Below are 57,671 nucleotides of genomic sequence, written 5' to 3'. Positions count from 1 at the left end.
TTACGCGTATAGAAGGGAGAGATTTTCCAAGAGAGCGTAATACCTCCAGCCAACATTGCCGGTTTCATCATATCCAACACTTTGTTGTGATACATGCCCATCGCAAAAGCACTCAATTGAGGTAAGAGACGAGCAGTCAACGACTTTCGCTGTGTTTCGAGCAAGTTTTGTTGTGCCGCAAAATAAGACAGCTCAGGACGTTGCACATCTTGAGGTTTGAAAAGAGGTAGTGGGGTGGGCTTATCCAATGTCGTTTTCTCATCAAGAGCTTTACCAATAAACAAACCAAGCATCTGGATATAGGATTTCCGAGATGTGCGCAAGCTACTTTCCTGTTGAGCTGCCCGCAACTGTTCTACCTTTACAGCATCCACATCCGACTGATTAGCAAGACCTCCATTCATCAAGGACTGAACCGTATTCAAACTTAAAGCCAAATCGTTTTGCAACAACTTCAACTGCTTGCTTTGTTCATCTATCATCAAAATGCCAAAATACAATTGATTGACACGCTGGTTAATTTCGTACAAGCGCACATCCAATTGTTTCTTATCTGCTTCTGCTTGAGCCTTTATGAGTTTTCTTTGTGCTGAAATAGCACCTCCGTCATAAATCAATTGGTTGATTTGAATACTTCCATTCAGCAGGTAATTCTTCATATCTCCCATCCCCATAGCATCAGTCTTGGGCGATGAGCTGATAGGATCGGTAAAACCATTGGCACTAAAACTGAATTTTACTTCTGGAACATAAGCCAACAGTGCATTAGCAAGTGTATATTGCTTGCTCTGATTAATCAAGTCGTACTGCTTAATCAATGGATATTGGCCGCGTGCCAACTCATGACAACGCTCCAGCGTAAGCTGCGCAAAACCCTCTAAGGATATAAGAGATAAAAGAAATAAAAATATTTTTCGCTTCATACAGCATGTATTTTACTATTTGCAAAAATATAAAAATAAATAACACTATCCACTTTTATCCCCTCAAATATCAATATTCTAAACAAATTACAAGTTAGCACAATAGTTTATATAAAAGGGAAAGCGAGCAACTCATGAATCATTATAGAAAAATGAAAATTAAATGATGAAGTGAATCATATAAAAAAACCTGACCATATCAAATAAGTTTGGACCTTAAAGAACAAATCAAGTGATTGTTAAGTCTGTAAAAAAGGTAATCAATTTAATATCATTGATATAGCAGTAGCTATTACATATTTGTAATTATAAATCTAAAACATACTTGGGTGACGCACCATATTTATTGGTCTTGGGCTGACTATCCAGCAAACAAAGCACAAATGTGACAAGAGCCGTTATGAGTGCAACGGAAAGTGTGGTCATGAAAACAGGGTCTTGGTAAACGTTCGTCAAATGTGTTGCGCTGGAGTTTACGTTCACCAACGCCTCGCCAATCCCACTACCATATATATATAAGGTGTAAATCGTTATTGATAGATAGTTAACAATTGCCCACCATTTACTGGACCCATGGTCTTGTAAGCGTCGCACGGTAATGGCGAGCGCAAAAAACATCATGCCTAAGTCAAAAATAGCAGCGAGCATTAGGGGAAAGAATGCTTTCCAAACATTGGTTAAGAAGAAATAACAAACGGTATACGCCAACATGAACCACCAAAAACTCGAACGGCGTGTTCGCCCTGTAAAGTCGAAAATGCGCTGGCATCCCTCTTTTACAGCTTCAGGAAAGGTAGGTTGTGGTCGTACTAATAATTTATTCATCATAGGTTATAGATTTTGGATAACAAAGGTTTAGGTGTTTTCTAATAGGTCGGGACGTAAGCGTTTGGTTCGTTCCAACGCCTGTTCCATTTCCCAACTCTTGATGACAGCCTCGTTACCGCTCAATAATACTTCTGGAACTTTCCATCCTTTGTAATCGGCTGGACGTGTATAAATAGGTGCGGAGAGCATGTTGTCTTGAAATGAATCGCTCAATGCACTTTGCTCATCCCCTATCACTCCAGGAATAAGGCGCACTATGGTATCGGTCATTACAGCTGCAGCCAATTCTCCACCCGTAAGCACATAGTCGCCAATGCTTATTTCTCGCGTAATGAGATGGTCGCGTATGCGCTGATCAATGCCCTTGTAATGCCCGCAAAGTATGATGATATTGCCTTTCAGAGACAAATCGTTAGCCACCGATTGTGTAAATTTTTCGCCATCGGGAGAGGTAAAGATCACCTCATCGTAGTCTCTCTCCGCCTTCAAAGCCGAGATGCAACGGTCTATAGGCTCACATTGCATCACCATACCTGCAAAGCCTCCGTATGGATAATCGTCAACTCGACGCCACTTGTCTGTGGTATAATCGCGCAACTGATGCAAACAAATCTCCGCAAGACCTTTCTTTTGTGCACGTGCTAAAATGGATTCGTTCACAAAGCCCTCAAGCATCTCGGGCAGAATGGTAATGATGTCTATTCTCATAGTTATACAAAAGTAGACAAAAAAGATTAATATTTCTATGCCCTATCTCTTAAATAATGTGAAAGATTTTGTATCTTTGCCATTGGAAAAGTAAAGTTTCAAATCAAGACATTCAGTCTGTTAATCAACCTTTACCAACTCGTTCACTAAAAATTATAAATAAAATAACGACAATGAAAAAGAACTGTTTGACAACTTTATTACTGGCAGGATTCAGTTTATTGGCTACAGCACAAAACATTCAGCTGCACTATGATTGGGGGCAGCAGCTCTACAACGACCTAAGTAGCAGACCAGCAGCAACCGCTACCATTGAAATGTTCAAGCCTGACAAATGGGGAAGCTCCTATATGTTTACCGACCTCGACTTACAATCCGACGGTATGGCGGGGGCATATTGGGAAATATCCCGTGAATTCAACATCTCTCACAACAAGCAATGGGCCATCCATACTGAATATAATGGCGGATTATCGTCAGGCAGAGCGAACAACTCGTATTTTTCATCACGCTTTCAACACGCCGCATTACTGGGTGGTGCATGGAATTGGCACAATGGAAATTTCTCCAAAACGTTTTCTGTACAGGTGTTGTATAAATACTTTTTCAAAAACAATCATTTGGGACAGGTGTCCATCAACAGCTTTCAGCTCACCGAAGTATGGGGCATGAATCTTGCAAAAGGACTACTCACGTTCAGTGGTTTCTGCGATGTATGGTATCACCCAAATGTCAATGGTAAGCTCATCTTCCTGTCCGAACCTCAGTTGTGGCTGAATCTTAACACCTTAAAAGGTTGGAACGATGTCAACCTAAGTATTGGTGGAGAGGTTGAACTAAGCAACAATTTTGTTTGGAATGCCAAAGGACAAAACAATAAGTTCTATGCTATTCCAACCTTAGCTGCCAAGTGGACATTTTAACCCATAGAGTTAACAAAAGCGTCTCATCCATACCGCTCTACAAACTCATCTTCGGATATGATAGAGATGCTTAAGTCTTTGGCTTTTTTGTTCTTACCAGAAGTGGAATTGACATCATTATTGATGAGATAGGTGGTAGACTTGCTCACGCTACCTGTTACCTTGCCGCCCTGACTTTCGATGTAACTTTTCAGTTCGGCACGGTTTTTATAATGATGCACATCGCCCGTTATCACAAAAGTCATGCCTTGACAACGAGCACCTTGTGGCTGCAATGACGGTTCTTCGATTTGCACTTCACTCAATAAATCATTAACAATTCGTTGATTTGCATCGTCTTGAAACCAAGTAACAAGCGAAGCCGATTTTTCTGGACCAATGCCAGGAATGTGGGCAAAAGCCTCTAAAGAGGTGGCTGTGGTGGCAACACTTATCAATTCTGCTAAAGGATAAGCCTCTAACAGTCGTTTGCAAACATCTACACCGCATAAAGGAATGGATAGCGCATACAGGAAATGGCGTGCTTCTACTGTCCTTGACTTCTCTATGGACTGCATCATGTTACGCATAGACTTCTCACCAAAGCCTTCTAACAATGCCAATTCAGCGGCATGTGCCGACAAGCGATAAATATCCGCATAGGTTTCTATCCAACCAAGATTGATGAATTTGTCCAACGTTTGCTCAGAGATGCCATCTATATTCATTCCCGCCTTGGACACAAAACGGTCGAACTTTTTGATTTGTTTTGCAGGACAAGCCTCGTTGGTGCAGTGTAAAGTAAGCGTACCACTCACAGCACTCTCCCTCACCACAGCTTCGTGGTGGCACACTGGACAACTCTTCGGTATATCGAATGTACCAACCGACTGGATGACACGTATCACCTTTGGGATAATCTTATTGGCTTTGATGACCGACAGCGTACTACCAGGACCACCTATCCCTAACCGTTTACACTCGCTAATGTTACAGAGCGAGGCGCGTTGCACTGTTGTTCCCTCCAACTCTACGGGAGCAAACACTGCCACTGGCGAAATGGTGGAGGCAGCACACGACCACTCTATATGGCGAAGTGTCGTTGTTGCAGCTTCGTCTTGCCACTTAAAAGCCAATCCAGCACGCGTGGCATGATGCCCTGTTACCGACCCTGAAGCAGCAAAAGAAATGTCGTCGAACACCACTACCAATCCGTCAACAGGGAAAGGATTTGTTTTTTGGGTTACTTTCTCAGTCCAATGTTCAATCACCTGTTCAACCACAGGCAGGGAAGGTTCATTGATGCGCTCTCGTTCCACAGGATGAAAACCTTGTTGTTCAAGCCAATCCATTTGCTCGCCCCAAGTTCCGATTTCTTGCTCTACAAAGACCAATGTAAACGGAATCCATTGTATGTGGCGTCGTTCCACTTCCTTGACATCCTTCAACGTAAGAGAACCAGAAGCTAAATTGCGAGGATTGGCATACGCATCATCAGACTCAAGATTGAAAACTTCAAAATCGGCATACGAAATGACAGCCTCACCTCGTATTACCGTATGTCCTTGGAACGGTATGGTGGCAGGCATGCCGCCAATCGCCTTTGCTAAATGCGTAATGTTAGTACCAATATGTCCATTTCCACGTGTTACCACCTTGGACAGTCTTCCGCCATCATAAGTAGCAACCAAGGTCAGACCGTCTAATTTCCACGACAACCAAACAGGCTTTCCTTCTGCCCATTTCACCAAATCAGCAGGCTGTTTTGTCTTTGCAAGAGAGAGTGCAGGAAACTCATGTGCCTCTTTTTTACCGTTCATTGCTCCATCAGAAACTCGATTGGTAGGACTATCAGGCAGTACTACCCCACTCGATATTTCCAATTGTTTCAGCTCATCGAACAGAGCATCCCACTCATAGTCGGTCATTAGTTCGGGCTTACCACCATAATAATTATCTGATGCGAGGTTGAGCCTGTCAACCAATTTGCGCATGCGCTGCTGAATATCCATATAGGTTTCGTGTTTTATAAGTTTCTTTGCTGACGAGTCATACACCAATAAGTGAACATGGTAAAGCGCATCAACCGTACTGGCGGAGTTGCAACCATGCAAACTCGTCTCTTCTCCATTTGCAAAGATAGCAAATTATTTTGTACCTTTGCCAACATGGAGATAATCGTTTCAAAGGAAATAGAACAAGTGTGCCCTGATTTTGTCGGTGCTTGCGTTGAAGCTACGGTGAAAAATTCAGCGTATAGCGAAGACTTATGGCAAGAAATTCATCATAAAGCCCAGCTATACAAAGACACACTGAATACAGAATCACTCAAAGAAATGAGCGGCATACAAGCTACGAGGAAAGTATATCGGCTATGTGGCAAAGACCCCTCACGTTATCGACCAGCAGCCGAAGCTCTTATTAGGCGTATATTACAGGATAAACCGCTATATCAAATTAACACCCTCGTAGACTTAATCAATCTGGCGAGCATTGCATACGGCTACAGCATTGGTGGATTTGACGCCGACCAGTTCAAGGGAGATACGCTGACGTTAGGAATAGGGAGAGAAGGAGAGCCGTACGAGGGCATTGGACGAGGTGAGATAAACATTGCAGGACTTCCTATGTACCGTGATGCCATTGGAGGTGTGGGAACACCGACCTCAGACCATGAGCGAACAAAAATCACACTTAGTACTACACATCTCGTCGTACTTATCAATGGCTATGACGGCAGCGAGGAGCAAGTGCGTGCCAATGCGACATATATACAAGAGTTGCTCAAACGATTTTCTCTATCGTCTGACTGTAGTTACTATCTGTACAAATAGCACAGAAAGCAAGAAAGTGATGCCTCAAAAAGCATCACTCTCGCAAAAAAATCGTCAAACTGCCAACTTGTTGTTCCATCAATCATACGGTGAAACCAACTTGACAATATGTTTTAGGCTGGCTCTGAACACGAGCTTTGGTCGTTTCAGAGCCAACCATTAATTCTCAATATTCTAATCCGCTGCCATTACTCATCATCTGGATGAATATCTGTTGCTTTCAACATTTGGGCAACTTCGTTGTTAATGCGTTCAATAAATTCATCTACCCGGAGAGTAGCCTGTTCGCCTCCTCCACGTTCACGCATGGATACAAGCCCATCTGCAGCCTCTTTCTCACCGACAATGACCATATATGGAACACGTTTGAGTTCGTTATCACGAATCTTGCGACCTATTTTCTCATTACGATCATCAATAGTTGCCCGTACTTGTTGCGCTGCAAACTGCTTGGCTACCTTTCGTGCATAGGCATTATACTTTTCAGAAATCGGTAGAATAGCTACCTGATCAGGCGTGAGCCACAATGGGAAGTGTCCTGCGGTATGTTCTATCAAGACAGCCGTAAAGCGTTCCAAAGAGCCAAACGGAGCACGATGCACCATCACTGGCGTACGTTTACTGTTATCTTCGTCTGTATATTCAAGTTTGAAACGCTGTGGAAGATTATAATCAACCTGAATAGTACCCAACTGCCAACGACGTCCAATGGCATCTTTCACCATGAAGTCGAGCTTAGGTCCATAAAAGGCAGCCTCGCCATATTCTACTTTTGCATCCAATCCCTTTTCCTTGCAGGCATCAATAATGGCTTGCTCGCTCTCAGCCCATACTTCGTCAGAACCGATATATTTCTCTTTGTCCTTTGGATCTCGCAAACTAATTTGGGCCTCAAAATTATCGAAATTAAAGATTTTGAATACAGCTTGGATAATTTCCATGACACGTAAAAACTCATTTTTTACTTGGTCGGGACGACAAAAAATATGTGCATCATCCTGTGTAAACGAGCGTACACGTGTTAATCCATGCAACTCCCCACTCTTTTCGTATCGATAAACAGTACCAAACTCCGCAATGCGCAATGGTAAATCTTTGTAAGAGCGTGGCTTATAAGCAAACACCTCACAGTGGTGAGGACAGTTCATCGGCTTGAGCATGTATTCTTCATCCTCTTCGGGGGTGTGAATTGGCTGGAAAGAATCTTTGCCATAGTGGGCATAGTGTCCACTGGTTACATAGAGATTCTTGCTGCCTATATGGGGCGTAATTACCTCTTGGTAGCCATATCTACGCTGGATATTGCGAAGCATATCTTGCAGGCGCAAGCGTAGCTCTGTACCTTTGGGCAACCAGATAGGTAATCCTTTTCCCACACGTTCAGAGAACATGAAGAGTTCCATTTCTTTTCCAATCTTTCGATGGTCACGCTTCTTGGCTTCTTCCAACATGGTAAGATACTCATCCAACATTTTTTTCTTTGGGAAAGTAATTCCATAAATACGTGTCATCTGCTCACGTTTGGCATCACCTCGCCAAAAAGCTCCTGCTACACTGGTAATTTTTACAGCTTTGATAAGTCCCGTGGATAGCAAATGAGGTCCACGACACAGGTCTGTAAAATGACCTTGAGTGTAGGTGGAAATGGTACCGTCTTCCAAATCTTGATCAATATGCTCGCATTTATAATCTTGTCCATCTTCTTGAAACTCCTTCAAAGCATCTGCCTTCGATATGTCTCGTCTGACCACTGACTCATTTTTCTTAGCCAGTTCCATCATTTTTGCTTCAATTTTAGGAAAGTCTGTTTCGCTTATCGTCGTTCCTTCCTTGGGCATCACATCATAGAAGAATCCGTTTTCAATAGCAGGACCAAACCCAAACTGTATACCTGGGTAAAGTTCTTGTAATGCTTCTGCCAATAAGTGAGCCGAAGTATGCCAGAAAGTATGCTTACCTTCCTCGTCTTCGAATTTGTACAAGGCAATAGTAGCATCATTGTTAATTGGGCGATTAAGCTCTACTGTCTCACCATTTACACCGCAAGATACAACGTTGCGAGCGAGAGCCGGTGAGATGCTCTCGGCGATTTGTAACCCCGTGACACCCTGTTCGTATTCTCGAACAGAACCGTCAGGAAATGTGATTTTAACCATAACAAATTAGTTTTTTATCTGAATCAACTACAAAAATAATATTTTCTTTCGAGTTGAGCTCATATTTTTCTAAATTCCATATAATTTTCAAATTATTTGGACGTTCGATTCTTCTTCATCAAGCTATACGCATCATAGATTCCAAGTTCGCCAGCTTTACTTAAATTCGCCATACCTGCCGCTCGATCACCTTTCTTCATGTGTACGATTCCCAAGTTATAATAAGCCTCTGCCAACCTATTGTCAAGGGCAATAGCTTTGGTATAATCTTTGATTGCCAATTGGTCATCATTCCGAGTGGCATACAAATTAGCCCGATTATAATATAGATAAGCGTTTTGAGGTTCCAGTTTAATGGCGTGATTCAAATCATCTAAGGTCTTGGCTGCTTTCAACTGCGTATCTACTCCTTTAGAAGCGTTAAAATCATTCATCATAAACTGGCACACCGCACGTTGCCAAAAAGTAACGGAAGAGGTACTGTCCTCGCTGATACAGACTGTCAAATCTTGGATAGCAGCATCGTAATTTTGTGTTACCGTGTAGGCTACAGCACGCTGAAACAATAAGCTCTTCACAGATTTTATATTTTTAGCATCTTGTATCTGGGCAGACAACTGGTCGATGTTCGCAAAATACATCTTCGACTGCTCTGCCGTGAGTTGTTTCGGGCGACAAGTCAACATGAGTTTGTGTTGAGGATGATACTGCAAATTGAAATCCTCAAGTTCTTTATAAAAAGCCTGATACGAACTTATGCCATTCTGATAAGGCAAGTATGACACCTCGTACATCGGCATCAGTTCTACTTCTACTTTTCGATGTTGTATCTGTCCGCGATATTCACTATCATACTCATGCTCAACAGTATTCTCATCGGCAACGACAATTTGGTTGTATTTCTCGGGATCTATCTCGCTTCGTTTGCGCATCTCTTTGAGTTTGTTTCTACTCCAACGCTTTTGTACACCCACGTGCTTATTCATCTGCGCCTTGAAAATACGAAATTCGTCAAGCTCCGCCTTGGCTGTCATTCCTAATCGTCGATAGCAATGTGCTCGATAAGATAAACCTGTCCAAAAGTTAGGAAATTGCTCTATCACCGCAGAATAGTCTCGTATGGCGGCTCGAAGATTTCCTGTCCGATCCAACAATAACGCCCTGTTGAAGATTGCCATGACATTTTTAGGCTCCAGTTTGATGACAAAATCAAAATCTTCAATGGCACGATTATCGTCGCCCAACTGCATACGCAGCAGACCTCTATTATAATGAGCTAAAAAGTCTTGTGGATTCAAGTCCAGAGTCATGTCATAATCGCTCATGGCTCCTCGCAAATTGTTGTAATTCAAACGCGCCAAGGCTCTATTGACATAGTTATTCGCCTGATTAGGCTTGAGATGAATGGCTTGTGACAATTCCTTGTCTGCCTCTTTCCACTGCTGACGTGCCAGACTGATGTAGGCTCGCATGGTCCAAGTGCTACCATCGTATGGATCTACCTTTAAGCTCTTATCCAACCACTTAGCAGCCGAAGTGGTGTCCTTTTGATGCAAATAGATTTCTGCCTTTAAGGTATAGGCATTGGCATTCTGTGACCATTTATGAATAATCGTATCCGTTTGCAACTGTGCCTTGGCATACTGCTTATCGTTCATCAAACAAATGGCTCTATTCAACCAATAATTTTGCTGTTGAGGTTGTAACCTTATGGCGTGGTTATAATCGTTAATGGCATCCTCAAAGCGTTCTTGCTTGATGCGAGTAATGGCTCTTAAATCAAAAAACTGGTGGATATAAGGATTCAATTCGATAGCTTTAGAGATGTCGGACTCGGCACCTGTAAAATCATCTAAATAGTATTTCGCCACCGCTCTGTACTGCCATGGCTCATAAAGATAAGGCTTGAGCGAAATAATCTGATTGAAATATTGTATCGAAAGCACATAGTCTTCATAATGAAGGGCCACCTGACCATTCCTTAACAGCTTGTCAACATTGTATTGTGCTTTTGCTGCAAGTGATAGACAAGCCAAGAAGATGAGGACCTTGATGCGATACATACATTCTATTTGCGTACAGGCTTGGTACGATAATGACATTCGTACTTGCCCTGTGTCATCGCTTTTAATTTATTCTTGATAAGCTGTTTGCGAAACGGACTTACTCTATCCACAAACATTTTACCTTCTAAATGGTCGAACTCGTGCTGCATTACACGAGCTAAATAACCCTCCACCCATTCATCATGCGGCTGAAAATCTGAATCCATGTATTGCACACGAATGCGTGTATGGCGTGTAACCGACTCATGGATGCCTGGGATAGATAGGCACCCTTCTTCCATGGACGCTACAGGAGAGTCTTCATCAATCTCGATAATATGTGGGTTGATGTAGGCACGCCTAAAGTCTTTGTACTCGGGAAAATCGTCAGACAGCACATTTAAGTCGATCACAACGACCCGAATTGACTTGCCTATCTGTGGGGCAGCTAAGCCTACGCCATCCGAAGCGTCCATAGTTTCAAACATATCTGCTATGAGTTGCTGCAGATTCTCATACGCTGGGGTAATATCTTGTGCTACTTTACGCAACACGGGCTGTCCATATATATATATAGGTAATATCATTATTTCTTTATTAAATAAGAACCTAAGACGGACATTCGTTATTTACGTCTCGATTCCATATAGCTCTGCAAAATAATAGTAGCCGAAACTTCGTCTACCAAAGCTTTGTTTTGACGGGCTTTCTTTCCAATACCACTTTGCAAAATTGCTTGATGTGCCAACACTGATGTAAAGCGTTCGTCGTAAAATTCGATAGGAATTTGCGGCATCGCCTTACGCCATCGGTTGACAAACTGCTGAACCCTGGCAAAGTTTTCGCTCGGTTTTCCATTCGTCTGCATCGGTTTGCCTATCACAATCCGTTCCACCTCCTCTTGCGCTACATAAGTCTTGAGAAAGTCGAAAAGTGCAGATGTAGCAACAGTTGCCAACCCATTTGCAATAATTTGCAATGAATCGGTAACTGCTATGCCCGTACGTTTCTTTCCGTAATCTATCGAAAGGATACGCATGGTGAAAGATACCAAGAGCGACATTCCCATGCTACCTCTCCTTAAACGAAGAGATGGCAGACTGTCGCCTCATGGTTGATTATTTCTTATACAGCAACCAAGCGTCAGGATACTGCTGACGGAACTGATTACGAGAGCGTACTGCAGAGGCTTTGTCTGCATGTGTAGAAGCGACTACACGATACATGTTGCGTCCTGCGTTGTAAGCAATCTGAGCTGCATAACCAGCTGCATTCAATGTACGCTGCAAATTTTCGGCGTTAGCCTTCAAGCCAAACGAGCCAACTACTACACTAAAGGCGCTCAAGCCATTACCGCTAACCACCGTAACATCTTCTGTACGGAACGTTGCGTTATCTACATTGTCCTGAACAGTTGTTTCTGTTACGGGAGCTGGCGTCAGAGGTGTTACCGTAGGCACTTCTGCCTCAGTCTCAGTCTTTGCCTGTTCTTGAGCTTTCGCCTTCTCGTAAGCCTTCTTATAAGCACTCTCGCTCGACTTACATCCAGTCAGTGCAAGTGCTGCACATAATCCTGCGCATAAAACAATTCTTTTCTTCATCATCTTGTTGTCGATATTATAAATTAAACTCTATTGATACTTTACGTTTATCTATCAAGGGCGAAATTACAAAATATCTGTCAAAAAGAAAGAAATGTACCCACTAAAGTTTGTTAAATCAATAGAATACAAACTTTTTAACACAAAAAATATCGTTACACCGTTGCTCGTTTGTAAAAAAAATCGTATATTTGCGTTATGACATTTGGAAGAGTATCCAATGCTAAAAAAGTTAATAAACAATATTCACATTAAAATTTAGAAACATGAGAACAGTTAGTTGTATTGGCGCATTCTTAGGAGGCGTCCTTGTAGGAGGATTAGTAGGTTTGTTGGTTGCACCTCAAAAGGGACAAGAAACACGTAATAAAATCAACGACACGATTGACGATTTTTGCAAAAAGCACGATCTCAAATTGTCTAAGAAAGACGTAGACGATTTGGTAGATGACATCAAGGATGCTGCTGCTGATATCGTAGATTAAACATTATTATATGTTTTCAAACGACAGAAACGTAGAAACCATTAGCCAACTGGTTGATGTTTGCAAACATTACATCGGGCTTCAGACAGAGTATGTCAAGCTCGATGTAATTGAAAAGGTGGTTCGTCTTATTACCGTTCTCACACTGGCACTCTCATTAACCATTGTATTGGTATTAGCGCTCATATATGTTTCGTTTGCCGCTGCTTATGCACTCGAACCCCATGTAGGGCTTCCTTTTGCCTTCCTCATCATTGCGGGCTGTTATTTATTCACTTTTGTGCTGTTTTTCTTGTTCCGCAAACAATGGATTCAGCGGCCAATTGTCAAGTTCTTGGCAAGTTTATTGATGGAGAATTAGTGATGACAAAGAACAATTATGATACACCTCAGACGAAATATACGTCTTTGTCAGAGATTCGAGAGCGCAAACAAGCACTATTGGATAACATCAGAAACGATGATTCACAGATGAAAGCTCTATGGGATCAGTTGTTTGGTACGTCACCATCCTCATTGACTACCAATTTGCCATCTAAGCGATTTTCAGGACTGTTGAATACAGGAGCAGGAGTTTTTGACGGTATAGTGTTAGGCTGGAAACTATATAGAAAATTTAAAAAGAGAAGATAAACCCTCTCTTCACTTCGCAAAAAAAGATAACTTTGATAGAAGGTTGTCTTTTTTTTATCCGCCCCCACTGTTGATTTCTTATAACAGGAACACTGACAGAATGTCCCCAAAAACCACAGTACAAAGTCGTTACGCTCCACAAACGTGTAAAACAATATATACTTTACACAGAACATAAACCCACAATCCTTTCATTTGAAGACTGAGATTTTTACTAAGAAGAATGACCTGCAAACTGCATCTGTAAAATTAGTGACACCCTCTTTAGAAGGATAATAAATGCTGAATTTTCTTTACAAAGTGCCTCTCATAACTCGCGTGAAAACAACCAACGACAAAATTGGTCACAAATACGCAAGTTTTGAGCAACTTTCGTAATTCATTGTTATTTAGATCATTACGTTTCACCCTTCTCTTTTCATTCGCAATTTTACCATCTTTGGGCTGTTGAAGCATTGAGATAAGCCTGCTATTTGCATGCCTTAAGGGCGCTGAAGCATGTGAATAACACCTCTAATACATGTTTCCAAGAGCGTAAACTCAATGTTTTAGCTTCAATCGACGTTTTATTTGATAAAACCAGCCCATTTTTGCATGTCGTTTGCCTATTATTTTTTTCTATTTTGAAGATTTTTAATGACCGTTTTTTGGTAAAATGATAGGACAAAAACAAGAATGCCACTACCACTTAACTCATTGAGTTATCATTGAAAGGACATGAGTCAATGCCATTAAGGCTTACAAATATCATCTCTATCACCAGACATCAACAAAGCAACAAACTCCATTTGCAGAATTGGTGCTTACAGAACAACCTAAACAAAGGCGATTACAGAATTTGCAATACCCCAAAAAGAGTGTTGCAACAAAAGAGACTAAAGCGCCCTACCCCAAAGGATTGTGCAGGAGTGTTGAGGTATCTTCTATTCCTTTTCTAACAGAAACCGCTCAATCAGCACACGGTCTGCCTCGGTCCAGTTGAGCGACTCCAGTTGGTCAATGGGTAGCCATTTGTCGTCCAGATGCTCCAATAATTTGTAGTCCTCATCGCCTCCTTTGCAGAGATAGGCTGTAATAGAGACCCTGAAATCAGGATAAGCATGCGTCACCTCTCCAATTTTTCGTCCTACAAATACATCCCAATCCATTTCTTCCTTAATTTCTCTGACCAATGCTTCGTGGTCTGATTCGCCCTCTTCTACCTTTCCACCAGGGAATTCCCAGTGTTCGGAAAGATAAGAATATTGTGAACGACCTCTTTGCATACATAGATAGCGCTTGCCTCGTTGGACGACAGCAGCCACTACGCGCGTAACTTCTGTTTTCATGTGATTTATATTATTATGATTCAAATTTACAAAAAATTATTGATAATGTTGTATATTTGCAGAAGATTAGTACCAATAATAGAAGAAAATGGCAATAGTTATAGGCATTGACGTGGGAATTAGCACCACCAAGATTGTAGGTATCAATGACGACGGAACAGTAGTAGCTCCTATTCGTATCAAGGCTACCGACCCCGTGACGTCGCTCTATGGCGCATTTGGTAAGTATTTGCATGACAACAATATACAACTGAACGATGTTGAACAGGTGATGTTGACAGGTGTGGGCGCTGCCTATGTGGACAGTTCCGTTTACGGTTTGCCGACAGCCAAGGCAGAAGAGTTTATCTGCAACGGTTTGGGAGCCCGATTTGAGACCGACTTGGAGGACATGATTGTTGTGAGCATGGGTACAGGAACCAGTCTTATACAATGTAAGGGCAATGACATTAGACACATAGGCGGAATGGGTATTGGGGGTGGAACCCTCATCGGCTTGTCACGCATCATGCTGAAAACGGATGATATCCGACAAATTTCCTCGCTTGCCATGCGAGGCGATGCCTCAAATATCGATGTTCGTATCGGTGATATCAGTCCAGAACCGCTTCCCAATCTACCCAAGACGGCTACTGCTTCCCTCTTTGGAAATGCCAAGAGCAACGCTTCGCGTGAGGACATTGCATTGGGTATCATCACCATGGTGTTACAAACCATTGGCAGCAGCACGATTTTAGCATCTTTGGGGTCGGGTATCAAAGATTATGTACTCATTGGCAACCTTACTTTACTTCCTCAATGTAAAATGGTGTTCAGTGGGTTAGAGAAAATGTATGGCGTGAACTTTATCAATCCCAAATACAGTGAATTCTGTACAGCGATTGGGGCTGCACTGTTTTATCTAAGCGAAAAAGAGAAATAGACAAGAGCGCAGTTTTCTTCCATGAGATGAGGTTGTCATTACAAAGAATGACTCATGACGTTTACAGTAGAACCTTTGGCGAGGCATGGGCGACGTGTCGCTTCATTTTTAACTAATCTGAGATTGACAGAAGTCATCTCCCAACATATATCCCTCTTGATATAACCGCTCCAGTTTGGTTGTATCTTTTTCCATACGTCCTACCTCCACTGGGTCTTGTGGACGTATGCAGACAATTTGTCCTGCCGCTTCCAACTGGTCGACTAATTCCAACTGTTCGTTATATGCCGCTACTCTACGACTAAGAGCCACGCGAAGACGCGGATATTTCTTGTAAATGAAATGGGGAATCTTTCTATCTCGCTCACTACTGCGATAGCCTTTGTGACGCGTTAGAATGACAACGTTTTTATGATGACCTTTCTCCATGGAGCGAATCACAGGGATAGAATCTGTGATTCCACCATCAAGCATGGGGATTTGGTCTATCTCTACAATCTTACTTACAAAGGGTAAACTACTCGAAGCGCGCACAATATCCAATGCTCGTTGCTTATTTTGCTGTTCTGTCAGGTAAGCTGGTAAACCCGTTAAGCAATTCGTTGTGACTATTTCAAAGGTAGAGGGAGACGAGAAATAAGTATCAAAATCGAATGGGACATACTCATTTGGAAATTTATCGTACAAGAGTTTTTGATCAAAAATACACCCCTGAGTCACCAAATGGCGCAGTCCTATGTAATCATATTTGGACAACAAATCGATATTAGAGAAGCGCGCGCGACGTGGTTGTCTACTGATATAAGACATACCATTACAAGCTCCCGCCGACACAGCAACAACATACTGAAAATACAAATCATGCTTCATAAAGGCATCCAAGACACCACTGGTAAACACTCCACGCATCCCTCCACCTTCGAGTACTAATCCTGTATTTCTATCAATTTGCATAAATTACTTATTAATTGAGACAAAGTTATATATTTTTCATCACTTTTTATTATCTTTGCATGAAATAGTGGAAACCAAGCACAAACAGATTTGAGCTGTTTACCTTGAAATCCATCTATATTATCTCGATGATTGCTGCTAACTGGCTATGACAGACACATTTACAAACAGTATTCAGCATGATTAGAAACGATTAATTTTATAAAACATTATTATATGTTCGACAAACAAACTTATATAAGACGCCGCACACAACTTAAAAAAGAAGTTGGTCATGGCATCATCATTCTCTTCGGTAACAACAACTCTCCTGCTAATGGTCCGTACAATGGGTATCATCCTTTTAGGCAAGATTCCTCTTTTTTGTACTATTTTGGACAAAACAGAGACGGATTGGTGGGGGTTATTGATATCGATAACGATCAAGAAAAACTGATTGGAGACGATATAGACATTGAAGATATCGTTTGGTTCGGGTCAGTTGATAGTGTTAAAGATATGGCAGCGCAGGTTGGAATAGAGCAGACAGCGCCCATGAAGGAACTCGCTACTATCTGTAAGCGTGCACAGGAGAAGCAGCAAAAAATACATTTTCTCCCACCGTATCGACATGACATCAAACTCCAAATATATGACTTGTTGGGCATTCATCCCAGTCAACAGCAAGAAAAGTCGTCCCTCGACCTTATTCATGCGGTTGTCAAGATGCGCTCTGTCAAAGAAGAACAAGAAATAGAAGAGCTGGAACGTGCTGCCAAGATAGGCTATCTCATGCATACCACAGCAATGCGCCTTACCAAACCGGGTGTCACAGAAAAGTTTGTGGGTGGACAGGTGGACGGCATTGCCAACTCTTACGGAGCCATGGTGAGCTTCCCAACCATCTTTACCCAACATGGAGAGATTATGCATGGCAGTCCTTCGCTCAACTTACTGGAGTCTGGACGGTTGGCATTGTGTGACGCTGGGGCTGAAACGGTGAACAATTATTGTTCTGACAACACCCGAACATATCCCGTTAGTGGCAAATTTACACAACGACAATTAGAGATTTATAGCATTGTTGAGGAATGTCATGACCACGCTCTCGAAGTTGCAAAGCCAGGAGTGAAATACATGGACGTTCATTTCTCTGTATGCAAGCTCATGACGGAGCGACTCAAAGAAATAGGACTCATGAAAGGTGACACAGAAGAGGCTGTGCGTGCAGGAGCACATGCCATGTTCTTACCTCACGGACTGGGACACATGATGGGAATGGATGTTCACGACATGGAGGCTTTGGGACAAATCCATGTCGGGTTTGACAAAGAGACACGACCTATCCTTGACCAGTTTGGCACCAATGCCTTGCGCATGGGACGGCGCTTAGAAGAGGGATTTGTGGTGACCGACGAACCTGGTATTTACTTTATTCCTGCCCTCATCGATGACTGGAGAGCATCTGGACACTGTAAAGAGTTCTTGAATTTTGAACTTTTGGAAACCTACAAAGATTTTGGAGGTATTCGTATTGAAGACGATATCCTAATTACCAAAAACGGATGTCGTTTCATTGGTGAGCAGCGCATACCCTACCATCCAAAAGATGTAGAAGCATTTATGGCTAACAATTCAACTAAATAATTTATTAAAACTATTCAAAAACATGAAGAAAATTTTGATGTTCGCCCTCTTGGCTATTATGGCAACGGGTGCACAAGCAGCTAAGAAAAAGACTGCCCCAAAAAACAACCAGCCAGTATTTACTGTTGTAAAGCAAAACAAGATTACAAGTGTTAAAGACCAAAACCGTAGCGGTACGTGTTGGGCTTACTCTACATTGAGTTTCTTGGAAAGTGAAATCTTAAAAAAGACAGGGAAAACGTACGACCTATGCGAGATGTTCGTAGCACACAAGACATACCAAGACCGAGCTGAAAAGGCTGTACGTATGCATGGTGATGTGAGTTTTGCACAAGGAGGTAGCACATACGACCCTGTTTATTGTTGGCAACACTATGGCATGGTTCCCGAAACAGCAATGCCATTACCTGGCACGATGACAGGTGACTCGTTGGCTAACTTTGGCGAATTCTTTGAACTCTTGACACCTTATGTTGAAACAATAGCTAAAAGTAAGCAAAAGAAAATTTCTTCTACATGGAAAAAAGGAATGGTAGGAATTCTTGATGCTTACCTTGGCAAGACTCCTGACACATTTACATACGAAGGAAAAACCTATACACCACAATCGTTTGCGGCAAGTTTAGGCTTGGATATGAACGATTATGTACACTTCACCAGCTACACACACCATCCCTTCTGGACACAATTTGCGGTTGAGGTACAAGACAACTGGCGTTGGCCTTTGAGTTGGAACGTTCCTATTGAAGAGATTTGCAACATCATTGACAACGCTATCAACAATGGTTATACCGTAGCATGGGGCGGAGATGTTTCTGAAGATGGATTTACACGCAATGGTTTAGGTATTGCTTACGATTTGAAGAAAGCACGCGATTTGTCTGGAACGGATGCTGATCGCTGGGTTAAAATGTCCAAATCCTCAAAGAAAGCCAAAGCAGATTCATTAGGTATCAATGCGCCTGAAGTTGTTCCTACACAAGAGATGCGCCAAGAAGCATTCGATAATTGGGAGACAACAGATGACCACGGCATGCACATCTTTGGTATTGCCAAGGACCAAAACGGTAAAGAATATTACATGGTAAAGAACTCTTGGGGCGAAAGTGGCAAGTACAAAGGTATTTGGTACATGACAAAAGCTTTTGTAGCTTACAAGACGATGGATTTCATGGTAAACAAGAATGCTGTTCCTGCAAATATCCGTAAGAAATTAAATATCTAAATAACGCTTCAAGTTGATCTTGAAACCACAATAAGAAAGACCGTTTTTCTATACAGGAAAAACGGTCTTTCTTTTTTATGCCAATGCCTCAACTCATGGACAGACAACTAATTTCTTCAGTAAAAACATGAACCGAAAAACACAAAGCAGAAAGGTTAGATTGAAGAAGAATGCGCATTACCAGACACTTTTTTAAGAATTGCTGGGGAAGGATGCAAATTATTTGTGACATTTACGATGCATTATGGTAAATTATTTGTAACTTTACACACAAATAAGTCTTCATTTTTATGAAGACCATTACTCGTATGACCGCATGCGAGTACGACTCGACAAAAATAAAAAACAATATAAATGCATTTCAAATGGAATTATGTACCACCTACATCAGAAGAAACAAAGGCAGCTAAGGAGTTAGGAGATAAATTAAATATCAACACCATACTCGCTTTGTTGCTCATCCGCCGAGGCATTACTACTGAGTCCGCGACAAAAAGGTTCTTTCGTCCACAACTGGCAGACCTCATTAATCCTTTCTTGATGAAAGATATGGACGTGGCGGTAGACAGACTCAACGATGCTATGGGGCGCAAAGAACGCATTTTGGTGTATGGCGATTACGACGTAGATGGTTGTACATCTGTAGCATTGGTGTACAAGTTTCTCCAACAGTTCTACTCTAACATAGACTATTACATTCCAGATCGATATGACGAGGGTTATGGTGTCAGCAAAAAGAGTTTAGAATATGCACGAGAAACAGGTGTTAAACTGATTATTATTTTAGATTGTGGAATTAAAGCAACGGACGAAATTGCATATGCGAAGAGTTTAGGCATTGACTTTATCATTTGCGATCACCACGTACCAGACGAAGTAATGCCGCCTGCTGTAGCTATTCTCAATCCAAAAAGACCCGATGACACCTACCCGTTTAAGCATCTCTCTGGATGTGGAGTGGGCTTTAAGCTCATGCAGGCGTTTGCTAAAAACAACAACATTCCTTTCTCTCGGCTCATCCCACTGCTTGACTTTTGTGCAGTAAGTATATCGGCTGACATTGTACCTGTGGTAGATGAAAATCGTATCTTGGCTTTTCATGGATTGAAACAACTCAATCAAAACCCAAGTGTTGGGTTGAAAGCCATTATAGATATTTGCAATTTAGGCAACAGAGACATCTCCATGAGCGATATTGTCTTCAAGATAGGACCGCGCATCAATGCCTCTGGACGCATGGAGAATGGAAAAGAAAGCGTTGACTTGCTGGTGGAAAAGGATATTGCGAGTGCCATACGACAAGCCAAACACATTGACGAATATAACGAGCAACGAAAAGATATCGATAAACAGATGACCGAAGAAGCTAACCTTATCGTCTCTAAATTAGAAAGCCAAAAGCATCATTCCTCTATTGTTCTCTATGATGAGAATTGGAAGAAGGGCGTTATTGGGATTGTAGCTTCACGATTGACAGAAATTTATTTTCGACCTACCGTCGTTCTTACACGTGATGGTGAATTTGCAACAGGGTCTGCACGCAGCGTAACAGGCTTCGATATCTATGCTGCCATCAAGAGTTGTCGTGACTTGTTGGTGAACTTTGGAGGACACACCTATGCGGCAGGACTGACCTTACGTTGGGATGATATTAAAACATTCCGCACTCGTTTTCAAAAATATGTAGATGAACACATTCGTCCCGAACAAACTGAACCAATTATTGATATTGATGCTATCATTGATTTTAAGGATATTACCAAACGTCTACATCAAGAATTAAAGAAATTCTCACCTTTTGGACCTGGCAATCCCAAACCCATGTTTAGTACAATCGGTGTGTACGATTATGGTACAAGTAAAGTGGTAGGGCGCGAACAAGAGCATATTAAACTGGAATTAGTCGATTCCAAATCGAGCAATGTTGTCAATGGCATTGCCTTTGGACAAAGTGCATCGGCACGATACATCAAATCCAAACGCAGTTTTGACATTGCTTATACCTTAGAGGACAACGTCTTTAAGCGCAACGCTGTGCAGTTACAGATAGAAGATATACGACCTACCGAAGGAGAAGATTATCAAACATGACGCCATGCCTGTTCATGACAAATACTTAAGCATTCTGCAGCAATACTGGGGATACAAAGATTTCCGCGGTATTCAGCGTGAAATTATTGAGAGCATTGGTCAACAACGTGACACCTTAGGTCTTATGCCCACAGGTGGAGGCAAGTCTATCACCTTTCAAGTACCAGCCTTAGCACAACCAGGGATATGCTTGGTCATCACGCCGCTCATTGCCTTGATGAAAGATCAAGTGCAACATCTCAAAGAAAAGGGAATTACAGCAGCAGCAATCTTTTCAGGAATGACAAGAAGAGAGATTCTCAAAACCTTAGACAACTGTATCTTTGGTGACATCAAACTATTATATATCTCTCCCGAACGCATAGGCTCAGAGCTTTTCTTGATGAAACTTCGTCGAATGAACGTCAGTTTCATTACTGTCGATGAGGCGCATTGTATCAGTCAATGGGGGTATGACTTTCGTCCAGCTTACCTGAACATTGCCGATATACGAAAAGAAAAGCCAGCAGCTCCTCTATTGGCACTCACTGCAACAGCCACACCCGAGGTAGTTGAGGACATTCAACAACAATTAGGCTTCAAAGAGAAGAATGTCTTCCAAATGAGTTTTGAACGTTCAAACCTCACATACGTAGTGCGAACAGCGCAAGACAAGAATCAAGAAATCCTACATATCTTGCAATCACTCCCTGGCTGTGCCATTATTTATGTACGGAGTAGAAAACGCACAAAAGAGGTTGCAACACTGCTCAACGCTTGTAATATTCCTGCCACTTATTATCATGCAGGGTTAGAACACAGCGTGAAAGATGAACGGCAGCGTGCATGGCAAACGGATCAGATACGGGTCATGGTGGCTACCAATGCTTTTGGAATGGGCATTGATAAGCCAGATGTGCGTGTGGTGATACACATCGACTGTCCCGACTCATTAGAAGCTTACTTTCAAGAGGCAGGACGTGCAGGGCGTGATGGACAGCGTTCCTACGCTGTCTTGTTGTATAACACCAGTGATAAGCATAAACTCAACAAGCGAATCGAAGACAATTTTCCTGAAAAAGACTATATTAAAGATGTGTATCAGCATTTAGCTTATTATTTTGAAATAGGCTTAGGAAGCGGAAGTGGGCACACCTTTACTTTCGACATTGGGAAGTTTTGTGCCGTCTTCCATTATTTTCCCATTCCTGTGAACTCCGCTTTGCTCATTCTGTCACGTGCGGGCTACATAGAATATGATACAGATTCTGACTCCAATGCTCGAGTAATGTTTCTTCTTGACAGAAACGAATTATACAAACTCAATCAGGTTTCCCCACTACAAGAAAAGCTCATCACCAGTCTATTACGTACATACGGGGGACTTTTCACTGACTATGTGTACATTGACGAGGCACTTTTGGCTCAACAAACGGGTATCACCCGCGAACAGTTGTACCTTATCTTAAAAGGATTGACGCAAAGAAGAATCCTCCACTTTATTCCTCAACGAAAGATGCCCTTTATCACTTATGCGAAAGACCGCGAGGCAATTGAAAATATGGTGATACCAAAAGCGGTTTATGAAGAGCGTAAAGAACAATTTTCCAAGCGCATCAAGTCTGTGATTCGTTATGCGGAAAACAATGAAGTATGTCGAAGCAAGCAGCTATTGCGCTATTTTGGTGATGTACAAGCAAAAGACTGCTTGAAATGCGATGTTTGTTTGGATCAAGGTTTACAACGAAATAACACCGTCACAACAAACGAAATCAAACAAACTATCCTTCATGGACTGGAAGACAAGGAAAGACATCATATCACCGAGCTTGATAAGTTAGCGTTTCCTGAAAAGCTCTTAGACCAAGTTTTAGAACAATTGGTTGCCGAAGAAATCATCATCTTGGAGGGAAGCTATATTTATCTCGCCAACAAGGGACAAAAGCCAAAATAAATAGAGTTAACTCCTTTATTTCTTAATGAATACTGTCTATGTTGTCAACTCATTGACAAAACCATAGAAAACAAACATTGCGAGGTCATTCGGTACTCAAATTACGTTCGCAAAAATCAGCATTTTGTTGTAGAAGCATCATCCACAATAGATACGATCTCCGACAAAGAAGTTAAGATATAGGTTGGAAGGGCTTCATCATACTGCTTTTCTATCCATCCCTCACCTTTGAGCCAAGCTGTTTGGCACCCCAACTTCGAAGCTGGTTCTACATCCTTATAAAAGCTGTCACCAATCACCAACACTTCTTCAGCAGGCAGTTGGAGTGCATCAAGTGCCAGCTTAAAGATGCGAACATCAGGCTTGCGTATGTTTACCACAGCCGATTCTATCACGGTTTCAAATATATCGCCCAACGAAAACTCCTGCAACACCGTATTCATGTTACCGTAAAAATTCGTTACCAAACCCATTGGAAATCTTTCTTTCAAATACTGTAACATCTTCCGATGTTGCTCTATGATCTGCGTTACATGTTGATAAATTTCCGATAATAGCAGCTCTTGGGTGTGCAGCAGTTCCGCTTCGTCCACACCCCACACTCCCATCATGCACAGTTGTTCCAATTCCAATCGTAACTTCACTTCTATTGTCCTTCGCAACGTATCCGTTGGTTTCACCAAAGGACTTTTTTCTAACATTCGTTCTCCGTAGACATACGCTTTACGAAAATCATCCTCACACACGGGAACACCTACTTTTTGATACATCTGCCATAACATTTTTCCCCAGTGTTGACCATTCGTATCAATAGTTCCACCAAAATCAAAGAGTAAACCGTGAATAGGAGACATAGCAGCTGTTATCATAATTGGTTAGTTTGTTGCGTTATTGCAGATTTTGAAAGCAATGAAATCATCTCTGTGCACAATTTTTCGTGTCGCTGATGCATATAAATATAAATCAATTGTAACACCGTAATTTCAAAAATAAAATACAGCCACGGACAGTTCAACAAACAAGTAACGTACAAACAGATAGCTCGTGTGTTGAAGGTTAGAATGTTGGTGTACGGCATAAGAGGTCTGCTGCCTTCTAAGAATTGCTGCCTTACCGTATTATCTGGATGTGACTTAAAACGCTGAAAGAACTTTTGAAATGCAGGAGTTCTTCGCTCTTGACTTCGACAATAAGACGTATAGTTGAGATAAAAGAGACGTTTCAGCCAATCACCCTTATCCAAATGCTTATATATAAGGTATTGCTGTTTGGAGTGTCCCAATTCGCTACCCCCTTCACCTTTGAGAAAATACAAGTGTATCTGTCGGTAATAATCGCCCAATGAGCTTTGTGTAGTATGACACAGCACACCTGCCACGAGCGCTAATGTCCATATTGCAGCACCCCATGGCACTGTCGTACCAGGCATCAACTGGTGTTGCATCCGTAAGGCAAGTGCCACATAGATGCCCACAAACCATAGTCCACTTGCAAAACCATCCAACATACGACCGATAAAGGTGTGTTTCCCCGTGAGCCGTGCCAACTGCCCATCGGTGCTATCGCAGAAGTTGGCGAACATGAGTAACAGCACTCCGCACACATTATGCCACACATCTACGAAATAAAAACAATAAGCTGCCCCTATTCCAAGAAAGATAGAAAGAATAGTCACAGCGTTAGGATGCACACCAAGGCGTTTCCATAGCAATGCAAAGACCAATCCTATAGGGCGTGTAAAGTGCACATCGAGCCACTCTTCGGTATCTTTCGACTTCATCGAAGCCTTTAACAATTCCTTAAATCTTCCCATTTCTGCTCTACTAATTGTGCGATGGCCTGCGCTGCCTCTTCTTTACAAGCGGCAAAACTTGGCCAATCGTTAAAGTCGATAATACTAATTTCTCCTTCTCGGTTCACGACACAGTCGCCTCCATACACATCAATGCCGATGATGCGAGCCAGTCTAACAGCTTCTGTTTGCAACAAATTTGCATCAAAATCATAGCCCCCTGTCTTGATACTGCGATAAAACCATTTGAAAAAATGCTGCCCTATCCCGTAGAATTTGATTAAGTCGCCTTCTACATGTGCGCTTTCTATGCTCGAACAAATACCTCGTTGTCGCCATTCTTCTTTTCTAATAGCCAATTCGTTTTCATCTTTGCAATACACCACATCACTATCCAATTGAGCTTTTGAGTCACCCCTTTTGAGCCAATAGCCATGTTTTCCTCGCTGCGGTGGCATGGGTATATGGTTTTCTCGCATAACCTGCGCCACTTTTTTTCTTGCACACAACTCCACTGCATCGGGACAGTTGATGACAAGAGCACCGCGCTCTTCACACGTACGAAGTAATGCCAATGTGGCTGGATGGCGTCCCATGCTTAGGTAAATATCAGCCTCATCCTGCACTGTGAGTTTCAATTCATCAACCATTCGAATGTCCCCACCAAGCTGTTGCATCACAGCAACAAGGATGTCCCTATCCTTCTGTTCTGCTTCAAGTGAATAAATGTAATCTCGACGAATGGCTATGATATTTTGATGCTTCATTGTTATTCAAAATCTTTTTCAAATCTACCTATCCAACTCTTGATATTTATCCTTTGTTTGGCTTGTTAATTTCCGAAGAAACGCCTCAGCTTTTGCAACATCCGACAAATGGTCGATGTCCAAAACCTGTCCCATGTCGTGCGCCATTACAGTACATTGCTCGGCTATGAGTGCTCGTTGAAAATTACGCATTCGTTGTTCGCCACGCTGAATGCAACGTTGTAAGATGTCGAAGATATGCGGATGTAGTCCGTAAATGCCTGCCGAAACATATTTGCAACGAACACTACCCTCATCATGAAAGCCCAATACACGCATTGACTCATCAGTTTCTACAAACAAGGGCTTCTCATCGTCCACAAATTTAGTCACACCCATATAGGCATCTACACCCTGTTGCAAGGCTTTCTTAAACCCCTGAACATAGGTCATAAATGCATCTTCTTCGAAAATGGCATCTACCGTAGTTAAACAAAAGGGCGCATCTTCTAATAAAGGGCGCATTTCAGCCAAACTGTGCATAGAACTTGGTGTACTTCTTATCAATATTTTCAGCGTAATAGGCTCACCATTTAGTCCTTTTTGTTGTATCGCTTGTAAATGAGTTTGCACATTGGTCATCTCCTCGTTGCAAATCACGATGATTTCGTCCGCATGGTTTGCTACAAAGATACGTAGCAGTCGGTCTATCAAACATTCGTTTCCCACCTTAACGAGAGGCTTAGGCAAGGACACGCCCTCATTACTTAACCTTGATCCTTGACCTGCTGCTATGATAGCATATTTCATTATTTTCTATTTTAATATATGTACAGAGAAAGCTTACTTTCTTTGTAGAGGCGTAGCCTATCTTTTGCAAAGGTAGCGCAAGCCGAAGACAGAGAAAGTTTACTTTCTTTGTTGAGGCGCAGCCTATCTTATGCAAAGGTAGCGCAAGCCGAAGACAGAGAAAGTTTACTTTCTTTGTTGAGGCGCAGCCTATCTTATGCAAAGGTAAGATATATAATTGAAAAAAGGGCGGAACCTTCAATTATTCCGCCCTTTTCAACTTTGCTTTTCTCTATTTAGAAAGGATGTGCAGGTCATCGGTGTCAATACTGCCAGTGCCTTGTATTTTCTCTTTATATGTGTTAACCGTCCCCGACACATCTATATCACCTGTGCCTTGCAAACTACACTGTGCCCACTGACATTTTTCAAAATGCACCTTAATGTCTCCTGTTCCCAAGAGCGAAATAAACGCTTGTGATGTGATTACATTTTTAATGTTTATATCGCCCGTACCTTTTAGGTTGACCTTCACCTTATCACAAATCAAATCCTTTATATCAATGTCTCCTGTACCCATTAATGAGACAGACAATGTATCCGTATCTAAACGCTTATGAACCTCAAATTCGCCCGTACCCTTTAAGTAAACAGAAACCAAATCGGGAGATGTGATGTAGATATCAACATCCTCTTGGTTGCAAAAATTCAACCACTTGTCTTTTTCTTTCCTCTTAATATTCAACGTGTTACCATCACATGTGATTCTTAATTGTTGGATAGCTTTCTCACTTCCCTCAAAACGAATGCTTGCAGAATCGGCTTGCTCAAAATAAACATTATAGCAACCCTCTATATTCACATTCTTAAAATACTTGATTTTACTCGACTGTGTGATTTTCCGTTCGCTCCTTCTATCATTTTTTGTGCAAACACACGAAGCAAATAGCAAGAGTGTGAAAACTGCCAATGTACAATAGATTTTTCTTTTCATACGGTTCGTATTATAGATGAATAATAAATATTACGTGTCTTATATTTTTTATTTTATGCGATAAATTCCTCATCACATTCAAACATAAGACGCAAACAATATTCACAAAGTTGCAAGTGTGTCACTTTTTGATGCAACACACTTGCTACTATATGGGTTAGCTCACTCCACTATCACCTCGTCTACGAACAAGAAGGCGGTCTGTCCATAGCCATAATGCCATTGGGGCATACTGTGTTCGGACAACACCTTGATGCGTAGATATCGTGCTTTAACGTTTTCAAGCGTTATCTTCTGCGTGTTTACACTGGGTGGCACAACGTGCGGAAGCGATTGTTTAGTATCCGCAAACACCTCCTTGAAATGCTCTCCATCGTCAGACACCAATAAGGAAACGCCTCGATCAGGGAATATCCAGTTGGATTGTTCGGTGAGTGTGCGTACCGATACACTCTTAATGGGCATCCTGCATTGCAGATCAATGATGATGTCCATATCGTTTCCCACGAATCCTACCCAGCGTCCAGAGTGAAACGAAGTGTTGCCCAGCAATCCGTTCACCAGTTCTTGTGGACTATTTCCTTGATAAGCATGGTTAGGTGGCGTGCAAAAACGAACGGGTTTCATCATGGCTTTGTGAACAATGATTTGCTCCTTGGTCACATCACTGTGCAGACTATCGCTATAAGCTATGGCTTTAATGGTGGCGGATTGCTTGAGGCAAAAGGGCTTTTTGTACGGTTTACTTTGCTTATTAGGCTCACTTCCATCTGTGGTGTAGTAGATTTTCGCCTTCCCTGGTGCACCGAGAGTCACCTCCATGGCTTGCCCTTTGGGCGATGGTGTCAGCGCCGTGTTCACCGTGAAATAATGTTCAGCATACCGATAACCGCAGGCTTTGTAGAGTTGCAACATGTGAGGCAACCGTTGTAAGAAGCTGCCATAATCCTTCTCCTGATCGCTCGACCACTGCACCTCGCACGCTGCTGCCAACCGTGGCAACATCATATATTCTATGTGTGATAGCGATTTTACCTGCTCTGTCCACAGATTGGCTTGCACCCCAATGATATGCTTTGCCTGCTGTGGCGTCAGCGACATGGGAACAGGCTGGAAAGCATACACCTTCTCAATGGGCAGATAGGCATTGAAAGCCACAGGCTCGTTGGCTCTGTCTTCAGTTTGGTAATAATCAAAATACATGTTCGAGGTGGGACACATAATGGCATCGTGTCCCAAGCGTGCAGCCTGTTCGGCTCCCTGAATGCCTCGCCACGACAATACCGTTGCGTTAGGCGCCACACCTCCTTCCAAAATTTCGTCCCAACCACACACTTTTCGCCCATGCTGGGTGATAAAATTCGCCATTTCGGTCATAAAGTAGCTTTGCAAACGCTGCTCTTTGGTGTGCTGTGCATCGGTAACAAGTCCCAAACTTTGAATCTTCGCCTGACATTTGGCACAGTTTTGCCACGACTTCTTTGGACATTCGTCGCCTCCAATGTTGATATACGGACCGGGAAAGAGCTGCATCACCTCGGCAATCACGTCTTTGGCAAACTGCAAGGTGCTGTCGTTGCCGGCACAAAGCACTTCCTCTGCAATGCCCCACTCTGTGCGTACGCTGTACGGACCGCCTGTACATCCCAACTTGGGGTAAGCCGACAAGGCCGCTACCATGTGTCCCGGCATGTCTATCTCGGGCACGATGTTGATGTGACGCTCGGCAGCATACTGCACTATCTCCTTGATTTGTTGCTGCGTGTAATAACCTCCATGGGGTTTGCCATCCTTCTTGTCTGTGTGTCCGATAGCCGTTTCGGGTCGGAATGCAGCCTTCTGGGTCAGCAATGGATATTTTTTTATCTCAATACGCCAACCCTGATCATCGGTCAAATGCCAGTGAAAATTATTGATGTTGTGCAAGGCAAGCATGTCGATAAAGGTCTTGACGGCATCTACCCCAAAGAAATGGCGTGCCACATCGAGCATGGCACCCCGATAAGCATATTGCGGATAATCTATTATCTCGCCTGCTGGAAACACAATCCCTGACGAATAAGGCAGCAAATCCTTCTGTTCAGTTGCTGAACAGCACTTCTTACTTTTCCCGTCCTCTTTCTCACATCTTCCCTTATCCATATGACACTTCAAGGGAATTGCCTTTCTCAAAGTCTGAATGCCATAGAAAGTGCCAGCGGCAGATGCTCCCTGAATGGTTATTTTTTCTGCGGAAACACGCATGCTGTACGCCTCCTTATTGGGATGTGGCAACCCCGTACACAACTCAATGTTGTGTGCATCGGTGGCACTGGTTGCTATTTTGAGTTGCATGCCCGTGAGTTCAAAGATATAGGATGCCAGCAATTCGGCATCTTTCTTCAGCACACTGTCACCTGCTGGGTACACAATTCGGGTTTGAGGGGTCAGCACAAAGCCCTTACTCTTCACCATATTGATTTGTCGTGGCAAAGGAATCACACTGTAATTTGCCATGTTTGGAGCACTCTGCGCATATCCCATGGCTGCAAGCAACCACAGGCATACGCTCATCAAGATTGTTTTCTTCATATCAAAAGATTGTTCAAGTTTACTTTTTTGCAAAGATTGCGCAAGCCGAAGACAGAGAAAGTTTACTTTCTATGTTGAGGTGCAGCCTATCTTCTGCAAAGATAACGAAAACAAATCACAAACGAACAAATTGGCAAGCGCATTTGCACGACCCCACCCCTATCAACAACTCGCCACCCGAAACCGTGATGTTCCAGGTGGCGAGTGTGAATATTTCAGGAAAGTTGCGCTGTGACGGACGCCCTATCCCTTTCGAGTAGCCTTATTGGTAGTCGAACACCATGCCCGTAGCTCCTACTCCTATTGCCAAGGTGTGCAGCAACTTGCCCGATGCGTTGTACACGTTTACATAGCCTGCGCCACCATAATCAGCACGATGGGTCTCTGGATTCAGCTTGTATGACATAATGTAGACATAGCCCGTAACTGGGTCTACCGCCATCGCCGATGGTGCTTCCACCATGGTCGTGGTAAAGGTAGCGGTCTTGCCCGTACGCACATCGTACACATTGTAGGTCACAGGAGTGGCTGGGTTGGTGTAGGGTGCATTGATGGTGTAGATTTTTTCTGCCCCTCTTTTGTCATTCACTGCCATTAAAGTAGCATCGCTCACCTTGGTGACCTGCTTGCCAACCACTTTCATGACACCTGCTCCTGTCTGATTCCAATTCTTGTCGTAGCTCCCAGCATGCAATACATAAAGGTCGGAGCCGATGAACTTGGCTGCTACAGGATTGGTGAGATGCTCGTTGACAATCATTGTTGTATCGCCCGATGCCACATCAATCACCGACAGGTTGCCTTTTCCCCTGCCATAGTCGCTATTGCAAACATACAATTTGCCGTTGTGATAGGCAATACCATCAGGGAACGAACCTGCCTGATAGGTCTTCTTCAGTCCAAGACTCGCGGTATCAATGGCTGCCACCACACCACCAAAGGTGGTTACATACACACTACCATTGGCTGCCACGGCACGACGAGGCGACTTGCCCTTATCGTCGCGTAGGAGTTTTTGCAACTCAATGCGCTTGATGGCGTGTAAGGTATTCTTGTCAACGACCTCTACCGAGCCTTCACCGTCTACCACAATATACATTTTCGAGCCATAGATAATAGCATCGTTGACCGTTACTCCAAGATTGCGTCCATTTACCTGACTGAACACATTCTGTGCGGTAGTCCACGTACCCATGTCCACACGCGTGAGTGTTCCAGTGGAACCTATCGCCTGCTGACCAGCATTCACAACATAAGCCGCATGGGTTACTTTTTTCAAATCCCGTGGATTTACGTCATCATCGTCATCCTCACACGAGGTAAACAAACTAACTCCCATCAGGAGTACTGCCAAACTTAATAAATACTTTTTCATTTTTGAGTGATTAAAATTTATAATTCATTGTTATTTCTGCATGGATGCCAGGCATGGGATAGCCTGCCACTATCTGATATTGCTGATTAAAAATATTCTTGATATCGGCTCGCAACTGCAATGGTTGCTCGCACACCCGAAACGTGCGGTATGCCGTCAAGCTCCATTCTTGATATCCTTTCAGGTACGACCCGTCATGATGTTGGTTGTTGAGCCATTTTCCACCTACTCCCACCCATTGCAACGTAAGGTTGAGCCAGCGATTTTGCGCATTGAGCGAACAACCGCCAGCGTGAAGAGGCACATAGGCTATCTGATAATTATAATAAGGTGACGATGCCAAGGTGCGATTGGCGGCTCGCTGATAGCTGTAGTTTGCTATCAACATCAAGGTGTGCTGGGCATTGGCACGCCATGTGGTTCGCAGCATGGCATCGATACCCACAATGCGCACCTTACCCACATTGACCGTTCGCCACACAAACAGATTGTAAGGCACTGCCACTATTTTGTCGGTCACATGGTTCAGATAGCCGTCCAAAGTTGCCCAGAACTGCACATGGGACAACGACTTGTCAACGGTAACTCCCACATTCAACTGATCGGTCTGCTCGGGTTTGAGGTCTTTGCTGCCATATCTGAAGAAATAATTCTCATTGAAGGTAGGCATTCGGAAGATGTTTTTATACGATGCCCTCACATACAAAGGTTGATGAGGAAATGGTGCCCATGACAATGACAACGATGGACTGAGTCGCTTTTGGTTGTCGGCAGCCGTTCCTGCACGTGCGCCGTTCTGATAAAACGAGCCTAACAGACGAGCTTGCGCTGTCAGTCTTTGCAACTGATATTTTGCGGTTAAACTTTGCCACACACTGTGTCGATAGGGCTGTATGTCGTTCGTCAAACTGCTATGCAGCTGGTGAAAGGCATAATCAGCGGCATAACTCAATGCCCAATGCTTGTCAGGACTGAACAACAAGCAAAGCGATGTGTAGGCTTCATCTTGATGATAGTCGGCATCCATGGGACCACTATGCGCTCTACTCTCTCGATACGAGGTGTTTGACTTATCCCACTTGCCCAGCCATTTCATCCTAAAAAAGCGGTTGACTTGCCACAGATACTGTGTTTGCACAAAGTAGTTGCGGTTATCGAGCTGCTCACTACTCTCGTTGGCGTAATAGCGCACCACACCGGGCAGCTGCTGGTGGTTGTCATAGTAGTAAGCCTTGACCTTGAGCAGTTGGTTAGCTTGTGGCATCCAAGCCATATTCCCTTCGGCATGTCCACCCTGCATCTTGCTGTTGTTGCGTGTCTGTCGTGTTTTCAACGTGCCATTGCGCAAGGTATAAGGATAATTGTTGTTGGCAGAAACATAATCGGCAATGACCGAAAAGCGAAAAGGTTGCGACACGTTTTGCTCGTAGCGAAGCGACGGATGGAGATAGCCAAACGACCCTACCCCAAGCTGTGCATCGAAATGCGGACGACGGTCGGCACGACTACCACCCATGGTTTCTATGGACAGCACGGCAGGCGTGGTGGCTTGTCGAGCAGGGATGAAGATGTCCGCATTGTCGCCTATGGTGAGCATGATTTGCGACACGTGTGCCAACGAATAGCGAGAAAGGTCGATATCGCCTGTCTGCATGTTGCTGAGCATCACGCCATCGTAGCTCACCCCCGTGTGCTGTGTGCCAAAACCACGCACCGACACAGTCTTCATGCCACCCGCTCCACCGTAATCACGCAAGGTAATTCCCGGTATACGGTGCAAGGCATCCGCCATCGTGGATACCCCCATGCGCTGCAAATCGCTGTGCTGCAATACGTGTTCGGGCGATGTGCTTTGCAAACTTCGCATGAGTCGCCCCTCGGACACAATGACCGTATCCAACGTATGCACCCGATGCGTCAACGAATCGGTTTGGGCATTGGCACGCAAAAACGCAACTGAACAAAGCAGTATGATAACTACTCTTGGCATGAAATCTAACTATATCAACAGTGTACTATTGGCTTTCCGCGAAACACAATAGCGATGAATAGCAACGGCAGGTCTTCTGACTCGCAGCCAGACATACACTTGCCTTCCCGAAAAATTGTCAGTGGCAACACGATGTGATGTCCAAAAACGACTGCTCACAGCAGCGGGACTATTCGGGATTTGCACCCGATTCCCTTTTCATCTGATTCATTCAGAACCAATTGCTACTGCAAATATACGGTTTTTTACGCAAGAGACCGAATATCTACACTGAAAGTTGCAAGATAAACAATACGACAATCGTTGGTGAGCAACGGAAGATGCCTTTATGTGCTTGGAGAAATGTCAAGAAAAAGTGCCAAAATTTAACACTTCTGAATGTGCTGTTTTAGAAAAAATATGGGGATAAAAAATCGTAAAATATCGCTTTTTTACCTTGGAAACATGACTTTGACTGGCTATATACATGAGTTAATGGTGCTATAACATGCAAATAGAGGCACAAAGTGCATGTAACAAATGGGCTAAAAGGCTGTGATAAGGCACAAAAACAATGAGTTTTCAGGGCTTTCTCAACGATATATCCTTGTAACTCATTTATTGACTGCTACTTAACAAACTTTCAAAATACTACGATATTTTGCAACAAGTGAGACTCTGTTCAGAAATATGCGAAATATGGAGAGCCATTTGTAAAAATTATTCTGAAAAAATAAGTCCTCAACTACAGCTTCTTCGGACGGAGTGTCTCGGCAAATTGCACCTTGCATCGGCACACCTCCTGCTCCGCAGACTGCTCCTTTGCTTGCCTTATAATGCGCACCGCATAGGTGAGCTCGCCCAACGTCTCGACATCGAAATGTAAAGTATCGCCTCCATAGGCTTCAGCGACGTACGCCACATCAATGCGCTTGATGGGGTGCGTGGCATGAAAGGTCATCGGCCAAAGATTTAACAAATGCTCGATGTACTTTACACTGTTGATGTGTCCATTCATGTCCACATCGCTATATGTTGTAACGAGAGTATGCCATCGTTGAATATTGTCGGTCATTTTGACTCTCGAAACAGCATCAATGGGACACAGATATTTGGCATCTGTACACCGCTTGACCCGTCCGTCATCAAAGGCAAGAATGTCAGTAGGCTGTCGCGTGTCGGTATCAATTAACGCCCAGACGCTTCGACCATATCCATACACCTTTCCACCCCTGCCAAGAACGGAAAAATTACGATAGGTAAACCACTTCATCGTTTGCTCTATCCACGTTTCCACCTCAAACTTGTCGTATGCCAAAGGTATTTCGTTCATCTCAATGGCGAAGCGCGACAGCACCCAAGTCTTGTGCATGGGCTGCAAAACTGTCATGCCGAAACCTCGTTCGTGGGCATGAAAGTCGGCAGCATTGAGCAAGTGATTGCCCAAATGCGAAAGGAATAATCGACCAGAGAAATCGCAATGGAAAGGTTCTGCTAAGAAAGTGTAACGGCCAACAGTATCAAGATGGTTCATATGTAGGATGTTAATGGGTTGTGGATATACGTCTTTGCCCTCCGAAAGCTGGTAGACAGCACAAAGATAAGAATAATTCGTGACCCGCAAGCACGGTAAAGACCTAAAAAATCCCGATACTCACAGAGAACATCGGGATTTGTACTATAAAATGAATGCAAATATTATTCTACATTGGTGTCATCGTTGAATGTAGCCACACGGTTGAAATCATATTCCTTGAACAGCTTATCTGTCACACCCATACCAACAACTGTCAAGCGGTTAGGAGCAATCTTATACTTGTCTACGAGCAAGTTCTTGACATTCTTAGCACGATTCTCTGACAGACGTTGGTTCAGCTCTGCAGGACCTTCTGGAGAAGCATAACCCTTGATGGTTATCTTGGCATCCTTGTGATTCTTCATGTAGTTGGCAATCATCTCTACGTTTGGCATCTGAGAACGGTCTACAACGCTCTGGCCAACACGGAAGAGAACCGTTGGTTGCAGGTTAGTGGCAGTAGCTGGCTTTACATAAGCCTTGCGTTTGTTGCAATCATCAAGTGCTTTCTGCAAGTCAGAAATCTGACGATCTTTGTCGGTGAGCTGTGCATTCTTACCACTCAAGTCGTTACGCAAGCTGTTGATTTGGGCGTTAAGACCGTCAATTTCAGATTGGTCACGCAGTTTGGCGATGGTAAAGTTATTGGTTCCGTTAGAGTTAGGGAACTTATAAACAAAACCACAGTTAAGCTGTGTGAATGATTTATTCAAATTATATTCAATAGGTTGTGTACCATCTCCATTGAGAGCCCATACAATAGCTGGCTCTACATAGAACTGCCAAGCCTTGTTTGAACCCAAATTGAATACAAAGTCGATAGCTGCTTTCGAAGTTAAGTTATCGTGGTTCATTTGGTGGTATGCCTCTGTATTACCAAAGAGGTGTCCCCATCCATAACCAAAGAGTCCTACAACCTCAAATCCACGTGGCTCTCCAGGATAACCACCAAACCAATTACTGAGGTTAACTGTACCCAACAAACTGGTATTTAATGCTCTGACAGCTGTGCCAGTAGATTCGTAGGGCTTATTTGAGAAGTAAGCATTGCTCTCTGCTGTCAATCCAAATACAGGTGTGAAATAACGACCTAAACGGAGACCCGCATTGGGGTTAAGATTATCCATCCAACTATGACCAGTCGATTTTGTTGCTACGCCACCATTAATGCCAATGTAAACATTGTCATACGATTTGCTTTCTGTCACTGTCTGTGCTGAAACAGATGCTGCCATGAAAGCTGCTGTTAAAAGTAATCCTAATCTTTTCATCTTTTTAAAATTAAAATAAATAATGTGTATATTTTGATTGTACTATTTACAAAGTAAAGAAAAAAAACGTAAATAAACAAATAATCCGGAAAATATTTTACATTTCAAGGGGTTAAATTGACATACATTCAGAAATTAAGCCCTATTTTAAGTTCTTTTATTCTTTATTTTTTAGTTAGTTCTAAAAGAATTGGCTTTGTCATATTTTGATCTTACAGTCATATAAAACAAACTCAAAATCTGACAAAGCCACTTGATAGTCTCCGCTTAATAAGACTAAGCAAGAGCAACGATTATCGATAATATTCCTTCTTTCCAGCCGCTAATGTATTCGTCATCAACGAACAAATAGTCATTGGACCTACGCCACCAGGCACTGGAGTGATATAACTACATTTAGGAGCCACCTCATCAAACTTCACATCTCCATTGAGTCGGAAGCCACTTTTGCGTGTACTATCGGGCACGCGTGTGGTGCCTACATCAATCACAACGGCACCTTCTTTAACCATATCGGCTGTCACAAAGTTTGGAATGCCTACTGCTGCAATAACGATATCAGCCTCACGACACTCTTTCTTGACATTAACAGACTGGCTGTGACATACCGTGACGGTCGCATTGCCATACTCTTTTTGCATCATCAACTGTGCCATAGGCTTACCAACGATGTTGCTTCGTCCAAGAATCACACATTTTTTCCCGTTTGTATCAATGTCGTAATGTTGTAATAAGGTCATAATGCCTAACGGAGTGGCAGAGATAAAACAAGGAAGTCCTATGGACATTCGCCCTACATTAATGGGATGAAACCCGTCTACGTCTTTCTTATAGTCCACAGCCATCACGATTTTCTCTTCATTGATATGTTTTGGCAGAGGCAATTGAACAATAAAGCCATCGACATTATCATCATGATTGAGCTTGTCTACACACTTCAGCAATTCTTCTTCTGTGACATTCTCCTCATAACGGATAAGGGTAGACTCGAAACCACATTCTTCACAAGCCAACACCTTATTCCTTACGTATGTCTCACTACCTCCATCATGGCCTACCAAAACTGCCACCAAATGTGGTCTCTTGCCACCTTTGGCGACCAATTGTTTTACTTCTTCAGCTATCTTTGCCTTGATAGCAGCAGCTGTTGCTTTTCCGTCAATCTTTTGCATCGTTTTACTATTTATTTCGTTCTTTGTTATGATCACATTTTAGGCATACCCTTCATTCGATTCATCATACCAGCCATTTTGTTTCCAGTCACCATTTTCATCATTTTACGTGTCTGGTCAAACTGCTTTATCAATCGGTTCACCTCCTGAACATTGGTACCACTGCCCTTAGCAATGCGCTGTCTGCGAGAGGTGTTGAGTATTTCTGGATTCGTTCTCTCTTTGGGAGTCATACTCTTGATAATAGCCTCAATGCCTTTGAAAGCATCGTTATCAATATCAATATCTTTGATTGCTTTCCCAACTCCCGGTATCATGGCAGCCAAATCCTTGATGTTACCCATCTTCTTGATTTGCTCTATCTGCTTAAGGAAGTCGTTGAAATCAAACTTGTTCTTTTGTATTTTTTTCTGCAAGCGTTTCGCTTCTTCTTCATCAAACTGCTCTTGAGCACGCTCTACCAAAGAAACAATGTCGCCCATGCCTAATATTCGGTCTGCCATACGCGACGGGTGGAACACGTCAATGGCATCCATTTTCTCACCTGTTCCTACAAACTTAATGGGTTTGGTAACCACTGTACGAATAGAAAGGGCTGCACCACCTCGCGTATCACCATCTAACTTGGTGAGAACCACACCGTCAAAGTCCAATCGGTCATTAAACTCTTTGGCGGTATTCACCGCATCCTGACCTGTCATTGAGTCGACAACGAACAAGGTTTCATCAGGATGAATGGCATTTTTGAGTTGAGAGATTTCATTCATCATCTCTTCATCGACAGCCAATCGACCAGCCGTATCGACGATAACCACATCGTTACCTTTGGCTTTGGCTTGTTGTATGGCTTGCTGTGCAATAGCGACAACATTTTTATTATCAAGTTCGCTGTACACTTCTACACCGACTTGTTCGCCAACAACCTTTAACTGTTCGATGGCAGCAGGACGATATACGTCGCATGCTACCAACAGAGGGTTCTTCTTTTGCTTCGTCTTCAGCATGTTCGCCAACTTACCTGTGAAGGTAGTCTTACCCGAACCTTGCAAGCCAGACATCAAGATAATGGCAGGTTTGCTATCTAACTGAAGTCCTACAGCTTCACCGCCCATCAACTCTGCCAACTCATCATGTACTATCTTGACCATCAATTGACCAGGCTTCACAGCCGTAAGCACATTCATACCCAAGGCTTTTTCCTTAACCTTATCTGTAAAGTTCTTTGCTACCTTATAGTTCACATCGGCATCCAACAAAGCCCTACGGACATCTTTCAAAGTCTCTGCAACGTTAATCTCAGAGATTTTTCCCTCACCTTTCAGTATTTTGAATGATCGTTCTAATCTTTCACTTAAATTCTCAAACATAGCTTTATTTATCGTTTTCTGTTATTCCTTTCCATTTCTATGCACAATTCTGCATTCATTTTGTACGACTATTGGAGAGGATGAATTTATTTTCTCTTGGAACAAGCGCTACAAACCATAGATATCTGTTCCCACTATACGCTACAAAAGTAATACTATTTTTTCATACTACAAGGGAATAAAAATAGAAAAACACTAAAAGAGATACACCACAGCCTTTACTTTTGCCAGTTGATGCGCATCACTAAGGGCAGATGATCACTAAAACCATTGAGATAACGGGGTCCTTGATAATTGCGACGGGGCTTCACTCCTCCGTATTTTTCATCCTTCTCTAACAAGAATGGCGCATCATGAACATAACATTCTTGTACCAATTCCGCAGAAGACTTATCCAAAAAGATATGGTCTAAACTACCCCACTCGCCCCGAAAGCGATAAGTTGCTTTTGCTCCATGTGTGCCTTTCGCATTTGCCGACACTTCAACAAGCCCACTTTGGACAAGCCTCAAGATATTTTTGTCAGATGAATAATCGTTGAAGTCGCCCATCACCAAGATGCGAGGACGGGTAGATACTGACCGTATGGAATCAATCGTTTGCAACAAAATATCACCCACAATTCGTCGATGACTTCGAGTGAAGGATTCTCCTCCCATCCTACTGGGTGCATGAACCACGAAAACGTGCAACGTATCACCCGTCACAATCCTTCCCTTCGCATACAATACATCTCGTGTAGGACGCATATCCTTAACAGGATGAATAGGAATGGCATACCAATCAAGCAATTGGAACGAGAATGGACTATACAACAATGCCACATCAATACCACGCTCATCGGGCGAATGTGTCATCACATACTCATACCGAGCATGACGTAAAAGTGAACGGCGGGTCAATGCAATGAGGCAACTATCATTCTCTACCTCGCATAAGCCCACCATATCGGGCAGCGACCACCCATTGGCAGACTCGCCACAAGAAAGAATGGTTTGCCCTATACGGTTTATCTTAGTCCAATAGCGATGTGGGGTCCAATGATAATCAGAGGTGGGCAGAAACTGTTCATCATGCTTCAGACTGTCGTGTTGACAATCGAAAAGGTTTTCACAGTTCAGTTCCACCACCGTGAATACACCTAACAACAGGCTCAGCACATACGTCATCGCTACTCCATTATATGGATTTTCCGAAACGTAAAGGCTGCTTTCGACTACTTAGATACAAACCCGTTAGTATCAATGCCGTTCCCACAACAAAATAAACAGTTATCTCCTCGTGTAATATCCATGCTGCAAAGATAATTGTAGTAACAGGGTTCACATACACATAATTAGTAGCCTGCAATGCTCCTAAGCGCAACATCACCCACGTCCACAACCAGAAACAGAGCATAGAAGCGATTGCTCCAAGGAACAAGAGATTGTACAATATCTTAGGTTGCATCAATGTCTCAATACTGGGAAAGCCAGGTTCGAAAGCATAATAAGGCAACACGGTGAGCAAACCATAGAAAAAGACCTTTCGAGTAATGAAGGTGGTAGGATATTTCTCATTGGCTTTTTTGAGCAATAGCGAATACACTGCCCAGCTGATACAAGCTAACAAAGCTAACGAATCACCGAGTGGAGAAAGATTAAGCACCAATTGACCGTTGAGAACTACGGCTGCCATTCCCACAAACGAAAAGGCTGTACCAATGATTTGCCACTTACCAAGCGGTTCGCTCCTGAACCATATCCGATGAAGCAGCATGGTGAACAACGGACACGAACACACAATGAGCGACACGTTCATAGCTGTCGAATAACCCAATGCCACGTTTTGTGCCAAAAAGAACACCGTCCCTCCTGTCAAACCCAGTCCTGCCATCAGCAATTCATCTTTCCATGTACGAGCAAAAATATGCTTATGAAAAAACAATAACATCAGCACATAGGCTATTAAGAAACGCAATGTGTACACTTCTGCTGGTGAAATGCCACTTTGTATCAATACTTTGGTGGAGATGAAAGTAGACCCCCATATCGCTACCGTTAGGAAAGCGACAACGTGATAGAACCACATGATATAAATATATTTAAGCTTTTAAGTTAATTTGCGATGCAAAGCTACAAATCTTCTTTCATATTTTGCCTTATTTTAGTAAGATATTTTTTCATTCCTTCAGCATCTTTGTCATCAATCACCTGCAAAAGTTCTTTTAATTCCTCTCGTATCTGCGACACTTGGTCGTGTGTATAGGGATTGAAAAGTATTTCTTGTAACAAGTAATCATCTTCGTTCAACACCCCACGAGCTATCTGCATATGGCGCTTAAAGGTCGTTCCCGGCGCATCTTGATGCTTCATCACGGCAGCAAAGACAAAGGTGCTAACAAACGGAATGCTTAATGAATAAGCCACCGTTTGATCGTGTTCGTCAAAGGTGTATTCGTAGATATTTAATCCTAATCCACGGTATAGCTCCTTAAAGAAGATGCGTCCCATATAGTCACCCTCACTAATAACAATCGCATTTTCTTGACTTAGCTGGTGTAAATTGGCAAATGTGGGGCCAAACATAGGGTGAGTAGACACGTAAGGATGGGGAGTTGAGTCATAAAATGCTTTCAATCCTGTCTTCACCGAACTAATATCGCTCAAGATACACCCTGTTGGCAAATACGGCATCACCTCTTGGAAAGCAGCAATCGTGTACTTCACCGTAACGGCATTGATAACTAATTCGGGTTCAAAATCACGAATCTCCGCTAAAGAAGTAAACCGCTGACAGTTGTAAGTGAACCGCATACGCTGGGCATCTTTTTCATATACTGCTACTTGGTGGTCGAAACTCAGCAGGTCAATGAAGAAACTTCCCATCTTACCTGCACCCATTATTAATATTCGCATAGCTTGTTTTAATTCATAATTCTTAATTCATAATATAGTTGACAAGTTGACGAGTTTACAAGTTCACCAGTTGATAGTCTTATAAGCAATAAGTCTATTTACTTGTCTCCTCGTCAACTTGTAAACTCGTAAACTCGTAAACTTGTCAACTATATTATGAATTAATGATTTTCAGTTGTTGCCTCACGCTCTCTTGGTGTATCTCTTCAAAGATATTTGCCACACTCTCTGCTGACAGCCCATATTGTACACCTTGCTTTCCACGCTTTTCTAAGATTTCACTGTATCTATTTGATTGCAAAACGGTTAAATTATGTTCCTTCTTATACTGCCCTATTTCACGACAAATGCGAAGTCGTTTACTCAGCAAATTCATCAGTTGGTCGTCTAACTGGTCTATTTCTGCGCGCAAATTTTGCAAATCATCGGTTGTTGTATATTCATCTCGCACTACCAACTTAGACAAAATGGCATCTAACTCCTCTGGAAGAACCTGCTGTTTTGCATCGCTCCAAGCAGAATGAGGGTTGCAATGTGACTCAACAATCAGTCCTTCGAATCCCAAATCCATGGCTTGTTGACAAAGTGGAGCTATCAGTTCACGTTTTCCACCTATATGACTGGGGTCGCAAATGATTGGAAGCTGCGGGATGCGGCGATGCAACTCAATGGGAATTTGCCACATAGGAAGATTGCGATACATAGATTTTTCATAACTTGAAAAACCACGATGTATGGCTGCTATGCGCTGAACGCCTGCCCTATTGAGACGTTCCATGGCTCCCATCCATAACTCCAAATCTGGATTAACAGGGTTCTTTACAAACACGGGGATATCTACTCCTTGCAGTGCATCAGCCAAAGCCTGCATGGCAAAGGGGTTAGTTGTCGTGCGAGCCCCTACCCACAGGAAATCCAATTCATATTTCAAGCACAATTCTACATGCTGTGGTGTAGCCACCTCAGTAGACACCAACATGCCTGTCTCCTGCTTTACACGTCTCAACCATGACAAGGCTTCCTCTCCTTTCCCTTCGAAACAACCGGGTTTGGTGCGGGGTTTCCACACACCAGCCCTAAAATTATGGCATCCTTTCCTTTTCAATTGCCATGCTGTCTCCATGACCTGTTGCTCTGTTTCGGCACTACAAGGTCCGGCAATGACAAAAGGACGCTTTACATCGCTTTGTAAATTGAGTGGTAATAAGTCTAATTCCATTTCATTTTTCTATTTTCTATCACCTTTGACACAATGGCAAAGGTAAATATTTTATCCATATAAATATTTCTAATTGCTCGTTTTGTTCAAATTCTCCCAGTTATTTTGAAGACTTTGTTACATCATAGCCGACTACCATGCCTTTGCCTGAAGGCGCATCAAGGCTTCGTTCATCTTTGTTTCTTTGGCACAAAGTGATATTCGGATATAGCGTTTTCCGTTGCTACCAAATATAAATCCTGGGGTGATAAAAACGTTCGACTTGTGCAATACACGTTCGGTGAGTTGCTCGGCATTCTTATATTTGACAGGAATACGCCCCCATAAAAACATCCCCACTTGTGCATGATCGTAGCTACAGCCCAAGACTTGCATTATCTTCTCGGCTATCTTGCGACGCTCTTTGTACACCTTCACATTATTTATATAATGCCACATTTCGTCATTGGTGTTGTATGCCTCAGCTGCAGCCAACTGAATACCACGAAAGGTGCCACTGTCTATGTTGCTTTTTATCTTGAGAATCCACGAAATATACGTTGCATTCGATGCGCACAAGCCCACTCTCCACCCTGGCATATTAAAGCTTTTCGACATAGAGTTGAACTCTATGCAGCAATTTTTGGCTCCCTCTACCTGCATGATTGACAAGGGACGGTCGTTGAGTATGAACGAATAAGGATTGTCATTGACAATCACAATATTGTGTTTTTGTGCAAATGTCACTAATTTCTCATACGTCTTCAATTGCGCATTACCACCCGTAGGCATGTGAGGATAATTGGTCCACATCAGTCGAACCTTTGTCAAATCCATTTGTTCTAACTCTGCAAAGTCGGGCTGCCATGCATTCGCCTCTCGTAAGTTGTAATTGAGTACCTGTACTCCCAACAATTTGCTCAGCGAAGTATAAGTAGGATAACCTGGATTGGGAACCAAAACGGCATCACCCGGATTGCAAAAAGCCAGCGTGACGTGCAAGATACCCTCCTTACTACCAATGAGTGGCTGTATTTCGGTTTGTGGATTGAGCCTCACGCCATACCACTTTTCGTAAAATCGTGCCATGGCTTGGCGCAATTCTGGCGTACCACAGGTGGGTTGATAGCCATGTGTAGAAACGTCGTTGGCTACTTCGCAGAGCTTTTGAACCGTTTGATGAGATGGCGGCATATCAGGACTACCTATGGCAAGTGAGATAATATCATTTCCCGAGGCTTGTAGCTGTGCTACTTCTTTCAGTTTCTTACTGAAATAATATTCTTGTATTTGGTTCACACGTTGTGCAGGTTGAATGTCCATTTTGTTGTTGATTTTATAGTTAGACCACGAACTTATCGTTCAAACTTCTTCATCTTAGTTCTTCCGACCTCATGGTGACAGGAAGAATTGTTTTGCGTTCTCTTCATCTCCTTATCTGTTCTACGAGGCATTACAAGCGAAAGCCCCGCTTTCACATATAGTGAAGCGGGGCTTTCATGGGATTATTTTTTTGAATTGACTATGGCACACAAACTTCCGCTTCACAAGTATTTGTAAAGTAAAGATAGAAGTAATAGAAAGATGCGCACACGTAGTTCAACATATTTTGTTCTCTTTTTTATTGCTTGCAAATGTATAATATTATTTTGTAACTCACAAACATTTTGCTCGAAAAAATAAGAAAACAACAGACAAAAAGATGCTTTTAGTGCATTCACACTATCAAATATCAATATTTCGTAGCCTTAATTGGCGTCTTCTTGACAATATTCTTCTGTGCTTTTTGATTGACTTCCGAGTAGTGAGCGAAAGATATTGATACCTTTATAACTTTAATAGTTGCTGATAGACGGATGTTGTTAGGACATCTGTACGTTCCCATTTTGGCCATTCAGCAACCGAGCGTACAAAGTCATGTCCCACCTTTTTAGATTGACCATAAGTAAACTTGGCATTGATATATCCTTCATCGCCATCACGAGCAATAATGAAACAGTGCAAAGTCTTTCGATAGCCCACTATTTCATCGTCCTTCTCTATCTTTTCTAAAGTCCAATCTTTCTGTGGAATGGCAACGGACAGGATGTTTGCCTTGGGATATTTTTGTCGAAACAGCTTGGTACACTGCGTGCGAAACGCCAATGCCGAATCGCCTTTATATATGTCGGTGCTGTACAAGGGCATATAGTAAGAACCATTCACCCGTAGCAAATCTGCCTTACTGTACAAACGATCATCGAACCCGATAGCATCGCCGAGTTCATGACCTGCTTGTTCCAACTCTTTTTTGGTTTGTTTCACGAACTTAGAGACCTTCTCTTCAAAGGTCTTTTTCTTTTTATTTGGCTGCTGTGCAGACATATTCAAAGTGGCTCCTAACAACAAGAAAGCCAAAAAAATGGTTGTTTTTTTCATTGTCATCTCTTCTTTTTTATGCTGACAAAAATAGTACAAAACAGCAAAGAAGCAAAAAAATAATTGATAATTAAAATAAAATTACCCTTAAAAGTTTTGTTGTATAGGCACAATCATCTATCTTTGCTCACCATGAAGAAGTGGTATATTCTCCCCTTGATAGTGCTATTTTGCATGCCTATTGGTGCACAAGAAAACAAGAAACAGTTACCGTCGAAAACCGAAAAGACAGACACTGTAACCTTTGTCCAGCCACATACTGCTGGCGCATCAGCCCAACCGCTAGTGAATGGCTATCTGCCAGCATTGTCAACCACAGACAGCGACTCACTTCATTTGCCAACCCTCAACCTACAAGGGCAGATGATGTCCAACTATTGGTATCCCTATTACAGTACTGGCTGGTATGGTTGGGACTTGCATCAAGGGCTAAACGTGAATTTAGGGGCTTCTGTTTTCGGGTTTATTGGTAAGAATGCACCGAGCGGAGCAGGCTTTACACAAAATGTATCGGCAATGTATGCCATGTCGTTGAACAAGAATTTATCTCTTGCAGTGGGTGGCTATCTCAATCGTCTCAGGTGGAATCACCAGTCATATCATGATGCAGGACTCTCTGCCGTATTGGGTTATCGCTTCAACGAACGGTGGGAAGCCTATCTCTATGGTCAAAAATCACTGCATCAAACCATGCCCATGTTTCGCCCTCTCTACGATATGACGTCAATGGGCGACCGCCTGGGAGCGGCTGTAAAGTATCATTTCAATCCTTCGTTCAGCATACAATTGTCAGTAGAACGTGGGTGGATGCCCAACAATCGTCACACTTACTTTGACCAATATAATTATCCAGTGCCAAAATAATTTGCAAAAGCTTAAAAAAATTCTACTTCTTGTACTTTAATCGCAAACTATTCAGCACCACACTTACACTTGAAAATGCCATTAAAACACTTGCCCACATGGGGGTAATCTGAAAGTTAATGCCAAAGATGTACAACACTCCTGCCGCCAAAGGAATGCAACTCAGGTTATAAACAAACGCCCAAAACAAGTTTTGCCATATCATCCGTACCGTTTGTTTGCTCAAACGTATGGCTTGCGGTATGCGCCTAAGATCATCACTCATCAAGGTCACTTGTGCTACATCCATTGCCACATCGGTTCCTTTGCCCATTGCGATACTCACATCTGCCAATGCCAACGCTTGCGTGTCATTGATGCCATCGCCCACCATGGCTACCTTTTTGCCCTCATTCTGCAACTGGCGCACCAAATTCTCTTTGTCTTGGGGTAGCACTTTACTATAAAAATGCGATATACCTGCACACGCTGCCCAATATTTTACAGTATCGTGACGGTCGCCACTCATCATATACACCGCTATGTTCTCTTGCTTTTGCAATATTTCCATGGCTTCACGAGCATGCGGTTTCAAGGTTTCTCGTGCCTCAAAAGATAAATCATCTGCCTCTGTAAAGTCTATTTGTTGGTTGGGAATGGTGAGTGTACCTGTCTTATCCACAACCATGGCATCTACACTTCGCAAGGCTTCTAAGGCTGTAGCATCCTTGATAAGCACATTCATCTGTGCTGCCTTGCCCATTCCCACCATCAGTGCGGTAGGTGTTGCCAAGCCCATAGCACACGGACAAGCAATGACCAATACCGAAATGGCTGACAGTATAGCATGTGGCAACAATGCGTTACCACCTACAACCCACCACAAAACAAACGTAAGCAAAGCCAACAACAGCACTACAGGAACAAACACCAGTGCCACCTTGTCAACAATACGCTGCACGGGGGCTTTGCTTGCCTGCGCCTGTTGCACCATTTGTATGATTTGTGCCAATGCTGTATGCTCACCCACCTGACGAGCTTTGAACTGAAACTTGCCTTGCGAGACCACTGTTCCTGCCAAGACGTCTCCACCTTCACGCTTCAATACAGGCGTTGGTTCACCTGTTATCATACTTTCATCAACATATACGCCAGTACTGTTCATGAAACTTGTTGCCGATGTTACAATGCCGTCTACTGGAATCTTCTCACCTGCACGTACTTCTACCGTATCACCTATTTTAATTGTGGCAAGTGGAACCTCTTGTATGCTGTCTCCCTGAACCAAATGTGCCGTCTTTGGAGAGAGTCCCATCAGCTGCCGTATACTGCTTGCAGCACTGTTTCGAGCCCTTTCCTCCAACAATCTTCCTGTCAAGACAAAGGTGATAATCATCACCGAAGCATCAAAATAGGTGTGGCATTCGATGCCTCGACTGCCCCAAACCTGCTCGCCGACAAAAGTATTGAACACACTAAACAAGAATGCAATGCCCGTAGAAAGTGCCACCAACGTATCCATATTGGCAGAACGATGTAGCAACTGTCGCCATGCGTTGGTGAAAAATGCTCGTCCACAACATATGAAATTGGCGAGAGCCAAGAGCAACGCTACCTGATTAACGATATTTTTCGCCCCTAAATCAATCCACCTCATCGATACAGCCATGCACAACACGGCAAAAACCCAAGAGAGAATGACCTTTCGCCTCAGCAGACTGTATTCATTCTGCTCTATTGCTTCCACAGATTGTTCTTCGTCTATCACGAGGTCATAACCTATGTTATTGATGGCACGTTTCATCTCTTCGGGCGAAATCACAAGCTCATCATAGTCTACCAAGGCACTTCTACCAGGCAAGCTCACCGCTGCCGAGTGTACACCTTGCAAGGAATTGAGCGTTCGCTCCACATGGGCAGAACAAGCCGCACATGCCATTCCCACTACTGGTATTGTTTTCTTCATCATGTTGTGTTAAAAAGTTGACGAGTTACTGAGTTAAAAAGTTGACAAGTTGGCAAGCTAAATGTGTAAAGAGTTATCACACTTGGAAGTCGTAACCTGCTTCGTCTACTGCCTTCTTCATCTCTGTTGGGCTTATTAACTCCTCATCATAAGCCACTTCAGCAGTGTGATGCGCCAAATCAACCTTTGCAGACTCAACTCCTATTAAACACGATAAACGCTTTTCTACCATAGACTTGCAATGTTCGCAAGCCATGCCGTTAATTGTAAATGTTTTCTTTTCCATTGTTCTATGTTTTGATTGAACACTGCAAAGATACATCCTTTATCCACAAAGCGTGTTATGGAATTTTGGGAGAAAATTATAAAAAAAAGATATTAGATAGTGTCCAATCCTCTACGCATGTTTTGCTTCAATGCCTTGAATTGCGAGGGTGTCATGCCCGTGATTTGCTTGAATTGGCTCGACAGATAAGCTACGCTCGAGTAATTGAGTTTATAAGCTATTTCGGTGAGCGACAACTGATCGTAAAAAATAAGCTCCTTGACACGTTCAATGCGCTGCAGAATGAAATAACGCTCAATGGTGATACCCGTAAACTCACTAAAGAGCTTGCTCAAACTGCTATATTCACTGTGCAACTGTTGTGCCAGATAGTCAGAGAGGTTGAGCTCGGAGCGGTTGTCATGATAATGAACCAAATCGACAATGAGAGTCTTGATGCGGTCGATGGTTTGCTGCCTTTTGTCGTCAAGTAGCTCAAACCCCAGTTGAAGCAAATCTTTTTGAAGCATTTCCAACTGTTCTTTGCTGAGCTCTTCAGCTAATCTTACCACCCCTAACTCTACAGATTGAGGTGCGATATCCATCCTTTGTAGCAACTGCCGCACAGCCATAATGCAGCGGTCGCACACCATGTTCTTAATGTACAACACACTTCCGCCGACAGATGTTCGTTTCCTATCGGAATTCAATGACTTTTGCTGATTTTTCATCTCATTTCTCTCTTTCCTTCAAACAGCATGAAGTATTTCCTGCAAATTTAGCGAATTAGTTTGTAAATGCCATACACGATGTTTGTATTTTTGGTTCGTTCTAACCAACCTACGGCTGAAGAAGCATGCTTACTCATGAAACAGCTCCATGGAAGAAATAAAAATTGAGCTTTTGGATGATGGCGTTTTTTCTTGATAACACACCGCTTAACGCTATCCGTATTCTCAATCTTTTGAGTCTCTCATCACAAATACGTCAAATATGAACTAACAACGAAAATCTCTACACTTCAATACACTAAGATAACAACAAACCGACATGAATTTAACTCCCATGCTATTTCAGGGGAAAAGCATTGCTAAAAGCTACGAATTTGCATGCCGTTGGCGGGCAAAACAGACTGTATTGTCTCACAAAATAGACTGTTTTACAATGAAAAACAGACTGTTTTGCTCACGTGAGGACTTACTCTTTTACCACAAACATCATACCATACACTTGCAACCTTGTCAAGATGTCCGATGGGTGGCATCGCTCTTCTGCGCCTGCGTCAACTCCCTAAACGTAGCATACAGCAATGGCAAGGTAATGAGAAGCGAGCAAATATCGCTGCAAGCCTGACTCATCAGCACGCCCTGCAATCCTAAGAATTGAGGTAATATTATTACCAAAGGAATGAAGAAAAGACCACTGCGCGAGGCAGCCAGCAGATTTGCACGGAACGTCTTACGAATGGTTTGCATCAACATATTAGACATAAGGAAAAACGCCATGGCGGGCAACGACACCAATTGCCAGCGTAAGGCTTTCGTCCCAATATTGATCACTTCAATATCGTTCCTAAACAGCTCCACAATACCATCGGAAAACACCCATCCTAACACGCTACAAGCCAACAAGAAACAGGTTCCAACCTGCACACTGAACCAAAAACCACGTCGAACACGACTATATAGGTGTGCTCCATAGTTGAATCCGCAAAACGGTTGGAACCCATGTCCTAACCCAATGACCGATGCCATGACAATCATGGTAAATCGATTGGCAATAGACATGGCAGCAACGGCTGCATCGCCATATTGGGCAGCAGCCACATTTAACAAGATACTGGCAACACTGGTGAGCCCTTGACGCGACAGAGAAGGTGTACCACCAGCTAAAATTTCCTTGACATAGATCCAAGAGAACGAGAAGTAACGAAAACTGATGCGCATACTACCGCCATAACGGGTCATGTACAGTAATACCAAGAAACTGGTCAACTGTCCCAGCACCGTAGCCAAAGCTGCCCCTGTGATGCCCCAATCAAACAGAAAAATAAAGATAGGGTTCAGTCCTACATTGATAATAGCCCCCGAAACGATGCCCCACATGGCAAACGATGCATTGCCTTGAAAGCGCATTTGATTGTTGAGACACAATGAACCAGTCATTAAAGGGGCACCTAACAAGATGATGCCTAAGTATCGTTTGGTATAAGGAAGGATAGTAGGAGTACTACCGAGCCACACCGACAAAGGCTCTAAGAATAGCAAGCCTATCACCATGATAACCAAGCCCGAAGCAATGGCGTAGACAAAGGCAGTAGACGCCATGATTTGGGCATGATGCCGTCGTTGCGCTCCCAACTCGCGAGCCATGTAATTGCCAGACCCATTGCCAAAAAAGAAGCTGAATGCCTGAATAACGAACATCACAGAGAACACAATGCCCACAGCGGCAACCGCCTGTGTGTTAATCTTTCCAACGAAATAAGTATCGGCAACGTTGTACAAACTCGTCACCAACATGCTAGCAATGGTGGGTACTGCCATGGTAAGAATGACACGCCGAATGGGTCCTTGCGTCAGGAAGGTATAATTGTCTCTACGCTGTAGCATACGATATTCACAAATTTTGGTGAGCAGTGGACGATGAGAAAGATACGCCCCTGCTCCTACTTTGTCACCCCAGCATCATGCTTTGGTGGCATAGATATGGTTGCGATAGGGACACAACCACCCCCATGGTTAGGATAAGGATTCTTTTCGGTCGGGATTACGACTGATAGTGAATCCATTAGCTTGGTGGGTAGCCAGTACCAACACTTCGGCTATCTGCACATGTTGGGGAGCTTGAGCGGCATAAAGCACCACATCAGCAATGTCCTCACCAGTGAGTGGCTGGATGCCCTCATACACATGATGTGCTCGGTCTTGGTCACCATGAAAGCGAGTAACACTGAAATTGGTTTGTACCAATCCCGGTTTGACGGTTGTCACCCTCACTGCAGTATCCACAAGATCTACTCTCAGTCCATCGCTCAAAGCCTTGACAGCGGCTTTGGTGGCACAATACACATTGCCATTGGCGTAAGCAACATCTCCTGCCACAGAACCTATGTTGATAACATGCCCACGATTGCGAGCCACCATACCTGGTACAATCAATCTGGTCATCGTGAGTAATCCCTTAATATTGGTGTCTATCATCGTATCCCAATCGTCGAAACTTCCTTCATATTCTGGTTCCAATCCTAACGCCAACCCAGCATTATTGATCAAGACATCAATGTTACGCCACTTTTCGTCAAGCGACTCTACGGCTTTGGTAGCTTCCTCGCGATGACGAACATCAAAACAAAGGCACAAAACTTGGATGGGGAAAGCTGCTAACTCTTGTTTTAGCGCTTCTAAACGTTCTTGTTTACGACCTGTTAGAATGAGATGATAACCACTCTTAGCAAATGCGAAGGCACAAGCCTGACCGATACCGCTGGTAGCTCCTGTAATAAATGCAATCATAGAAATAGATTTTCAAAAGCCCTCCCCTGTTGAGCGAAGTGAATTGCTAACAGAGTAGGGCTGGTAAGTTGTAAGATTTATTTGTGTTCTAATAAGATTTGTACAATACGTTCGGCACTCCTTCCATCCCATCTATCAGGTATGGAACTCTTCTTCCATTCTCCTGCCACCATCTGATCCATGGCTTGTGCCAAGAGGGTGGTATCCTCGCCCACCAAAACGTTAGAACCTTCCTTCACTGTCTCAATATGCTCGGTGTACCGATTGAGCGTGATGCAAGGAACACCATGAAACGTTGCCTCTTCTGCCACATTACCGCTGTCGGTAATAATGCCACAAGCATGGGCTGTGAGATAGCCAAATTGTAAGTATGTAAGGGGTTCTATCAATTGAAAGGCTGGGTAATCGTTACCAATAAGTCTCTTTACGACCTGTGCTGCACGACCACGTAAGGGAGCTATAATCTTTCTGCCACCACATCTATCGCCTATCACACGGAGTAATGAGCGTAGTAATTCTTCATTGGACAGCAATGCCTTTCTATTCAACGTAAAGACGAGATACGACCCATCCTCAATATTTAACTGACTAAGGATTGTAGGGCGTTGTAAACGATTGCGGTTGTAACGAAGGGTATCCATGAGGATATTACCCACTAAATAAATCTTCGATTGCTCCGCTCCTTCACGAGTGGCGGTACTGTTGCTCTTCATTCCTGCAGTAAACAACAAATCACTAAGCCCGTCAATGACCAATCTATTGATTTCCTTCGGCATGTTGATGTCAAAACTTCGGGTGCCTGCCACCAAGTGAGCCAATGTAATACCCTGCTTTTTGGTGACGATAGCAGCTGCTAATGTCGAGGCTAAGTCGTCCACAACGATAACAACATCGGTGGGATGACTTTGCAAATAATGCTCAAAACCTGCCATGACGCACCCTGTAAGCTCGTTGAGATTGTCGCAATCTACACCTAAATAAGTATCAGGACGTGGCATTTGCAAGTCGTCGAAGAGTGAGTTTTCCAGTGTAGGGTCGTCCTCCCTGCCCGCATAAACCAGTTGGTAAGTAATATCCCTACCCTCATTAGCTGCTTTGTTGATAGCCCTTATAATAGGTGCCACTTTGATGAAATTGGGGCGTGCCCCTGCTACGATACAGATATTCATTGCAATATTTTTCTACAAAGTTAGACTTTAATTTGCTCACTTGCAACGGATAACACAAAAAAACTTGAAATTTGCCTTTGAAAATATGAACAATACCGCCATTGCTAACTCACATTTTCCTTGCCACAGCTGTAAGTTTCAATACTTTGTACTCCTTATTTTTTCACAAAATCCTATGGCTACCTCATTACATGACCCTTTGGCAGCATCAAATACAGGTTCATCAAAATCAATAAACCTGTATTTCTTAATGAGCAATAGCAAGTCCTTCTCTGTGTGTTTTTCACTACTTAAAATAATTGGGGTAAAACCACAGACTTCTTTATCCCCCTGCGGATATACTCTTGGCTGTTTAGATGTTGGAGCAAAGCAAACCACCCTGCTGAAGCATGCGTAGTGCAGAAATCAACATTATAGATGGTGTGCCCATATTATTGCCAAGAGAAATGCGCAACATCATCTGTTTCAAGCTTTCCCACCTATATTCGCTATGCGGACGAATCTCTATAATAAGATGTGGCAGAGTGACGAACGATGAGCCTATCATCTGTATCACTCTGCCAAATTATTTTATTCTCAAGGTTAAAAAGACACGATATTCGCTGTATGGAAGAAGCTACTGGGTTTGCTTATTTTCGCTTCATTCCACATTGATTTATCGGGAACAATATTGAATTTCTATTCTGTCTTGAACAAATCCTTTATACCTCCAATGCTTCCGAGCAAGTTGGTAGCCTCGTAAGGCAAATAGACTGTCTTGGATTGGTTACCAGAAGCCAACTCTTGCATCATGGCGATGTACTTCTGTGCCAAGAGGTAATTAGCAGGATTGGTACTCTGCCCCACTGCCTCAGTAATCTTCTGAATGGCAATCGCCTCTGCTTCTGCCTTGCGAATGCGTGCTGTCGCTTCACCTTCGGCATAGAGAATGGCCTGCTGCTTGGTAGCCTCGGCACGGTTGATAGTGCTGGTCTTCTCGCCTTCGGATTGCAAAATGGCAGCTTGCTTCTCGCCCTCGCTGGTTAAAATAGTAGCACGCTTGTTACGCTCTGCCTGCATCTGTTTCTCCATGGCCTGCAACACACTCTCAGGAGGTGTGATGTCCTGCAATTCGACGCGGTTCACCTTGATACCCCATTTATTAGTGGCATCATCGAGAACGGCACGAAGTTTGGTGTTAATCGTGTCGCGCGAGGTAAGCGTTTGGTCCAATTCAAGTTCACCAATAATGTTACGCAAGGTTGTTTGTGTAAGCTTTTCTATGGCATTGGGCAGGTTGTTGATTTCGTAAACTGCTTTGAATGGATCAACAATTTGGAAATACAGCAATGCATTAATTTGCATTTGGATGTTGTCTTTGGTAATCACATTCTGCTTGTCAAAATCATATACCTGCTCACGAAGGTCGATACTGGTACTGTAAATATATCGTCCTCGAGTCATGGTGACTATCGTTTTGGCACGATCGATAAAGGGAATGATGACATTAATGCCTGGACTAAGGGTGGCATAATACTTTCCGAGCCGTTCCACAATTTTGGTTTCAGACTGTGGAATAATGATAATTGCTTGCTTGACAAAGATTAACGCCAAGACTACAATTGCTATTAATACGTAAGTTGCTATCATAATTTATTGCTTTGATTAATATTCTACGACTTTTACAGGCAAGGTTCCACTGTAACAATGATGCTATCCATCTTGATGACACGGACACGCTCTCCTGATTCAATTTGTGACAAATCACTGCTGACGGCTTTCCACACATCACCGTCTATTTGGACATATCCGCTGCCATTGGCATGGATAGTCTCGACAACTGTCCCCTTCCTGCCAATGAGTGCCTCGGCATTGCTGACTCGAGTCTCGCCAGAAGCATGTAAAGCATGTAACAAGGGAGGACGAATGAAAATGATGCTGAGAACAGAACCGACAGCAAAAATAATGACCTGAAGCCATATCGGCAAGTCAACCAGTGCGCTAATCATGGCAACAAGAGCCCCCAAAGCAAAACAAGTGACAAAGAAATCGCCCGATCCCAGTTCGATAATCAAGCACAGCATGGTAATGATAATCCAGACCAGCCATAAATGTTGCGATAAATATTCAAACATTGGTTTAAGGATTTGAAATACTATAAAAATTGAAGAGATAAGTCATACCTTGAGTAAGTAAAAACTTCCAACATGAGGAAATGATTGCTCTTTTGACAAAGATAATTATTTTGATTGGACAGTGCAAGAGATTTTTCCATTTTTTACGATATCTTTCTTACAAAAACTCGCTAAAAGTGTAGAGGAAGTGCTATTCGTTGGCTGTATCTGTTCTAAAAGAGAATTCTTAAATTTTGAAATAACATGACAAAAAGTGCACCTTTTGAGTTGACTGTAGGCAGATAAATAGAAATGTGTGAAAGGTTCATAAAACTAAAAAACTATGGCAGATGATGAGGTCTACCATAGTTGAATATAACGGTTGCGCATAGAACAATGATTCAAGACTCGACTCCTTGCGAATCCATGAAAAATAGATGCGTATTATTGAGCATTCTTATACAAGTCGGAAACAGAAACAGACTTCACGTTCGAGTTAGACTGTGACTTAAATCTTTGTTTCGTGCTTTTTTTCAAGACAGGTGCAGCAGTCTTACCATGACCATGATAATAGGTTAAGGCTGTAGGCATCTCACGCTCTAAAGCTGCAATACGCTTACTGTCAGAGGGGTGCGAACTGAACATGTCACTATGTGCTTGCTGCCCTGAAGACATGCGTTTCCAAAATGGAATAGCCTCACGAGGATCATAACCAGCCATGGCTGCAAAGATAATTCCCATCTTGTCGGCTTCCGTCTCATGCGCACGAGAATATTTCAAGCTTCTGAATTGTAAGCCCTGTTGCGCTACTATTTGAGCCAATTGCGTGGTGGTAGAACCCACTCCCATTGCTCCTAAAGCACCACCTAACACCTGAACGCCCACATTGTTACGAATTTGCGCACTCATCTGCTCTGCACTGTGGCGCGCAACAGCATGTGCTATCTCGTGACCAAGCACCACGGCAAGAGCCGCCTCGTTTTGAGTATAGGGCAACAAGCCTTCATATACTACAATCTTTCCACCTGGCATACAAAAGGCATTGACTTGCTTGTCAGCCACTAAATTGAACTCCCAACTATAATGACTCAACTCATTGGACAAGCCATTTGTACGGAAAAAGGTTTCTACTGCATTCGCTAACTTATGACCTACACGCTTCACCATCGCTGTTTGGTTGGCATTTGAAGAGAGTTTTGCAGACGCAATAAACTTACGATATTCCTGATTACTTAAACTAAGTACCTGCTCATCAGACACCATCAAACTTTGATGACGCCCTGTGATAGGTACAATACGTGTAGTTCCACAAGCTACAAGAAGCGTTGTAACAAGCGAGAACAATAAAATCTTTACTTTATTCATAACTTCCGATTTAATACTTTCGCTATTGCAAACTTACAAAAAAAATGATACATGCGGACAATAGTTCATTAAAATTTGAGATAAAGCTGGGAAAGTGACAGGTTGTACTGAACCTAATTGATTCACTAAGCCCGGCTGAGGTTGAAATTCGTTCAGTAGACCTGCTCGCAATGGGTTCCGTAATATTCCATCTGAGTGACATTTATTTTTCTTTGTATCGCCATGTACGATATTATATTAGAATTAACGGAGTATTGATTGCATAATAAAGACGAAAAGAAAGCCTTTCAACGCTATGAAGAGCTGCAAAGACGCAAAGCCATGTTCTATCTGCCAGGAGAAACGGCTATGGCACTAAGCATTGTCGAGCAAATAGCAAAAGCACAGCCGGTTGTAAACAAAAGTTAAATGTCGAATATTTTATTGCAAATCATTTGGTTTATAAAATAAACTTATCTAAATTTGCAACTGTAATCATCAGTGTTCGAAGAGAATAATGCTAGCTAAAGCAAGTGAGAGTCGACCTCCTTGCTTCTCTTTTTCCAAAGATGGTTTATAAAATAAACTAAATGTTTAACCAGACACATCACGCTTGATATATGCAATAAGTGTGTCGCAATAACGTAACGAAAATGGAAGAGAAGAAGATTTCGGAGCAGGAGAGCCTTGAGCTTATCACTCGAATGATAAACCAGACAAAGAAGGATTTATCTGTAGGCAATGGTGACAGTTTCCTTATATGGGGCTACCTTAGTGCTGCAATATCGTTGGCAGTAATTGTCATGCTGCGCGCAACCAACGACCCAAAATGTGGTTGGCTTTACTTGGCCATACCGATAGCAGGATTCGCAGTCTCAAGTATAAAGACCTACATGGCAAAGCGCAAGAGTCATGTGGCAAGCACTTATGCAAGCAACACTATAAATAAATATTGCTGTCCGGTAAAACTCAAAAGAGCATAAATATCTTCCCCGAAGCCCCGTAAAATAGGACTTTTAGGTTTATTTTTTAAAAGTAAGCCCCCCTAATCGAAAAGACTTGGTTCAGGTGGCGCTTTTTGCATCTCCTTTGCAAGGAAATCATTCCAAGTTTTTTCGGGATTTTCCATGAATGCGATAAAATCAAC

The 57,671-nt window shown here is 42.9% G+C and carries 53 protein-coding genes and 1 riboswitch (1 of these 54 running past the window's edge); of the genes, 14 read left to right on the top strand and 39 right to left on the bottom strand.

Going from position 1 to position 57,671, the window contains the following annotated elements; all coding sequences use genetic code 11:
- From DEM91_RS01855 to trmD, 3 genes are all read right to left on the bottom strand, one after another.
- Window positions 1-923: the 5' portion of a TolC family protein gene (locus DEM91_RS01855; protein WP_249857741.1), read on the bottom strand. It extends 325 nt beyond the left edge of the window; the window shows 923 of its 1,248 coding nt (coding positions 1-923); its start codon is at window positions 921-923; the stop codon falls past the left edge of the window.
- 306 nt (window positions 924-1,229) lie between these two features.
- Window positions 1,230-1,751: a DUF805 domain-containing protein gene (locus tag DEM91_RS01850; protein ID WP_229039260.1), complete on the bottom strand. Its 522-nt coding sequence runs from the start codon at window positions 1,749-1,751 to the stop codon at window positions 1,230-1,232.
- Between the two features lie 27 nt (window positions 1,752-1,778).
- Window positions 1,779-2,459 (bottom strand): tRNA (guanosine(37)-N1)-methyltransferase TrmD, encoded by a 681-nt coding sequence (gene trmD / locus DEM91_RS01845; protein ID WP_036930109.1) that lies wholly within the window; start codon window positions 2,457-2,459, stop codon window positions 1,779-1,781.
- 173 nt (window positions 2,460-2,632) lie between these two features.
- Here trmD and DEM91_RS01840 point away from each other — a divergent pair, with 173 nt between their 5' ends.
- Complete coding sequence (locus DEM91_RS01840; RefSeq protein ID WP_195253032.1) at window positions 2,633-3,382, top strand: DUF5020 family protein; 750 nt, start codon at window positions 2,633-2,635, stop codon at window positions 3,380-3,382.
- Between the two features lie 23 nt (window positions 3,383-3,405).
- Here the strand turns inward: DEM91_RS01840 and ligA are convergent, their stop codons facing one another.
- Window positions 3,406-5,373: an NAD-dependent DNA ligase LigA gene (gene ligA, locus DEM91_RS01835; RefSeq protein WP_249857739.1), complete on the bottom strand. Its 1,968-nt coding sequence runs from the start codon at window positions 5,371-5,373 to the stop codon at window positions 3,406-3,408.
- Window positions 5,374-5,529: 156 nt separating this feature from the next.
- On the opposite strand from ligA, the gene DEM91_RS01830 reads away from it, so the two are divergent.
- On the top strand, window positions 5,530-6,195 hold the full coding sequence (locus DEM91_RS01830; RefSeq protein WP_249857758.1) for a B3/4 domain-containing protein: 666 nt from the start codon (window positions 5,530-5,532) through the stop codon (window positions 6,193-6,195).
- Between the two features lie 188 nt (window positions 6,196-6,383).
- Here DEM91_RS01830 and thrS read toward each other — a convergent pair whose 3' ends face one another.
- The 5 genes from thrS to DEM91_RS01805 form a co-directional block, all read right to left on the bottom strand.
- Complete coding sequence (gene thrS / locus DEM91_RS01825) at window positions 6,384-8,351, bottom strand: threonine--tRNA ligase (RefSeq protein WP_249857737.1); 1,968 nt, start codon at window positions 8,349-8,351, stop codon at window positions 6,384-6,386.
- A 92-nt stretch (window positions 8,352-8,443) separates the two neighbouring features.
- Entirely contained in the window at window positions 8,444-10,414 is a 1,971-nt protein-coding gene (locus tag DEM91_RS01820) for a tetratricopeptide repeat protein (protein ID WP_249857735.1), read from the bottom strand.
- A gap of 5 nt (window positions 10,415-10,419) precedes the next feature.
- Window positions 10,420-10,983, bottom strand: coding sequence for a peptide deformylase (gene def, locus DEM91_RS01815; RefSeq protein ID WP_195253036.1), 564 nt, complete (start codon window positions 10,981-10,983; stop codon window positions 10,420-10,422).
- A 38-nt stretch (window positions 10,984-11,021) separates the two neighbouring features.
- Window positions 11,022-11,435 (bottom strand): Holliday junction resolvase RuvX, encoded by a 414-nt coding sequence (gene ruvX, locus DEM91_RS01810; protein WP_008126091.1) that lies wholly within the window; start codon window positions 11,433-11,435, stop codon window positions 11,022-11,024.
- 79 nt (window positions 11,436-11,514) lie between these two features.
- Window positions 11,515-11,997, bottom strand: coding sequence for an SPOR domain-containing protein (locus DEM91_RS01805; protein WP_102188306.1), 483 nt, complete (start codon window positions 11,995-11,997; stop codon window positions 11,515-11,517).
- Between the two features lie 266 nt (window positions 11,998-12,263).
- Here DEM91_RS01805 and DEM91_RS01800 point away from each other — a divergent pair, with 266 nt between their 5' ends.
- Genes DEM91_RS01800 through DEM91_RS01790 form a run of 3 tightly spaced genes read left to right on the top strand, consistent with a single transcriptional unit; the run spans window position 12,264 to window position 13,115 of the window.
- A complete protein-coding gene (locus DEM91_RS01800) occupies window positions 12,264-12,482 on the top strand; it encodes a YtxH domain-containing protein (RefSeq protein WP_249857733.1) in 219 nt (72 codons plus the stop codon).
- A gap of 10 nt (window positions 12,483-12,492) precedes the next feature.
- Window positions 12,493-12,843, top strand: a complete 351-nt coding sequence (locus tag DEM91_RS01795) for a phage holin family protein (RefSeq protein WP_025071658.1) — start codon at window positions 12,493-12,495, stop codon at window positions 12,841-12,843.
- Window positions 12,844-12,845: 2 nt separating this feature from the next.
- Window positions 12,846-13,115: a hypothetical protein gene (locus DEM91_RS01790; RefSeq protein WP_103003923.1), complete on the top strand. Its 270-nt coding sequence runs from the start codon at window positions 12,846-12,848 to the stop codon at window positions 13,113-13,115.
- A gap of 923 nt (window positions 13,116-14,038) precedes the next feature.
- On the opposite strand, the gene DEM91_RS01785 is transcribed toward DEM91_RS01790, so the two are convergent.
- Window positions 14,039-14,443, bottom strand: coding sequence for a (deoxy)nucleoside triphosphate pyrophosphohydrolase (locus DEM91_RS01785; protein WP_249857731.1), 405 nt, complete (start codon window positions 14,441-14,443; stop codon window positions 14,039-14,041).
- 88 nt (window positions 14,444-14,531) lie between these two features.
- Between DEM91_RS01785 and coaW the strand changes: the two genes are divergently transcribed.
- Window positions 14,532-15,365, top strand: a complete 834-nt coding sequence (coaW, locus tag DEM91_RS01780; RefSeq protein WP_249857730.1) for a type II pantothenate kinase — start codon at window positions 14,532-14,534, stop codon at window positions 15,363-15,365.
- A gap of 108 nt (window positions 15,366-15,473) precedes the next feature.
- Here the strand turns inward: coaW and DEM91_RS01775 are convergent, their stop codons facing one another.
- Entirely contained in the window at window positions 15,474-16,319 is an 846-nt protein-coding gene (locus DEM91_RS01775; protein WP_249857728.1) for a patatin family protein, read from the bottom strand.
- 216 nt (window positions 16,320-16,535) lie between these two features.
- On the opposite strand from DEM91_RS01775, the gene DEM91_RS01770 reads away from it, so the two are divergent.
- The 4 genes from DEM91_RS01770 (at window position 16,536) to DEM91_RS01755 (ending at window position 23,194) form a co-directional block, all read left to right on the top strand.
- Entirely contained in the window at window positions 16,536-17,945 is a 1,410-nt protein-coding gene (locus DEM91_RS01770) for an aminopeptidase P family protein (RefSeq protein ID WP_103003878.1), read from the top strand.
- A 22-nt stretch (window positions 17,946-17,967) separates the two neighbouring features.
- Entirely contained in the window at window positions 17,968-19,170 is a 1,203-nt protein-coding gene (locus tag DEM91_RS01765; protein ID WP_103003877.1) for an aminopeptidase C, read from the top strand.
- Window positions 19,171-19,524: 354 nt separating this feature from the next.
- Complete coding sequence (recJ, locus tag DEM91_RS01760; RefSeq protein WP_249857726.1) at window positions 19,525-21,261, top strand: single-stranded-DNA-specific exonuclease RecJ; 1,737 nt, start codon at window positions 19,525-19,527, stop codon at window positions 21,259-21,261.
- Window positions 21,262-21,265: 4 nt separating this feature from the next.
- Window positions 21,266-23,194: an ATP-dependent DNA helicase RecQ gene (locus DEM91_RS01755; protein WP_249857723.1), complete on the top strand. Its 1,929-nt coding sequence runs from the start codon at window positions 21,266-21,268 to the stop codon at window positions 23,192-23,194.
- 116 nt (window positions 23,195-23,310) lie between these two features.
- Here the strand turns inward: DEM91_RS01755 and DEM91_RS01750 are convergent, their stop codons facing one another.
- The 6 genes from DEM91_RS01750 to DEM91_RS01725 form a co-directional block, all read right to left on the bottom strand.
- The gene (locus DEM91_RS01750) at window positions 23,311-24,063 is read right to left on the bottom strand and encodes an HAD family hydrolase (RefSeq protein WP_195252144.1); all 753 of its coding nucleotides are present in this window, start codon (window positions 24,061-24,063) and stop codon (window positions 23,311-23,313) included.
- Window positions 24,060-25,007, bottom strand: a complete 948-nt coding sequence (locus DEM91_RS01745; protein WP_195252145.1) for a CDP-alcohol phosphatidyltransferase family protein — start codon at window positions 25,005-25,007, stop codon at window positions 24,060-24,062. Before DEM91_RS01745 ends, DEM91_RS01750 begins: the two co-directional genes overlap by 4 nt.
- Window positions 24,983-25,753, bottom strand: coding sequence for a hypothetical protein (locus DEM91_RS01740; protein ID WP_195252146.1), 771 nt, complete (start codon window positions 25,751-25,753; stop codon window positions 24,983-24,985). The genes DEM91_RS01745 and DEM91_RS01740 overlap by 25 nt, the downstream gene beginning before the upstream one ends.
- Window positions 25,754-25,777: 24 nt before the next feature.
- Window positions 25,778-26,542: an NDP-sugar synthase gene (locus tag DEM91_RS01735; protein WP_103003873.1), complete on the bottom strand. Its 765-nt coding sequence runs from the start codon at window positions 26,540-26,542 to the stop codon at window positions 25,778-25,780.
- A 271-nt stretch (window positions 26,543-26,813) separates the two neighbouring features.
- Entirely contained in the window at window positions 26,814-27,515 is a 702-nt protein-coding gene (locus DEM91_RS01730) for a GIN domain-containing protein (protein ID WP_195252147.1), read from the bottom strand.
- A 162-nt stretch (window positions 27,516-27,677) separates the two neighbouring features.
- Entirely contained in the window at window positions 27,678-30,086 is a 2,409-nt protein-coding gene (locus tag DEM91_RS01725) for a glycoside hydrolase family 20 protein (RefSeq protein ID WP_195252148.1), read from the bottom strand.
- Between the two features lie 71 nt (window positions 30,087-30,157).
- Here DEM91_RS01725 and DEM91_RS01720 point away from each other — a divergent pair, with 71 nt between their 5' ends.
- On the top strand, window positions 30,158-30,346 hold the full coding sequence (locus DEM91_RS01720; RefSeq protein WP_028900769.1) for a hypothetical protein: 189 nt from the start codon (window positions 30,158-30,160) through the stop codon (window positions 30,344-30,346).
- A 2-nt stretch (window positions 30,347-30,348) separates the two neighbouring features.
- On the opposite strand, the gene DEM91_RS01715 is transcribed toward DEM91_RS01720, so the two are convergent.
- The 12 genes from DEM91_RS01715 to DEM91_RS01660 form a co-directional block, all read right to left on the bottom strand.
- Complete coding sequence (locus tag DEM91_RS01715; protein ID WP_028900770.1) at window positions 30,349-31,461, bottom strand: YncE family protein; 1,113 nt, start codon at window positions 31,459-31,461, stop codon at window positions 30,349-30,351.
- A 10-nt stretch (window positions 31,462-31,471) separates the two neighbouring features.
- Window positions 31,472-33,451: a TonB-dependent receptor gene (locus tag DEM91_RS01710; RefSeq protein WP_249857721.1), complete on the bottom strand. Its 1,980-nt coding sequence runs from the start codon at window positions 33,449-33,451 to the stop codon at window positions 31,472-31,474.
- Between the two features lie 48 nt (window positions 33,452-33,499).
- Window positions 33,500-33,688, bottom strand: a riboswitch (cobalamin riboswitch).
- Between the two features lie 487 nt (window positions 33,689-34,175).
- The gene (locus DEM91_RS01705) at window positions 34,176-34,964 is read right to left on the bottom strand and encodes an acyl-[acyl-carrier-protein] thioesterase (protein ID WP_249857719.1); all 789 of its coding nucleotides are present in this window, start codon (window positions 34,962-34,964) and stop codon (window positions 34,176-34,178) included.
- A 164-nt stretch (window positions 34,965-35,128) separates the two neighbouring features.
- On the bottom strand, window positions 35,129-36,277 hold the full coding sequence (locus DEM91_RS01700) for an OmpA family protein (RefSeq protein WP_028900771.1): 1,149 nt from the start codon (window positions 36,275-36,277) through the stop codon (window positions 35,129-35,131).
- Between the two features lie 293 nt (window positions 36,278-36,570).
- Window positions 36,571-37,449 (bottom strand): bifunctional methylenetetrahydrofolate dehydrogenase/methenyltetrahydrofolate cyclohydrolase FolD, encoded by an 879-nt coding sequence (gene folD / locus DEM91_RS01695; protein WP_249857717.1) that lies wholly within the window; start codon window positions 37,447-37,449, stop codon window positions 36,571-36,573.
- 32 nt (window positions 37,450-37,481) lie between these two features.
- On the bottom strand, window positions 37,482-38,816 hold the full coding sequence (ffh, locus tag DEM91_RS01690; protein WP_249857709.1) for a signal recognition particle protein: 1,335 nt from the start codon (window positions 38,814-38,816) through the stop codon (window positions 37,482-37,484).
- Window positions 38,817-39,034: 218 nt separating this feature from the next.
- The gene (locus tag DEM91_RS01685; protein ID WP_195252151.1) at window positions 39,035-39,985 is read right to left on the bottom strand and encodes an endonuclease; all 951 of its coding nucleotides are present in this window, start codon (window positions 39,983-39,985) and stop codon (window positions 39,035-39,037) included.
- Between the two features lie 10 nt (window positions 39,986-39,995).
- Window positions 39,996-40,886: a DMT family transporter gene (locus DEM91_RS01680; protein ID WP_036930055.1), complete on the bottom strand. Its 891-nt coding sequence runs from the start codon at window positions 40,884-40,886 to the stop codon at window positions 39,996-39,998.
- Between the two features lie 44 nt (window positions 40,887-40,930).
- Complete coding sequence (locus DEM91_RS01675; RefSeq protein ID WP_249857707.1) at window positions 40,931-41,713, bottom strand: prephenate dehydrogenase; 783 nt, start codon at window positions 41,711-41,713, stop codon at window positions 40,931-40,933.
- A 154-nt stretch (window positions 41,714-41,867) separates the two neighbouring features.
- On the bottom strand, window positions 41,868-42,932 hold the full coding sequence (locus DEM91_RS01670) for a bifunctional 3-deoxy-7-phosphoheptulonate synthase/chorismate mutase type II (RefSeq protein WP_249857705.1): 1,065 nt from the start codon (window positions 42,930-42,932) through the stop codon (window positions 41,868-41,870).
- Window positions 42,933-43,064: 132 nt separating this feature from the next.
- A complete protein-coding gene (locus tag DEM91_RS01665; RefSeq protein ID WP_249857703.1) occupies window positions 43,065-44,234 on the bottom strand; it encodes a pyridoxal phosphate-dependent aminotransferase in 1,170 nt (389 codons plus the stop codon).
- A 504-nt stretch (window positions 44,235-44,738) separates the two neighbouring features.
- Window positions 44,739-45,329 (bottom strand): teichoic acid biosynthesis protein B, encoded by a 591-nt coding sequence (locus tag DEM91_RS01660; protein WP_249857701.1) that lies wholly within the window; start codon window positions 45,327-45,329, stop codon window positions 44,739-44,741.
- Between the two features lie 132 nt (window positions 45,330-45,461).
- On the opposite strand from DEM91_RS01660, the gene DEM91_RS01655 reads away from it, so the two are divergent.
- Complete coding sequence (locus DEM91_RS01655) at window positions 45,462-46,193, top strand: transporter (RefSeq protein WP_249857699.1); 732 nt, start codon at window positions 45,462-45,464, stop codon at window positions 46,191-46,193.
- 22 nt (window positions 46,194-46,215) lie between these two features.
- On the opposite strand, the gene DEM91_RS01650 is transcribed toward DEM91_RS01655, so the two are convergent.
- From DEM91_RS01650 to DEM91_RS01605, 10 genes are all read right to left on the bottom strand, one after another.
- A complete protein-coding gene (locus DEM91_RS01650) occupies window positions 46,216-48,138 on the bottom strand; it encodes a heavy metal translocating P-type ATPase (protein WP_249857756.1) in 1,923 nt (640 codons plus the stop codon).
- A 76-nt stretch (window positions 48,139-48,214) separates the two neighbouring features.
- A complete protein-coding gene (locus DEM91_RS01645; RefSeq protein ID WP_008123085.1) occupies window positions 48,215-48,424 on the bottom strand; it encodes a heavy-metal-associated domain-containing protein in 210 nt (69 codons plus the stop codon).
- 92 nt (window positions 48,425-48,516) lie between these two features.
- A complete protein-coding gene (locus DEM91_RS01640; protein WP_249857697.1) occupies window positions 48,517-49,134 on the bottom strand; it encodes a helix-turn-helix domain-containing protein in 618 nt (205 codons plus the stop codon).
- Between the two features lie 510 nt (window positions 49,135-49,644).
- Complete coding sequence (locus DEM91_RS01635) at window positions 49,645-51,015, bottom strand: MATE family efflux transporter (protein ID WP_249857695.1); 1,371 nt, start codon at window positions 51,013-51,015, stop codon at window positions 49,645-49,647.
- A gap of 129 nt (window positions 51,016-51,144) precedes the next feature.
- Window positions 51,145-51,924 (bottom strand): SDR family oxidoreductase, encoded by a 780-nt coding sequence (locus DEM91_RS01630; RefSeq protein ID WP_410525613.1) that lies wholly within the window; start codon window positions 51,922-51,924, stop codon window positions 51,145-51,147.
- Between the two features lie 71 nt (window positions 51,925-51,995).
- A complete protein-coding gene (gene wecB / locus DEM91_RS01625) occupies window positions 51,996-53,087 on the bottom strand; it encodes a non-hydrolyzing UDP-N-acetylglucosamine 2-epimerase (RefSeq protein WP_249857691.1) in 1,092 nt (363 codons plus the stop codon).
- Window positions 53,088-53,439: 352 nt separating this feature from the next.
- Window positions 53,440-53,643, bottom strand: a complete 204-nt coding sequence (locus DEM91_RS01620; protein ID WP_249857690.1) for a hypothetical protein — start codon at window positions 53,641-53,643, stop codon at window positions 53,440-53,442.
- A gap of 122 nt (window positions 53,644-53,765) precedes the next feature.
- Window positions 53,766-54,716, bottom strand: coding sequence for an SPFH domain-containing protein (locus tag DEM91_RS01615; RefSeq protein ID WP_249857684.1), 951 nt, complete (start codon window positions 54,714-54,716; stop codon window positions 53,766-53,768).
- Between the two features lie 32 nt (window positions 54,717-54,748).
- Complete coding sequence (locus DEM91_RS01610) at window positions 54,749-55,201, bottom strand: NfeD family protein (RefSeq protein WP_249857682.1); 453 nt, start codon at window positions 55,199-55,201, stop codon at window positions 54,749-54,751.
- A gap of 423 nt (window positions 55,202-55,624) precedes the next feature.
- Window positions 55,625-56,545, bottom strand: coding sequence for a M48 family metallopeptidase (locus DEM91_RS01605; protein ID WP_249857681.1), 921 nt, complete (start codon window positions 56,543-56,545; stop codon window positions 55,625-55,627).
- A 258-nt stretch (window positions 56,546-56,803) separates the two neighbouring features.
- On the opposite strand from DEM91_RS01605, the gene DEM91_RS01600 reads away from it, so the two are divergent.
- Both DEM91_RS01600 and DEM91_RS01595 read left to right on the top strand, forming a co-directional pair.
- On the top strand, window positions 56,804-56,953 hold the full coding sequence (locus tag DEM91_RS01600; protein ID WP_249857679.1) for a hypothetical protein: 150 nt from the start codon (window positions 56,804-56,806) through the stop codon (window positions 56,951-56,953).
- 224 nt (window positions 56,954-57,177) lie between these two features.
- Window positions 57,178-57,507: a hypothetical protein gene (locus DEM91_RS01595; protein WP_249857678.1), complete on the top strand. Its 330-nt coding sequence runs from the start codon at window positions 57,178-57,180 to the stop codon at window positions 57,505-57,507.
- Window positions 57,508-57,671 lie beyond the last annotated feature (164 nt).

It is taken from the genome of Prevotella sp. TCVGH, from assembly GCF_023522295.1.
In the GTDB taxonomy this organism is placed as follows: domain Bacteria; phylum Bacteroidota; class Bacteroidia; order Bacteroidales; family Bacteroidaceae; genus Prevotella; species Prevotella timonensis.
Note: the sequence above shows the minus strand (reverse complement) of the source record. Positions and strands in the feature narration are given on the sequence as shown.

What these genes read in the sequence shown, in the direction of transcription:
- DEM91_RS01850 (WP_229039260.1), bottom strand. Translation starts at nt 1,751, where the DNA reads ATGATGAATAAATTATTAGTACGACCACAACCTACCTTTCCTGAAGCT.
- trmD (WP_036930109.1), bottom strand. Translation starts at nt 2,459, where the DNA reads ATGAGAATAGACATCATTACCATTCTGCCCGAGATGCTTGAGGGCTTT.
- DEM91_RS01840 (WP_195253032.1), top strand. Translation starts at nt 2,633, where the DNA reads ATGAAAAAGAACTGTTTGACAACTTTATTACTGGCAGGATTCAGTTTA.
- ligA (WP_249857739.1), bottom strand. Translation starts at nt 5,373, where the DNA reads ATGGATATTCAGCAGCGCATGCGCAAATTGGTTGACAGGCTCAACCTC.
- DEM91_RS01830 (WP_249857758.1), top strand. Translation starts at nt 5,530, where the DNA reads ATGGAGATAATCGTTTCAAAGGAAATAGAACAAGTGTGCCCTGATTTT.
- thrS (WP_249857737.1), bottom strand. Translation starts at nt 8,351, where the DNA reads ATGGTTAAAATCACATTTCCTGACGGTTCTGTTCGAGAATACGAACAG.
- DEM91_RS01820 (WP_249857735.1), bottom strand. Translation starts at nt 10,414, where the DNA reads ATGTATCGCATCAAGGTCCTCATCTTCTTGGCTTGTCTATCACTTGCA.
- def (WP_195253036.1), bottom strand. Translation starts at nt 10,983, where the DNA reads ATGATATTACCTATATATATATATGGACAGCCCGTGTTGCGTAAAGTA.
- ruvX (WP_008126091.1), bottom strand. Translation starts at nt 11,435, where the DNA reads ATGCGTATCCTTTCGATAGATTACGGAAAGAAACGTACGGGCATAGCA.
- DEM91_RS01805 (WP_102188306.1), bottom strand. Translation starts at nt 11,997, where the DNA reads ATGAAGAAAAGAATTGTTTTATGCGCAGGATTATGTGCAGCACTTGCA.
- DEM91_RS01800 (WP_249857733.1), top strand. Translation starts at nt 12,264, where the DNA reads ATGAGAACAGTTAGTTGTATTGGCGCATTCTTAGGAGGCGTCCTTGTA.
- DEM91_RS01795 (WP_025071658.1), top strand. Translation starts at nt 12,493, where the DNA reads ATGTTTTCAAACGACAGAAACGTAGAAACCATTAGCCAACTGGTTGAT.
- DEM91_RS01790 (WP_103003923.1), top strand. Translation starts at nt 12,846, where the DNA reads ATGACAAAGAACAATTATGATACACCTCAGACGAAATATACGTCTTTG.
- DEM91_RS01785 (WP_249857731.1), bottom strand. Translation starts at nt 14,443, where the DNA reads ATGAAAACAGAAGTTACGCGCGTAGTGGCTGCTGTCGTCCAACGAGGC.
- coaW (WP_249857730.1), top strand. Translation starts at nt 14,532, where the DNA reads ATGGCAATAGTTATAGGCATTGACGTGGGAATTAGCACCACCAAGATT.
- DEM91_RS01775 (WP_249857728.1), bottom strand. Translation starts at nt 16,319, where the DNA reads ATGCAAATTGATAGAAATACAGGATTAGTACTCGAAGGTGGAGGGATG.
- DEM91_RS01770 (WP_103003878.1), top strand. Translation starts at nt 16,536, where the DNA reads ATGTTCGACAAACAAACTTATATAAGACGCCGCACACAACTTAAAAAA.
- DEM91_RS01765 (WP_103003877.1), top strand. Translation starts at nt 17,968, where the DNA reads ATGAAGAAAATTTTGATGTTCGCCCTCTTGGCTATTATGGCAACGGGT.
- recJ (WP_249857726.1), top strand. Translation starts at nt 19,525, where the DNA reads ATGCATTTCAAATGGAATTATGTACCACCTACATCAGAAGAAACAAAG.
- DEM91_RS01755 (WP_249857723.1), top strand. Translation starts at nt 21,266, where the DNA reads ATGCCTGTTCATGACAAATACTTAAGCATTCTGCAGCAATACTGGGGA.
- DEM91_RS01750 (WP_195252144.1), bottom strand. Translation starts at nt 24,063, where the DNA reads ATGATAACAGCTGCTATGTCTCCTATTCACGGTTTACTCTTTGATTTT.
- DEM91_RS01745 (WP_195252145.1), bottom strand. Translation starts at nt 25,007, where the DNA reads ATGGGAAGATTTAAGGAATTGTTAAAGGCTTCGATGAAGTCGAAAGAT.
- DEM91_RS01740 (WP_195252146.1), bottom strand. Translation starts at nt 25,753, where the DNA reads ATGAAGCATCAAAATATCATAGCCATTCGTCGAGATTACATTTATTCA.
- DEM91_RS01735 (WP_103003873.1), bottom strand. Translation starts at nt 26,542, where the DNA reads ATGAAATATGCTATCATAGCAGCAGGTCAAGGATCAAGGTTAAGTAAT.
- DEM91_RS01730 (WP_195252147.1), bottom strand. Translation starts at nt 27,515, where the DNA reads ATGAAAAGAAAAATCTATTGTACATTGGCAGTTTTCACACTCTTGCTA.
- DEM91_RS01725 (WP_195252148.1), bottom strand. Translation starts at nt 30,086, where the DNA reads ATGAAGAAAACAATCTTGATGAGCGTATGCCTGTGGTTGCTTGCAGCC.
- DEM91_RS01720 (WP_028900769.1), top strand. Translation starts at nt 30,158, where the DNA reads ATGTTGAGGTGCAGCCTATCTTCTGCAAAGATAACGAAAACAAATCAC.
- DEM91_RS01715 (WP_028900770.1), bottom strand. Translation starts at nt 31,461, where the DNA reads ATGAAAAAGTATTTATTAAGTTTGGCAGTACTCCTGATGGGAGTTAGT.
- DEM91_RS01710 (WP_249857721.1), bottom strand. Translation starts at nt 33,451, where the DNA reads ATGCCAAGAGTAGTTATCATACTGCTTTGTTCAGTTGCGTTTTTGCGT.
- DEM91_RS01705 (WP_249857719.1), bottom strand. Translation starts at nt 34,964, where the DNA reads ATGAACCATCTTGATACTGTTGGCCGTTACACTTTCTTAGCAGAACCT.
- DEM91_RS01700 (WP_028900771.1), bottom strand. Translation starts at nt 36,277, where the DNA reads ATGAAAAGATTAGGATTACTTTTAACAGCAGCTTTCATGGCAGCATCT.
- folD (WP_249857717.1), bottom strand. Translation starts at nt 37,449, where the DNA reads ATGCAAAAGATTGACGGAAAAGCAACAGCTGCTGCTATCAAGGCAAAG.
- ffh (WP_249857709.1), bottom strand. Translation starts at nt 38,816, where the DNA reads ATGTTTGAGAATTTAAGTGAAAGATTAGAACGATCATTCAAAATACTG.
- DEM91_RS01685 (WP_195252151.1), bottom strand. Translation starts at nt 39,985, where the DNA reads ATGACGTATGTGCTGAGCCTGTTGTTAGGTGTATTCACGGTGGTGGAA.
- DEM91_RS01680 (WP_036930055.1), bottom strand. Translation starts at nt 40,886, where the DNA reads ATGTGGTTCTATCACGTTGTCGCTTTCCTAACGGTAGCGATATGGGGG.
- DEM91_RS01675 (WP_249857707.1), bottom strand. Translation starts at nt 41,713, where the DNA reads ATGCGAATATTAATAATGGGTGCAGGTAAGATGGGAAGTTTCTTCATT.
- DEM91_RS01670 (WP_249857705.1), bottom strand. Translation starts at nt 42,932, where the DNA reads ATGGAATTAGACTTATTACCACTCAATTTACAAAGCGATGTAAAGCGT.
- DEM91_RS01665 (WP_249857703.1), bottom strand. Translation starts at nt 44,234, where the DNA reads ATGGACATTCAACCTGCACAACGTGTGAACCAAATACAAGAATATTAT.
- DEM91_RS01660 (WP_249857701.1), bottom strand. Translation starts at nt 45,329, where the DNA reads ATGAAAAAAACAACCATTTTTTTGGCTTTCTTGTTGTTAGGAGCCACT.
- DEM91_RS01655 (WP_249857699.1), top strand. Translation starts at nt 45,462, where the DNA reads ATGAAGAAGTGGTATATTCTCCCCTTGATAGTGCTATTTTGCATGCCT.
- DEM91_RS01650 (WP_249857756.1), bottom strand. Translation starts at nt 48,138, where the DNA reads ATGAAGAAAACAATACCAGTAGTGGGAATGGCATGTGCGGCTTGTTCT.
- DEM91_RS01645 (WP_008123085.1), bottom strand. Translation starts at nt 48,424, where the DNA reads ATGGAAAAGAAAACATTTACAATTAACGGCATGGCTTGCGAACATTGC.
- DEM91_RS01640 (WP_249857697.1), bottom strand. Translation starts at nt 49,134, where the DNA reads ATGAAAAATCAGCAAAAGTCATTGAATTCCGATAGGAAACGAACATCT.
- DEM91_RS01635 (WP_249857695.1), bottom strand. Translation starts at nt 51,015, where the DNA reads ATGCTACAGCGTAGAGACAATTATACCTTCCTGACGCAAGGACCCATT.
- wecB (WP_249857691.1), bottom strand. Translation starts at nt 53,087, where the DNA reads ATGAATATCTGTATCGTAGCAGGGGCACGCCCCAATTTCATCAAAGTG.
- DEM91_RS01615 (WP_249857684.1), bottom strand. Translation starts at nt 54,716, where the DNA reads ATGATAGCAACTTACGTATTAATAGCAATTGTAGTCTTGGCGTTAATC.
- DEM91_RS01610 (WP_249857682.1), bottom strand. Translation starts at nt 55,201, where the DNA reads ATGTTTGAATATTTATCGCAACATTTATGGCTGGTCTGGATTATCATT.
- DEM91_RS01605 (WP_249857681.1), bottom strand. Translation starts at nt 56,545, where the DNA reads ATGAATAAAGTAAAGATTTTATTGTTCTCGCTTGTTACAACGCTTCTT.
- DEM91_RS01595 (WP_249857678.1), top strand. Translation starts at nt 57,178, where the DNA reads ATGGAAGAGAAGAAGATTTCGGAGCAGGAGAGCCTTGAGCTTATCACT.